At 68.3% G+C, this 57,671-nt stretch carries 47 protein-coding genes and 1 tRNA gene (1 of these 48 running past the window's edge); 25 read left to right on the top strand and 23 right to left on the bottom strand.

Annotation, left to right across the window (positions count from 1 at the left end):
• On the bottom strand, positions 1–1,139 hold the 5' portion of the coding sequence (locus B146_RS0120480) for a sensor histidine kinase (protein ID WP_019998353.1). 304 nt of this gene lie to the left of the window's left edge; 1,139 of the gene's 1,443 nt are visible here — the first part of the coding sequence; its start codon is at positions 1,137–1,139; its stop codon lies beyond the left edge, outside the window.
• 439 nt (positions 1,140–1,578) lie between these two features.
• On the opposite strand from B146_RS0120480, the gene rpmH reads away from it, so the two are divergent.
• From rpmH to yihA, 5 genes are all read left to right on the top strand, one after another.
• On the top strand, positions 1,579–1,713 hold the full coding sequence (rpmH, locus tag B146_RS0120475; RefSeq protein WP_019998352.1) for a 50S ribosomal protein L34: 135 nt from the start codon (positions 1,579–1,581) through the stop codon (positions 1,711–1,713).
• Between the two features lie 43 nt (positions 1,714–1,756).
• Positions 1,757–2,110 (top strand): ribonuclease P protein component, encoded by a 354-nt coding sequence (gene rnpA, locus B146_RS0120470; RefSeq protein WP_019998351.1) that lies wholly within the window; start codon positions 1,757–1,759, stop codon positions 2,108–2,110.
• Complete coding sequence (gene yidC, locus B146_RS0120465; RefSeq protein WP_019998350.1) at positions 2,110–3,909, top strand: membrane protein insertase YidC; 1,800 nt, start codon at positions 2,110–2,112, stop codon at positions 3,907–3,909. The genes rnpA and yidC overlap by 1 nt, the downstream gene beginning before the upstream one ends.
• A gap of 111 nt (positions 3,910–4,020) precedes the next feature.
• The gene (locus tag B146_RS0120460; RefSeq protein ID WP_019998349.1) at positions 4,021–4,662 is read left to right on the top strand and encodes a CatB-related O-acetyltransferase; all 642 of its coding nucleotides are present in this window, start codon (positions 4,021–4,023) and stop codon (positions 4,660–4,662) included.
• Complete coding sequence (gene yihA / locus B146_RS0120455; RefSeq protein WP_019998348.1) at positions 4,659–5,336, top strand: ribosome biogenesis GTP-binding protein YihA/YsxC; 678 nt, start codon at positions 4,659–4,661, stop codon at positions 5,334–5,336. The genes B146_RS0120460 and yihA overlap by 4 nt, the downstream gene beginning before the upstream one ends.
• Positions 5,337–5,357: 21 nt before the next feature.
• Here the strand turns inward: yihA and B146_RS0120450 are convergent, their stop codons facing one another.
• Positions 5,358–5,810 (bottom strand): NUDIX hydrolase, encoded by a 453-nt coding sequence (locus tag B146_RS0120450; RefSeq protein WP_019998347.1) that lies wholly within the window; start codon positions 5,808–5,810, stop codon positions 5,358–5,360.
• On the bottom strand, positions 5,807–6,466 hold the full coding sequence (locus tag B146_RS0120445; protein WP_019998346.1) for a TetR/AcrR family transcriptional regulator: 660 nt from the start codon (positions 6,464–6,466) through the stop codon (positions 5,807–5,809). The genes B146_RS0120450 and B146_RS0120445 overlap by 4 nt, the downstream gene beginning before the upstream one ends.
• Before the next feature lie 135 nt (positions 6,467–6,601).
• Here B146_RS0120445 and B146_RS0120440 point away from each other — a divergent pair, with 135 nt between their 5' ends.
• Both B146_RS0120440 and B146_RS0120435 read left to right on the top strand, forming a co-directional pair.
• A complete protein-coding gene (locus tag B146_RS0120440; RefSeq protein ID WP_019998345.1) occupies positions 6,602–7,843 on the top strand; it encodes an HlyD family secretion protein in 1,242 nt (413 codons plus the stop codon).
• Between the two features lie 160 nt (positions 7,844–8,003).
• Positions 8,004–9,602 (top strand): DHA2 family efflux MFS transporter permease subunit, encoded by a 1,599-nt coding sequence (locus B146_RS0120435; protein WP_019998344.1) that lies wholly within the window; start codon positions 8,004–8,006, stop codon positions 9,600–9,602.
• A gap of 36 nt (positions 9,603–9,638) precedes the next feature.
• Here B146_RS0120435 and B146_RS0120430 read toward each other — a convergent pair whose 3' ends face one another.
• A complete protein-coding gene (locus tag B146_RS0120430; RefSeq protein ID WP_019998343.1) occupies positions 9,639–10,832 on the bottom strand; it encodes a methyl acetate hydrolase AcmB in 1,194 nt (397 codons plus the stop codon).
• 216 nt (positions 10,833–11,048) lie between these two features.
• On the opposite strand from B146_RS0120430, the gene B146_RS0120425 reads away from it, so the two are divergent.
• Positions 11,049–12,050 (top strand): AraC family transcriptional regulator, encoded by a 1,002-nt coding sequence (locus tag B146_RS0120425; protein WP_019998342.1) that lies wholly within the window; start codon positions 11,049–11,051, stop codon positions 12,048–12,050.
• 39 nt (positions 12,051–12,089) lie between these two features.
• Here B146_RS0120425 and B146_RS26830 read toward each other — a convergent pair whose 3' ends face one another.
• The 5 genes from B146_RS26830 to B146_RS0120400 form a co-directional block, all read right to left on the bottom strand.
• Positions 12,090–12,530, bottom strand: coding sequence for an arsenate-mycothiol transferase ArsC (locus B146_RS26830; protein ID WP_019998341.1), 441 nt, complete (start codon positions 12,528–12,530; stop codon positions 12,090–12,092).
• Positions 12,531–12,583: 53 nt separating this feature from the next.
• Positions 12,584–13,051 carry a UPF0262 family protein gene (locus B146_RS0120415; RefSeq protein WP_019998340.1) on the bottom strand — a complete coding sequence of 156 codons (468 nt, stop codon included), beginning with the start codon at positions 13,049–13,051 and terminating at the stop codon, positions 12,584–12,586.
• Positions 13,052–13,059: 8 nt separating this feature from the next.
• Positions 13,060–14,355, bottom strand: a complete 1,296-nt coding sequence (gene hisD, locus B146_RS0120410; RefSeq protein ID WP_019998339.1) for a histidinol dehydrogenase — start codon at positions 14,353–14,355, stop codon at positions 13,060–13,062.
• A 49-nt stretch (positions 14,356–14,404) separates the two neighbouring features.
• Positions 14,405–14,857 (bottom strand): DUF2948 family protein, encoded by a 453-nt coding sequence (locus B146_RS0120405; protein ID WP_019998338.1) that lies wholly within the window; start codon positions 14,855–14,857, stop codon positions 14,405–14,407.
• Between the two features lie 150 nt (positions 14,858–15,007).
• On the bottom strand, positions 15,008–16,003 hold the full coding sequence (locus tag B146_RS0120400) for a glycosyltransferase family 2 protein (RefSeq protein ID WP_019998337.1): 996 nt from the start codon (positions 16,001–16,003) through the stop codon (positions 15,008–15,010).
• A gap of 270 nt (positions 16,004–16,273) precedes the next feature.
• Here B146_RS0120400 and B146_RS0120395 point away from each other — a divergent pair, with 270 nt between their 5' ends.
• Complete coding sequence (locus tag B146_RS0120395) at positions 16,274–17,158, top strand: DUF6492 family protein (RefSeq protein ID WP_019998336.1); 885 nt, start codon at positions 16,274–16,276, stop codon at positions 17,156–17,158.
• Between the two features lie 42 nt (positions 17,159–17,200).
• Here the strand turns inward: B146_RS0120395 and B146_RS26825 are convergent, their stop codons facing one another.
• Positions 17,201–18,523, bottom strand: coding sequence for a lipopolysaccharide biosynthesis protein (locus B146_RS26825; RefSeq protein ID WP_019998335.1), 1,323 nt, complete (start codon positions 18,521–18,523; stop codon positions 17,201–17,203).
• 26 nt (positions 18,524–18,549) lie between these two features.
• On the opposite strand from B146_RS26825, the gene B146_RS0120385 reads away from it, so the two are divergent.
• The 6 genes from B146_RS0120385 to B146_RS0120360 all read left to right on the top strand — a co-directional run bounded on the left by B146_RS0120385 (position 18,550) and on the right by B146_RS0120360 (position 26,505).
• Positions 18,550–19,752: an endo-1,4-beta-xylanase gene (locus tag B146_RS0120385; RefSeq protein WP_155897618.1), complete on the top strand. Its 1,203-nt coding sequence runs from the start codon at positions 18,550–18,552 to the stop codon at positions 19,750–19,752.
• Between the two features lie 103 nt (positions 19,753–19,855).
• On the top strand, positions 19,856–21,904 hold the full coding sequence (locus B146_RS27985; protein WP_051091608.1) for a GumC family protein: 2,049 nt from the start codon (positions 19,856–19,858) through the stop codon (positions 21,902–21,904).
• A gap of 194 nt (positions 21,905–22,098) precedes the next feature.
• A complete protein-coding gene (locus tag B146_RS0120375) occupies positions 22,099–23,364 on the top strand; it encodes an ABC transporter substrate-binding protein (protein ID WP_040408830.1) in 1,266 nt (421 codons plus the stop codon).
• Between the two features lie 150 nt (positions 23,365–23,514).
• Positions 23,515–24,513, top strand: a complete 999-nt coding sequence (locus B146_RS0120370; RefSeq protein WP_019998332.1) for a carbohydrate ABC transporter permease — start codon at positions 23,515–23,517, stop codon at positions 24,511–24,513.
• Positions 24,510–25,352 (top strand): carbohydrate ABC transporter permease, encoded by an 843-nt coding sequence (locus B146_RS0120365; protein WP_019998331.1) that lies wholly within the window; start codon positions 24,510–24,512, stop codon positions 25,350–25,352. Before B146_RS0120370 ends, B146_RS0120365 begins: the two co-directional genes overlap by 4 nt.
• A gap of 43 nt (positions 25,353–25,395) precedes the next feature.
• Complete coding sequence (locus B146_RS0120360; RefSeq protein ID WP_019998330.1) at positions 25,396–26,505, top strand: ABC transporter ATP-binding protein; 1,110 nt, start codon at positions 25,396–25,398, stop codon at positions 26,503–26,505.
• A gap of 30 nt (positions 26,506–26,535) precedes the next feature.
• Here the strand turns inward: B146_RS0120360 and B146_RS0120355 are convergent, their stop codons facing one another.
• The 8 genes from B146_RS0120355 to B146_RS0120320 form a co-directional block, all read right to left on the bottom strand.
• Positions 26,536–28,542: a polysaccharide biosynthesis protein gene (locus B146_RS0120355; protein WP_019998329.1), complete on the bottom strand. Its 2,007-nt coding sequence runs from the start codon at positions 28,540–28,542 to the stop codon at positions 26,536–26,538.
• A gap of 207 nt (positions 28,543–28,749) precedes the next feature.
• Positions 28,750–30,567, bottom strand: coding sequence for a phosphogluconate dehydratase (edd, locus tag B146_RS0120350; protein ID WP_026358801.1), 1,818 nt, complete (start codon positions 30,565–30,567; stop codon positions 28,750–28,752).
• 97 nt (positions 30,568–30,664) lie between these two features.
• On the bottom strand, positions 30,665–31,366 hold the full coding sequence (gene pgl, locus B146_RS0120345) for a 6-phosphogluconolactonase (protein WP_019998328.1): 702 nt from the start codon (positions 31,364–31,366) through the stop codon (positions 30,665–30,667).
• Between the two features lie 8 nt (positions 31,367–31,374).
• Complete coding sequence (zwf, locus tag B146_RS0120340; RefSeq protein WP_019998327.1) at positions 31,375–32,853, bottom strand: glucose-6-phosphate dehydrogenase; 1,479 nt, start codon at positions 32,851–32,853, stop codon at positions 31,375–31,377.
• Positions 32,854–32,977: 124 nt separating this feature from the next.
• Positions 32,978–35,575, bottom strand: coding sequence for an HWE histidine kinase domain-containing protein (locus B146_RS0120335; RefSeq protein ID WP_019998326.1), 2,598 nt, complete (start codon positions 35,573–35,575; stop codon positions 32,978–32,980).
• Entirely contained in the window at positions 35,572–36,177 is a 606-nt protein-coding gene (locus tag B146_RS27980; protein WP_019998325.1) for a biliverdin-producing heme oxygenase, read from the bottom strand. Before B146_RS27980 ends, B146_RS0120335 begins: the two co-directional genes overlap by 4 nt.
• A gap of 91 nt (positions 36,178–36,268) precedes the next feature.
• Positions 36,269–37,558, bottom strand: a complete 1,290-nt coding sequence (locus tag B146_RS0120325) for an NAD(P)/FAD-dependent oxidoreductase (protein ID WP_040408833.1) — start codon at positions 37,556–37,558, stop codon at positions 36,269–36,271.
• An 11-nt stretch (positions 37,559–37,569) separates the two neighbouring features.
• Positions 37,570–39,093 (bottom strand): glutamine synthetase family protein, encoded by a 1,524-nt coding sequence (locus B146_RS0120320; protein WP_019998323.1) that lies wholly within the window; start codon positions 39,091–39,093, stop codon positions 37,570–37,572.
• Positions 39,094–39,340: 247 nt separating this feature from the next.
• Between B146_RS0120320 and B146_RS26810 the strand changes: the two genes are divergently transcribed.
• The 6 genes from B146_RS26810 (at position 39,341) to B146_RS0120290 (ending at position 44,917) form a co-directional block, all read left to right on the top strand.
• Positions 39,341–40,132, top strand: coding sequence for an aspartyl/asparaginyl beta-hydroxylase domain-containing protein (locus B146_RS26810; RefSeq protein WP_244498210.1), 792 nt, complete (start codon positions 39,341–39,343; stop codon positions 40,130–40,132).
• Positions 40,129–40,644 carry a GNAT family N-acetyltransferase gene (locus tag B146_RS0120310; protein WP_019998321.1) on the top strand — a complete coding sequence of 172 codons (516 nt, stop codon included), beginning with the start codon at positions 40,129–40,131 and terminating at the stop codon, positions 40,642–40,644. Before B146_RS26810 ends, B146_RS0120310 begins: the two co-directional genes overlap by 4 nt.
• Positions 40,645–40,814: 170 nt before the next feature.
• Entirely contained in the window at positions 40,815–41,906 is a 1,092-nt protein-coding gene (locus B146_RS0120305) for a polyamine ABC transporter substrate-binding protein (RefSeq protein ID WP_019998320.1), read from the top strand.
• Positions 41,907–42,028: 122 nt separating this feature from the next.
• Complete coding sequence (locus B146_RS0120300) at positions 42,029–43,180, top strand: ABC transporter ATP-binding protein (RefSeq protein ID WP_019998319.1); 1,152 nt, start codon at positions 42,029–42,031, stop codon at positions 43,178–43,180.
• 11 nt (positions 43,181–43,191) lie between these two features.
• Positions 43,192–44,094 (top strand): ABC transporter permease subunit, encoded by a 903-nt coding sequence (locus B146_RS0120295; RefSeq protein ID WP_019998318.1) that lies wholly within the window; start codon positions 43,192–43,194, stop codon positions 44,092–44,094.
• Between the two features lies 1 nt (position 44,095).
• Positions 44,096–44,917 carry an ABC transporter permease gene (locus B146_RS0120290; RefSeq protein WP_019998317.1) on the top strand — a complete coding sequence of 274 codons (822 nt, stop codon included), beginning with the start codon at positions 44,096–44,098 and terminating at the stop codon, positions 44,915–44,917.
• Between the two features lie 75 nt (positions 44,918–44,992).
• Here the strand turns inward: B146_RS0120290 and B146_RS0120285 are convergent, their stop codons facing one another.
• From B146_RS0120285 to B146_RS0120265, 5 genes are all read right to left on the bottom strand, one after another.
• Positions 44,993–46,273 (bottom strand): hypothetical protein, encoded by a 1,281-nt coding sequence (locus tag B146_RS0120285; RefSeq protein WP_026358798.1) that lies wholly within the window; start codon positions 46,271–46,273, stop codon positions 44,993–44,995.
• A 59-nt stretch (positions 46,274–46,332) separates the two neighbouring features.
• The gene (locus B146_RS0120280; protein ID WP_019998316.1) at positions 46,333–48,234 is read right to left on the bottom strand and encodes an AsmA family protein; all 1,902 of its coding nucleotides are present in this window, start codon (positions 48,232–48,234) and stop codon (positions 46,333–46,335) included.
• Positions 48,235–48,429: 195 nt separating this feature from the next.
• Positions 48,430–50,130 (bottom strand): ABC transporter permease, encoded by a 1,701-nt coding sequence (locus B146_RS0120275; protein ID WP_019998315.1) that lies wholly within the window; start codon positions 50,128–50,130, stop codon positions 48,430–48,432.
• Positions 50,131–50,251: 121 nt separating this feature from the next.
• The gene (locus tag B146_RS0120270) at positions 50,252–51,289 is read right to left on the bottom strand and encodes a Fe(3+) ABC transporter substrate-binding protein (RefSeq protein WP_019998314.1); all 1,038 of its coding nucleotides are present in this window, start codon (positions 51,287–51,289) and stop codon (positions 50,252–50,254) included.
• Between the two features lie 196 nt (positions 51,290–51,485).
• On the bottom strand, positions 51,486–54,479 hold the full coding sequence (locus B146_RS0120265; protein WP_019998313.1) for an ATP-binding protein: 2,994 nt from the start codon (positions 54,477–54,479) through the stop codon (positions 51,486–51,488).
• 213 nt (positions 54,480–54,692) lie between these two features.
• On the opposite strand from B146_RS0120265, the gene B146_RS0120260 reads away from it, so the two are divergent.
• The 4 genes from B146_RS0120260 to B146_RS28535 form a co-directional block, all read left to right on the top strand.
• A complete protein-coding gene (locus tag B146_RS0120260) occupies positions 54,693–55,214 on the top strand; it encodes a phasin family protein (RefSeq protein ID WP_019998312.1) in 522 nt (173 codons plus the stop codon).
• Between the two features lie 139 nt (positions 55,215–55,353).
• A tRNA-His gene (locus B146_RS0120255) sits at positions 55,354–55,430 on the top strand.
• 341 nt (positions 55,431–55,771) lie between these two features.
• Positions 55,772–57,400 carry a Na+/H+ antiporter gene (locus tag B146_RS0120250; RefSeq protein ID WP_019998311.1) on the top strand — a complete coding sequence of 543 codons (1,629 nt, stop codon included), beginning with the start codon at positions 55,772–55,774 and terminating at the stop codon, positions 57,398–57,400.
• A gap of 91 nt (positions 57,401–57,491) precedes the next feature.
• Positions 57,492–57,671, top strand: a 180-nt coding sequence (locus B146_RS28535; protein WP_155897617.1) for a helix-turn-helix domain-containing protein, incomplete at its 3' end; no start/stop codon positions are given.

Here is a 57,671-nt window from a genome sequence, read left to right as displayed (position 1 = left end):
CGCACGAGATTGGACAGGACGCGGAAGAACTGCTCGGGATCGAGGTCGATCTCCATCCCCTCGGGCACGGCGTTGACGAGGTCGATCGGGCGCTCGGGATGCGTGTTCTGGCTTTCGAACACTTCCGACACGAGAAGCCGCAGATGGACGCGCCGACGCTTGGGCTGGCTTTCCGTCGCCCTTCCATAGGCGAGCACAGACTGCGTGTAGTCGAGCGCGCGGTCGAGCGAGCGGATCAGGGCGGGGGCGAAGCGCTGCACCTGCGCGTCCGGCAGGGTGGAAAGGCGGTCGGAAATCAGCTGCGCCGAGGCCAGGATGTTGCGCAGGTCATGATTGATCTTCGACACGGCGAGACCGAGATCGGCCAGATGCCGCTGTTCGCGCAGCGTGCGGGCGAGCGTCGCCTGCATGGTGGCGAGTTCGTGCTCGGCAATGCCGATCTCGTCCGCGCGCCGGGCTGGCACGATCACCCGTTCGGGGTCCTCCGGGTTGCGGCCGAAGCGCTGCATGGCGCTGACCATCCTCCGAATCGGTCGTAGCAGCGACAGATTGAGCGCGCCGAACACGAGCGCGCCCACGAAGCTCGCGATGGAGAGGGACAGGAGAAGGATGTTGCCGGAATAAACCAGCATGGCGCGATGGAGCGGCTGCTCGTCGATGACGATCTCGCCCGACATCGACCCGTCGCCGATCGGGCCGATCAGCCGAATCAACCGGTCGCCGCCCGTCAGAAGCGCCTCGAAGCTCATGCCGATCGAGGCGAGCAACTGCTCCTTGCCGAGATCCACCGTGCGGCTGACCGGCCCGAGATCGGCCGCGCGGGCCAGAAGCCGCGTTTCGCCCGGCCGGCGGATGGCGACGAGGCGCGCGTCCAGCGCTTCCAGAAGGTCGACTTCCTGTTCGGCCGTGAGAAGGAGGCCTTGTTCGCCGAACTGGGCGACGAGCGAGGCGACCGACACGGTTTCGAGCTTGGCTTCCAGCCATTCCTGCCGGAAATGGGCGATCGAGGGCACGAAGATCAGCACTTCGGCGCCCATCACGGCAAGCGCCGTCACGGCGAACAGGCGCACCGACAGGCGGTGGCGCCAGCGCGGTCGTGTCAGCGGCGCGTGATCGGCTTCGTCGGCGCGATCTCTCATGATCCGTCTCAAGCCACCTCTTCCAAAAAAGCCCCCGCGTGATGCCGCGTCGGGCCCGTTCGCCGATCCCCGGACGCCGCCGCTCGGGTGCGCGACACCGTGCCGAGCGGACCGGCCGTTCCCTGATCCGGCGAATTCACCCGTTTGATGTAGAATGGACCCATCCAATTGTCACGAAACCGTGCGAACCCACTCGTCGCGGCCTGAATTTCACGGAGCAGGGTTAACGCGCGCTGGCGCGCCGGAATCGAAACCTTCGCCCGAAACCGGCATGGGGCGGGCGGCGGCGGATTGACTTTGGGCCCTATCTGCCGCACAAGGCCGGCCGAAGACCGAATGCTGAGCCGCGAAGGGAAGCCTTCGCCGGCAGTTTCGCGCGTTCGACAGTTCTTGAACCATTGATTTTGCCAGAGGCCCGCACGGCGCGGGATGAAAGACGATGAAGCGCACTTACCAACCCTCCAAGCTCGTCCGCAAGCGCCGCCACGGCTTCCGCGCCCGTATGGCGACGGTCGGCGGCCGCAAGGTCATCCAGGCTCGCCGCGCCCGCGGCCGCAAGCGCCTGTCGGCCTGACCGGCCGCCCGGTCTCGCGAGGGATCGTCCCATCGCCAGCCGTTTGAAGACGCGCGCCGAATTTCTCGCGGTGCGCAAGGGCCGTCGCTTGAACGGCCCTTTCTTTTTGATCGAAGCTTTGGACCGGGGCGACGGCGACGAGCCGCGCTACGGTCTGACGGTGACGCGCAAGGTCGGCAATGCGGTCGAGCGCAACCGCATCCGTCGCCGCCTGCGCGAGGCGATCCGCATCCGCTGCGGGGCTGACATGGCGACGGGCTTCGACTATGTGATCGTCGCCCGCCGCGATCTTCTTTCGCTGCCCTTCGAAACGCTCGCCGGCGAATTGTCGCGTCGCGTGTCCAAGGCCAGGTCAGCGGAACGGAAGGCGCCAACGCCCCCTTCGGGAAGTGAATAATGGAAAACAGCCGCAATTTCCTGATCGCCATGGCGCTTTCGATCGCCGTAATGGTCGGGTGGCAGTTCTTCGTCATCAGTCCGCGCACGGAGGCGCAGCGTCAGGCCGAGCAGTCGCAGGCGACGCTCCAGACGCCGACGACCCCGGCCGGAACCGCGCAGGACCCCGCCCTTTCTCCGGCCGGTCGCGAAAGCGTGGTGCCGACGTCGAGGACGCCGGAAGTCACCGGCCAGACGCGCGACGCCGCGCTCGCCGCCAGCCCCCGCATCCAGATCGACACGCCCTCGGTTTCGGGCTCGATCAACCTCCAGGGCGCCCGCCTCGACGATCTGCGCCTCAAGGGCTACCACGAGACGGTCGACGAATCGTCGCCCACCATCGTGCTTCTGTCGCCCGAGACGATCGGCAAGGACGCCTATTTCGCCGAACTCGGCTATAGCGGCCAGAATGTCGGCGCCCTGCCGGGCCCGCAGACGCTGTGGGAGGCCGCGCCGGGCCAGACGCTGACGCCGGCGACGCCCGTCACGCTGACCAGCACCAACGGCGAGGGTCTGACCTTCACGCGGCGCATCTCGGTGGACGACAAGTTCATGTTCACCGTGGAGGACAGCGTCCAGAACACGGGAACCGCGCCGGTCGCGATCTCGCGCTACGGCCGCGTCGTGCGCTTCTCCAAGCCCGAAGTCGCCGCCGCCTACGTCCTGTTCGAGGGGCTTCTCGGCCATTTCGGCGAGGAGGGCCTGCAGGAGGTCAAGTACCACAATATCGAGGAAGACAAGCGCGTCTCCCCCGCACCGACCGCGACCGGCTGGCTCGGCATCACCGACAAGTACTGGGCGACCGCGCTCGTGCCGGTGCAGGGCCAGGGCACGTTCCAGCCGAACTTCCGCTATTCCTCGGACGGGCGCGCCTATTACCAGTCCGACTATCTGCACGAGCCCGAGACGATCGCGCCGGGCGCGACGCTCGCCTCCACCTCGCGCGTCTTCGCCGGCGCCAAGGTCGTGGACGTCATCAACGGCTACGAGAGCAATCTCGGCATCTCGCATTTCGGCCAGCTGATCGACTGGGGCTGGTTCTATTTCATCACCCGGCCGATGTTCTGGGCGATCGACCATCTCTATACGCTGACCGGCAATTTCGGCGTCGCCATCCTGCTCATCACCGTGGCGCTGAAGCTCCTCTTCTTCCCGCTGGCGTCGAAGAGCTACAAGTCGATGGCCAAGATGAAGACCGTGCAGCCCAAGCTCACCGAGCTGCGCGAGAAATATGCCGACGACCGCGCCAAGCAGCAGCAGGAGATGATGCGCATCTACAAGGAGGAGAAGATCAATCCGGCGGCAGGCTGCTGGCCGGTTCTGGTCCAGATCCCCGTGTTCTTCGCGCTCTACAAGGTGCTCTACATCACGATCGAGATGCGGCACGCACCCTTCTTCGGCTGGATCCAGGATCTCGCCGCGCCCGATCCGACGAGCCTGTTCAACCTGTTCGGCCTGATCCCGATCACCCTGCCGCATCTTCTCATGGTCGGCGTCTGGCCGATCCTGATGGGCATCACGATGTTCATCCAGATGCGCCTGAACCCGACGCCGCCGGACCCGGCGCAGCAGATGGTGTTCACCTGGATGCCGGTGATCTTCACCTTCATGATGGCCTCCTTCCCGGCCGGCCTCGTGATCTACTGGACCTGGAACAACACGCTTTCGATCATCCAGCAGTCGATCATCATGAAGCGCTACGGCGCCAAGATCGAGCTGTGGGACAATCTGAAGGGCGTCTTCAGCCGAAGCAAAGCCTGACGAAGGGCTCGCCCTTCCCGCTCTTTCCCGAAGCCGCCGACCCTGGAGGTCGGCGGCTTTTTCGTTCGCCGGATTGGACCCGCGCCGCGCTGCCGTGATAGCTGAGAACCCATGCCCTTCGGTCCCGACCCCCAGGCGATCCATCCCGTGCCGGCGCACCAGCGGATCGTCTTTCTCAAGAACCTGATCCGCGATCCCAAGATCGAGATCGGCGACTACACCTATTACGACGATCCCGAGAACGCGCTGCTCTTTGCCGAGCGCAACGTCCTCCACCATTACGATTTTCTCGGCGGCACGCTGCGGATCGGCCGTTTCTGCGCCATCGCTACCGGCGCGCGCTTCGTCATGAACGGCGCCAACCACGCCCTGTCGGGCTTCTCGACCTTTCCCTTCAATATCTTCGGAGAGGGCTGGGAGGAGGGCTTCGACATCGGCACGATCACGGCGGGCCTGCGCGGCGACACGGTGATCGGAAACGACGTCTGGATCGGCGCGGAAGCGGTGATCCTGCCGGGCGTCACGATCGGCGACGGCGCGGTGATCGGCGCCTTCAGCGTGGTGGCCAGGGACGTCGCGCCCTATGCGATCGTCGCCGGCAATCCGGCGGTGGAGCGCCGCCGCCGCTTCGCGCCCGAGACGATCGAGCGCCTTCTGCGCGTGGCCTGGTGGAACTGGCCGATCGAGCGCATCACCCGAAACCTTGCCGCCATTCGCGGCGCCGACATCGACGCCCTGGAGCGAGCCGAATGAGCCAGACCCCCGCCAACGATCCGACCGCCGCCAACGAGGGTCGCCGCCTGTTCTTCGCCCGCCCCTGGGTCTTCATTCGCGGCGTGCCGGCCATGAAGTTCCTGCCGCCGGAAGGCCCGCCCGAGGTCGCCTTCGCGGGCCGCTCCAATGTCGGCAAGTCCTCGCTGATCAACGGCATCGTCGGCCAGAGCGGTCTGGCGCGCACGTCGAACACGCCGGGGCGCACGCAGGAGCTGAACTATTTCGTGCCCGACGGCTTCAGCGGGGAAGGGGCGGACCTGCCGCCGGTCGCAATCGTCGACATGCCCGGATACGGCTATGCCCAGGCGCCGAAGGAACAGGTGGACGCCTGGACCAAGCTCGTCTTCGATTATCTGCGCGGCCGCGCGACCTTGAAGCGCGTCTTCGTGCTGATCGACTCGCGCCACGGCATCAAGAAGAACGACCTCGAGGTCATGTCGCTTCTCGACAAGGCGGCCGTGTCCTATCAGATCGTCCTCACCAAGGCCGACAAGATTTCCGCGCTCGCCATGCCCAAGCTCGAGGCGGCGACGCGCGAATTGATCCGCAAGCGGCCCGCCGCCTATCCGACGATCCTCTCGACCTCCTCGGAAAAGGGCTTCGGCATCGAGGACGTGCAGGCCGTGATTGCGGAATTCGCGCTCGGTCGCTGAGCGCGGCTCTACTCTCGAGCGCTACGGGCGCTCCAGAAGAAACGGAAGAAGCGCGTCGGGAAAGAGCTTGGGCTCCCCGCGCGCCAGAGCCTCCAGCGCGAACCAGCGCGCGCGGCAAAGCGAGCCGTCGCCTTCGAGATAGGTCGCCTCGCCATCCAGCGGAATGTCGCGGTCGAGAAGCCGGATCGGTGCCGCGAACAGGAATTCGTGCCGGATTTCGCCTTGCTTCTCGTAGAGGCTTTCGAACACGGTCCACTCGCCGGTGATCTCGATTGTGGTATCGAGCTCCTCGCGGAATTCGCGCCGCAGCGCCTCCTCGCGGGTCTCGCCATATTCGATCGAGCCGCCGAGCGGGCGCACGCCGCGCAGCCGCTCCTTGTCGTCGGTCACCTCGAAGGCGAGGAGATGGCCATCGCGAAGGGCGAGGCCGATGACCTTGGTCTTGATGCGCTTCTTGCGCCCCGCCACGCTCACGCCCTCGCGCCGTAGCCGGCCATGAAGAGCCGGACGCCGGAGGCGACGATGGCGCGGATTTCCGCCTCGCTCGCTTCCGGCACCTCGTCGTCGAAGAAGCGGCGGCGAAGCGATCCGGCGGTGGCGAGTTCGATGAACTGCGCGGCGGCGAGCGCGCGGTCCTCGATGGCGAGCGTCCCCGCCTCGCAGGCCTTGTCGAGATAGGCGGTGAGGAGAGCGAGCCCCCGCTGCGGCCCGTGGCGATAGAAGTCGCGGCCGAGCTGCGGCATCCGGCTCGCCACGGCGATCACCGTGCGTTTGGCATGCATGGCTTCCGGGCACATGACGAGCTTGGCCAAGCGCTCGCCAAAGCGCGTCAGCGTCTCCTGCGGGTGCTCGGCATCCACCAGAAGCGCTTCCACTTCCGAGAAGTAGCGGTCGCGCTCCTCGCCGATCAGGGCGGCGAAGAGCTCCTCCTTGGAGCGGAAATAGACATAGAGGGTGGATTTCGAGACGCCCGATTCGCGCGTCACGTCATTCATCGAGGCAGCGTCGAAGCCCATGCGCACGAAGGCGCGCCGCGCGCCGTCCAGGATCTGCCGGCGCTTGGCCGGGTCCTCGCCCGCCGGACAGCGACCGTCGGCGGGATGCGAGGCGGGGGACGTGGCAAGGCTCATCGAGCGGTCCTTCGGAAGAATCTTAAGCGTGCCGCATTAAGTTATGCGTCAGAGCCGTGTTCGACTTGAAATGCCCATCCATCACGGTTATGTCAACGTCGAACCGAACGGTTCGGTTCGATTGGGGTTTCCGAAATGACCAAGTCCGCACCTGACGCGCCCGACGCGACTGAACGCGCCCCGACCGACCGGCCGGCCCGCTCCGACACGCCCAAGCTCGAGATCGTCGGCCGCAAGACCGAAACCGCGCCCGCCGCTCCGGTGGCGGAGGCCAAGGCCGCCGCGCCCAGGAAGAAGGGTGGCGCCTTGAAGAAGCTGTTTCTCGGCGCGGTGCTTCTGGCGGCGATCGGCGGCGGCGCGTGGTACGGCCATCAATGGTGGGTGGACGGGCGCTTCCTCGTGACGACGGACGATGCCTATGTCGGCGCCGACATGGCGATCATGTCGCCCAAGGTCACGGGCTATGTCCAGTCGGTTCCCGTGAAGGAAAACCAGACCGTGAAGGCCGGCGATCCGCTGATCGTCATCGACGGCGGCGATTACGCGCTGGCCGCCCGACTGGCGGACGCCAAGATCGCGGCGCAGGACGCCACGATCAAGCGTATCGAGGCGCAGCAGTCGGCGGCGGTGCAGCAGGTGGCGGAAGCGCAAGCCAATCGCGAGGCGGCTGAGGCCGGCGTCAACCAGGCGCAGCTCGATCTCGGCCGCGCCGAGAATCTGGTGCGCTCGGGCGCGGTGGCGCAAGCCCCGCTCGATCAGGCCCGCTCGGCCAAGGCGCAGGCCGACGCCAAGCTCGCCGGGGCCGAGGCCTCGCTCGCGGCCGCCAAGGCCAATGTCGGCGTGTTCGACGCGCAGATCGTGGAAGCGCAAGCGGCCCTGCCGGGTCTGCAGGTGGCGCGCGACCAGGCTGAGCGCGACCTGTCCTTCGCGACGATCCGCGCGCCCTATGACGGCGTCGTCGGCAATCTCTCGGCGCAGCCCGGCGATCTCGTGTCGCCCGGCCGGCGTCTGGCCGCCGTCGTCCCGCTCGACCGGGTCTATGTGGACGCGAATTTCAAGGAAACGCAGCTCCATCAGATCGCGCTCGGCGAAAAGGTGCGCATCGAGGTCGACGCCATGCCGGGCGTCGAGGTCGAAGGCACGGTCGCCTCGCTGTCGCCGGCTTCCGGCTCGGTCTTCTCGCTTCTGCCGGCCGACAATGCCACGGGCAATTTCACCAAGATCGTGCAGCGCGTGCCGGTGCGCATCGCCATCGACGGCAGCGACGAGAAGGCGAGCCTGCTTCGCCCCGGCCTGTCGGTGAAGGTCGCGGTGGACACGCGCACCGCGCCGGGCGCGGCCAAGACCGCCGACGCCCAGACCTCCAACACCCAGTAATCGACCGCATTCCCCCGGACGCCCTGAGCGCCCGGGGGCGCAGCCCGTTTGCCGCGCCCTGATCGCACCCCGCCCGCATGAGCGATGGGGGGCGACCCGCTCGCCTGCCTGTTCGTTTCCATGGCCGGGGCCTAAGGCTCCCGGCGGGAGCTCAAGCGCCATGTCCTCCGTGACCGCCGACACCAAACTGCCGCAGAGCCCGGCCACTCCGACCTCGGGGGGCGGGGACACGATCCCCATGCGCCGGATGCTGGCCTTCATGGCCATGGTCTTCGGCATGTTCATGGCCATTCTCGACATTCAGATCGTCTCGGCCTCGCTGGCCGAGATCCAGGCGGGCCTGTCGGCCTCGACCGACGAGATCGCCTGGGTCCAGACCGCCTATCTGATCGCCGAAGTGGTGATGATCCCGCTGTCGGGCTTCCTCGCCCGGATGATGTCGACGCGCATCCTCTTCACGCTCGCGGCGGCCGGCTTCACGCTGTCCTCGGCGCTCTGCGCCACCGCCACCAATATCGACCAGATGATCTTCTACCGCGCCGTGCAGGGCTTCATCGGCGGCGGCATGATCCCCAGCGTCTTCGCGGCGGCCTTCACCATCTTCCCGCCCTCCAAGCGCGCCGTGGTTTCGCCGATGATCGGCCTCGTGGCGACGCTCGCCCCGACCATCGGCCCGACGGTCGGCGGCTATCTCAGCCATGCCCTGTCCTGGCACTGGCTGTTCCTGATCAACGTGCCCTTCGGCATTCTCGTCACGCTGGCGGTCTGGAATCTCGTGGATTTCGACAAGCCCGAATGGTCGCTCTTTTCCAAGTTCGACTGGTTCGGCCTTCTCGGCATGGCGGCCTTCCTCGGCTCGCTCGAATATGTCCTGGAAGAAGGGCCGCTCGACGACTGGTTCGACAGCCAGACCATCGTCGTCATGACGGTGATCCTCGTCGCCGGCGCGCTTCTGTTTCTCTACCGCGCCTTCACGGCGAAGGAGCCAATCGTCGATCTCACGGCCTTCGCCAACCGCAACTTCGCCTTCGGCTCGCTCTTCTCCTTCATCATGGGCGTCGGCCTCTACGGCCTCACCTATCTCTACCCCGTCTATCTCGGCCGCATCCGGGGCTACGACTCGCTGATGATCGGCGAGACCATGTTCGTCTCGGGCCTCGCCATGTTCTTCACCGCGCCGATCTCGGGCAAGCTCTCCTCCAAGCTCGACCCGCGCGTCATGATGGCCATGGGCTTTGCCTCCTTTGGCCTCGGCACCTGGCTCATGAGCGGGCTGACGCACGACTGGGACTTCTACGAACTCTTCATCCCGCAGATCCTGCGCGGCTTCGGCCTGATGATGGCCATGGTGCCGATCAACAACATCGCCCTCGGCACGCTGCCGCCGCAGAAGATGAAAGGCGCCTCCGGCCTCTACAATCTGACGCGCAATCTCGGCGGCGCTGTGGGGCTCGCGATCATCAACACGATGATCAACGACCGCACGGCGCTCCATTACGACCGTCTGGCCGAGCGCGTGCGCTGGGGCAGCCAAGTCGCCGAGGACCGGCTGAGCGACATGGCCTCGAGCTTCAACGCCGCCGGCCTCGACGGAACGAATGTTGCCTTGCAGCAGATGAGCGGGTTGATCCACCGCGAGGCGAGCGTCATGGCCTTCGGCGACGTCTTCGTCGCGCTGACGGCGCTCTTCGTCGGCTTGTGCTTCCTCACGATCATGATCCGCCGGCCGGGCGGGAACGTGAAGGTGGACGCCCACTAGGCGCCCACCTCCCGCAGGGAGGCTCTCGATCTGCCGTCAGGCCGCGTCGGCGAGGCGGCTGCGATAGACAGCCGTTTCAAGATCGAGATAGCCGCCGACGGAAGCCGGGTCGGCGAAGGGGAAGATCTGCGTCGCCCAGAAGCCGCCGATGCCGTTTCGCCGGTCGATCCAGTAATAGAGATTGGCAAGGCCCGCCCAGGCGAGCGAGCCCGCCGGACGGCCGGTCGGCGCGTCCTCGTCGTTGATCATGAAGGTCAAGCCCCAGGATTTCGGCATTCCCGGGAAGAACTCGGCATAGTTCGACAGGCCCGGGATGACGCCCGGCAGGCCCTTGATCTTCATCTCTCCCAAGCCGTTCCGCTCGGCCATGGCGACGGTTTCGGGCTCAAGCACGCGGGACCCAGGCCCGGCCCCGTCGTTCAGCCACATGCGGATGAACTTGGCGTAGTCGAGCGCCGTCGAGTAGAGCCCGTGCCCGCCCATGTCGACCTTGGGCGGCTGCGGCAGCTCGAAATCGGGGAGCGGGGTGAGGGCGCCGGCCTCGTCGCGCTGGTGCATCGTGACGCGGCGCTGGCGCATGGCGGGGGAGAGGACGAAGCCCGTGTCCTCCATGCCGAGCGGCTCGAAGATTCGGGCCTTCATCACCTCGCCGAGCCGCTGCCCGGTCACGCCCTCCACGACCTGCCCCGCCCAGTCGATATTGCTGCCATATTCCCAGGCCTCGCCGGGGTCGAACAGGAGCGGCGTGTTCAAGGCGGCGTGGGAGGCGGTGATGACGCTCGGCTGGCGGCCGGCCTCGGCGAGGCGATTGTAGCGCTCGTTGAAGAAGTCGTAGCCGAAGCCGGCGGTGTGGAGCATCAACATGCGCGTGGTGATGTCGCGCTTGGGGGGCCGCAGGCGCGGTGTGCCGTCCGCTTCGAAGCCGTCGAGCACCTGCAGTTCGCCGATCGCCGGCGCATAGGCCTTGGCGGGCGCGTCGAGATCGAGCCGGCCTTCCTCAACGAGCTGTAGAACCGTCGTGCCGGTGATCGCCTTGGTGGTGGAGAAGATGGCGAAGACGCTGTCGGGCGTCATCGCCGCATCCTCGCCCGCCTCCCGCAGGCCGGCCGCGCCTTCGAAGAGATTGCCGGTTCGGTCGGTGACGACGGCCGCGACGCCGGGCACGCTCGGCTGTGCGGCGACGGTGCGATCGAGCACGGCCTGAGCCGCGGTCTGAATGGTGTCGGACATGGATTTCCTCCCTGACGCGATGCCCCCGTCCGGCCTCCCGCCGGCGCGGGGCGCCTCCACGACCCTAGCGAGGCGAGGGGGAGGGACTGTCGGGTATCGGCGCGCAATGTCGAAATTCGGCGGGAGTTCACCACGCCCGAGCGCGTGGATTGCGGGACGGCGCGATCCTTTGCTAGCTTCGGATCGTCGGCAATATGCGTCTTGGGAGGGGCGTCGATGCTGCGGGAGGCTCTTCTGTTCGATGCGCGCGGGCGCGCGATCCAGCAGCACCACAAGGTGTTCTCGCGCGACTGGGACGAGATCGGCGACTGGTCCCGCCGCGTCTACATGCCCTATGCGGTGTCGCCGACGGGCCGCGCGGCGCAGCCCCGCTCCACCATGCATTCGGCCATGGTCGGCCGGATCACCGTGACACGCTTCGCCTATGGCATTCCCGTCCATATCAGGGACTGGTCGCAGGACGCGGGCAACGCCGTCGTCCTCACCACGATCGGCGGCAACGCGCGCCACCGGCTGGACGGGGGCGGCGCGGTCGAGACGGGGTTCGGCGAGAGCTTCGTGGTGGATTGCAGCCGCACCGACTATCTCGTGGATTTCGATCCCGACCATCTCCAGCTCAACCTGACCATTCCCCATGCCGTTCTGGAGCAGGTGTGCCAGGACTGGTTCGGCTTCGTGCCGGGCGACGCCCTGTGGCGACACAAATGCGGTCTCGGCGGCAAGGGGTCGAGCTGGCTGGCGCTGATGGACTATGTGATGCGCTGCATCGCGGAGGCGCCCGACCGGCTGGCCTCCGACCGCATCGGGCGTCATCTCGAGCAGACGATCTGCGTCCATCTCCTCAACGAATGGGCCGGAAATGCCGGGCTCGACCTGTCCGACCCACGCAACGCGCTTGCGCCGCGCGTGGTGCGCATGGCCGAAAGCTACATGGCCGAGCGGGCGGCGGAACTGCCGGCCATGACCGAGGTGGCGCGGGCGGCCGGCACAAGTCTTCGCGCCCTCAGCGAGGCGTTCCGCCGGTTTCGCGGCTATCCGCCGAGCCAGTTCCTGCGCGAGCAACGCCTTCAGGGCGTGCGGCGCGACCTTCAGGCGGCGGCGCCGGGCGCCAGCGTCGCCGACATCGCGGCCGCCTGGGGCTATATCAACAAGGGAGATTTCGCGCGCGTCTATCGAATGCGCTTTGGCGAAACGCCCTCCCGAACGCTTCGCCGCTGAGGCCGCGATCCGTCGCCAAGCTCGGCGCAGGGCGACGCGTCAGCGTTTCTGACAGAGGTCCTGCAACCGGGCCGAGATGCGGCGATAGACGTCGCGATAGGCTTCGAGGATCTGGTCGCGGCTGCCGTTGACGACGGATGGATCGGGCATCGGCCAGAATTCCACGGCCGTCGCGTCGGCTTCGGTCGCGCTCATCGCGGCGTGGTGGGCTTCCGGCGACAGCGTCACCACGAGGTCGAAATAGCCGTCCGCCAGATCGTCCCATTTCTGCGGCTTGCGGTCGCCGAGCGAGAGGCCCTTTTCGGCGAGGATCACGTCCACGAACGGGTCCCGCTCGCCGTCCTTCACGCCGACCGAGGCGATATAGGTGGAGGGCGGCAGGGTGGAGCGCGCGATGGCCTCGGCGATCGGCGAGCGGATCGAGTTCGCCCCGCAGACGAAGAGGATGGACCGGGGAAGGGACGGGGAAGGAGCGGTCATGCCGTCCGTCTCCCGTGCGCGTCGATGCTGATGGCCAACCCGCTCCCCTTCCGTCACGCGCGCCGGTGGAGGACGCAGATCAGCGTGAACAGGCGCCGAGCCGTATCCTTGTCCAGTTCGATCTTGCCCTTCAGGCGCTCGCGCAGAAGGTCCGAGCCGTCATTGTGTATGCCGCGCCGTCCCATGTCGATGGCCTCGATCTGCGAGGGCGTCGCGGTGCGAATCGCCTCGTGATAGCTGTCGCAGATCAGGAAATAGTCGCGGATGACCCGGCGGAAGGGGGTAAGCGAGAGGATGTGAACGGCGAGCTTCCCGCCGGCCTCGTCCGCGATGTCGAAGACGAGGCGCCGGTCGGCCAGCGCGAGCTTCAGGCGGAAGCGCCCGCCCTCGAAACCGGCGGGCTCGAACAGGTTCTCCTCGATCAGATCGACGATCGCGACCGCGCGGTCGTGCTCCACGTCGGGCGCCGCGCGCCCGATGGAATCGTCGAGATCGACCGAAACGAGATGTCCGCGCTCCATGACTGCCTCTAGAGATTGAGCCGGATGGCGACGGAGCGCCCATGCGCGTCGAGCCCTTCGACGCGGGCAAGCTCGATGGCGGCGGGGCCGAGCTCGCGCAAGGCTTCGGCCGAGAGCTTCAGGATCGACGTGCGCTTCACGAAGTCCAGGACCGAAAGGCCGGAGGAGAAGCGCGCCGAACGGGCCGTCGGCAGGACGTGGTTGGAGCCGCCGACATAATCGCCGATGACCTCCGGCGTGTGCCGGCCGAGGAACACGGCGCCCGCGTTGCGGATGCGCGCGAACAGCGCGTCCGGGTCGTCGGTCGCGATCTCCAGATGCTCGGCGGCGATCCGGTCGGCTAGGGGAGGGGCGTCGCGCAGGAGGTCCTCCACCACGATCACCGCGCCGAACTCGGCCCAGCTCGCGCGAGCCGTCTCGGCGCGCGAGAGCGTGGCGAGCTGGCGCTCCACCGCGGCTTCGACGCGGGCGGCAAGCTCTTCGCTGTCGGTGAGGATAAGCGACTGCGCGGCGCGGTCGTGCTCGGCCTGCGCCAGAAGATCGGCGGCCAGCCAGTCCGGATCGTTGTCGCCGTCGGCGATCACCAGAACTTCCGAGGGGCCGGCGATCATGTCGATGCCGACCGTGCCGAAGACCTGCCGCTTGGCGCTCGCCACATAGGCATTGCCGGGGCCGACGATCTTGGCGACGGGGGGAATACTCTCTGTGCCATAGGCGAGCGCGGCGATCGCCTGCGCCCCGCCGATGCGGTAGATTTCGGACACGCCGGCGATGCGCGCGGCGGCCAGAACCAGCGGGTTCAAGGCCCCGCGCATGGCCGGCACCACCATGGCGATGCGCTCGACGCCCGCGACCTTGGCCGGCACCGCGTTCATCAGAACGGAGGACGGGTAGCTCGCCGCGCCGCCCGGCACGTAGAGGCCGACCGATTCCACCGCCGTCCAGCGCGAGCCGAGCTCGGCGCCGATCGCGTCGGTGTAGCGATCATCCTTCGGCCTCTGCCGGATGTGATGGCTCTCGATGCGCCGATGGGCGAGTTCCAGCGCGTCCCGCGTTTGGCGCGGCGTCGCGGCCAGCGCGGCCTCGATCTCGCTTTCGGGCACGCGCAGCGTTTCAGGCGTCAGCGTCAGTTCGTCGAAGCGGGCCGTGAGTTCGATCACGGCCGCGTCGCCGCGCGCGCGCACGTCGTCGATAATGGCGCGCACCGCCGTCTCGACATCCACGGACGCTTCGCGCTTGGCGACGAGAAGGGCGCGGAAGCGCGTTTCGAAATCGGGTTCGCTCAGGTGAAGCCGTTGCGGCACGTCAGGCACTCTCCCTCGGCGCGGCCTGCCGCCTCGGCGCTTCGACCCGTCAGCCCTTGTCGTGGTCGGGCCGCGACGGGGTGCTCCAGGCGGCGCCGAGATCGGTCAGCTGCGCTTCGATGCATTCGACGTCGAGCCTTATCGCGGCACCGCCCGCAAACACAAGGTCGATCGTGCCCGACGGCTCGTCCCGCACGCTCCAGCGCACCGCCAGAAGCGCCAGCACGGCCTCGTCGTCGCCTTGCGCGAAGCCGCTGCGCTTGACGGATGTCACCCGGTCGAAATGCAGGACGCTGCGGCGGCGCTCGTATTCGCCGCGACGGCGGAACAGGCCCTGGCGCGGCGGCGTCTTTTCCCAGACGAAGCGGTTCATCGGCACCGTGAACTGCCGGCGCGCGGCGGAGAAGTCGAGATCGCCGACGCGAATCACCGCGTCCTGCACATGGGCCGACACGATGTCGAGATCGCCCTGGTCGAGCGCCATCAATCGAAGAAGGTCCATCGTCGCTCGTTTCTCCTTGCCGGTCGGTTCGCCAATCGGTTCGTCAGTCTGTTCGCCCGTCGGGGCCGGCGGTCTGCCGGGCGGGCGTCATCGCCCAGCTAGGGCGCCGGGGCCTGCGCTGCGACCGGCCGCCCGGAAAAAACGCGGCCGTCAGTTGCTTTCCGGCTTGCGATATTGCTCCCCGACGCGGCCGAACTCGCCCTGGAGGCGGCCGGCGGCGATCTGCAGATGGTAGAGCCCGATCAGAAGCGAGCGCGAGTGCCACGCGGCCCAGGCCGAGCGCGGCGGGGCGGCGAGCGCCAGCGCCAGGCTTTTGGCGAGCGTGCGCGCCCGCCCGTCGCGCCCGCGCTGCACGAGGGTCGAGAGGGCGCCGTTGCGCAGCGCCCGCGCGTTGATCCAGGAAAATTCCGTGCGCCGGGCGGGCACGACTTCGTGAACCGCCGCCTCGTGGCACCAAGCGAAGCGGAAGCCGGCCCGTGCGCAGCGCGAGAAGAGATCGGCATCGCCCCCGCCGGTGAAGTCGAAGCGCGTGTCGAACAGGGGCTCGCCCATACGCTGGAGAACCCTGGCGCGGATCGCGACATTGCCGGAGGACACGAGCGCCTGAACCGGTCCGCTCGCCTCATAGGGCGCGCGGAACACGGGATGATCAGCCAGAGCCTCACGGCCTGGCTCTTCGAAGACCGGAACCTGCGGTCCGCCCGTCACGTCCGCGCCGAAACGCTCCAAGGCGGTCAGGTGCGCCTCGATCCAGCCGGGCTCGGCCGCTTCGTCGTCGTCGATGATGAGGGCGGTCTCGAGCCGGGGCAGGACGCGCCGTGCCGCCGAAAAACCCGCATTATAGGCCGAGCAATTGCCGCGCGCCTCGGCGACCACGGCCATGCCGTGGATCGCGCCTGCCTCGATCAGGGGCCGGGCGGCCTCGAGGCCCGCGCGCCCTTCCGCGTCGTTCTCCACCAGGATCACGGCGAAGCGCCGCTTCGTGTCCTGCGCGCGTAGCGACTCGAGCGTGCGCAGGAGCAGCTCCGGCCGGCGGAAGGTCGGCACCACGACGGCGATCCCGACGGCGGCGTCGAGGCCCGGCGAGACGGTTTCGAGAAGAACGCCCGGCGGCAGGGACGGCAATGCGAGAGCGGCGTGTGTCATGGCGCGGAGCCTGACGCAAAGGCGTGAACGATCCTTCAAGCGCCGCCATGCCGGGGGCGTCTTTCGCGAGGCGCGCACTCACCCAAAACCCTGATGGCGGAAGGGATGCGGACATGCGATCCGAGCCCGTCCTGCAAAAAAGCGAGGCCGGCGAAGTTGACGCCTTTGCACATGTGGGGCGATAGGCTTGCGCATGAACGATCGGCGCGAGCCCGTCGGCACGCCCACCCGATCGAGCCTTGCGAAGGGCTCGCCAGCGCGGATTGATCGATGACCCTATCCATCGCGCTCGTCACTTCGTCCTATCGCGGCGACTGGGAGCGCTGCCGGATCCTGTGCGAGAGCCTCGATCGCTTCGTGACCGGCCATTCCGTCCATTACATTCTGGTGGAAGAGGGGGACGTCGCGCTGTTTCGCGCGCTGGAAGGGCCGCGCCGCCGCGTCGTGTCGGAGCGCGATCTTCTGCCCGTCTGGCTCCGGCCGATCTCCGATCCGTTCGATCGGGGCCGCCGTCTCTGGCTGTCGCCCTTCGGCCTGCCCTTGCGCGGCTGGCATGTCCAGCAACTCCGGCGCATCGCCATGGGCGCGGCAATGGAGGAGGACGTGCTCGTCTCGCTCGATTCGGACGTCGTCTTCGTGAAGCCCTTCGACGCCGGACATTTCGTGTCGGGCGATGCGGTGCGCTTTTATCGCCGCGCCGAGGGCATGGCCCATGTCGAACCCGAGCGGCGGGCCGAACACGCGCGCTGGTCGCAGCGCGCGGCGGCCTTGCTCGGCTTGGCGCCCGACCCGATCCCGGCGCCGACCTATATCAACACGCTGATCGCCTGGCGGCGCGACACGGTGCGCGCCATGCTGGAGCGCATCCGGACGGTGATGCGCCGGCCCGCCATGATCGCGCTCGCCGGCTCGCGCGCGCTCTCGGAATGCACGATCTACGGCCGCTTCGTGGACGAGGTGGAGGGCCGGCCGGAGCGGCATATCGCGACCGACGAGCGGCTCTGCGCCGTGTATTGGGACGGGCCGCCGCTGGACGAGGCGGGGCTTCTAGCCTTTCTGGCCGAGATGGCGCCCGAACAGGTGGCGCTCGGCCTCCAGTCCTTCACCGGCACGGACCCGGGCCTGATCCGACGCGTCGTCGGGCTCGGCGCCTGACGCCGGAAGCCTGACGCCGGAAGCGGGATCGGCACCCGGCCCTCAGGCGGCGGCGATGTCCGGCGAGCCGGCCCGTCCCTGCGGGCGCGGCGCGCGGTTGCGCCAGTCGAGCGCGATGTAGCTCGCGCCGGCCGAGGCGATCCAGAGCGCGGCGAAGACCCCGTTCAGCCCCTGAATCCAGACGCCCTCCGGCGTCGTCGCCGCGCCCTGCAGAAGCAGCGTCAGGAAGCCCGCCTTGAGCCCGCCGAGCAGCGCCAGGATCGCGGCGCGCATCCCCGTGCGCCCGCGCGCGTAAAGAAGCTCGCTTTGATATTCCACGAGATTGCGGAAGGCGGGCACGAGGAGAACGAGGAGGATCAGGGGCGCGGCATCCGCGACGTTGCGGCCGAGGAGCGTCGGCGCGACCGTCAGAACGAGGCCGAGCGCCGCCATGCCGGCGACCGACACGAGCGCGATGCCGCCTTCCACCATCCAGCGGCGGCGCCAAGACTGGAGGAAGCCGGGGCTGCGGATCAGCTTCTGCACGATCATCATGTTGAAGGAGCGCACCGGCAGCGCCGTCAGGTCGATGAGGCGCATCAGCATGGCGTAGATGCCGGCGACCTCCGCGCCGCCGAGCGACAGGACGAGGAGCTTGTCGAGCTCGGACTGGAAGTAGAAGAGAATGTCCGCGCCCGCGACGGCGAGGCTGTCGGACAGGCGCTTGAGATAGAGCGCGGGGCGCAGCCGCAGCCGCTGGCGCGGGTAGAAGAGAAGAATGCCCAATAGCGCCGAGCCGAGATTGGCGGCGAGATAGAACAGGCCCCAGGACTGGAGATCGCCCGCGCCGAGGCCAGAATGGGCGAAGAGGAGGGCGGCGAGCGCCTTGGCCGCCGAGCCGAACACGACGAGGATCGAGGCGCGTCCGAACTGGCCCATCCCGTTGTTGACGATGCACACGATCTCCAGCGAGCGCCAGCCAATCACCTCCGCCAGGACCACCAGCGCGAAGGGCAGGAGCGCCATGTCGCCCTTGAACACGAGCGCGAAGAAGGCCGCCCCGGCCAGCGCGACGAGCGGCAGCGAGGCGAGCAGCGCCAGAAGATAGCCGGCGGTGTAGGTGCCCACGAGATGCGGCTTGCGCGTGGCCGCGCGGTAGAGCGGCGAGACGAAGCCGAGGCCGGCGATGCGCGAGAGGACGATGCCGGTCGCCGAGGCCGTGGCGAACAGGCCGAAATCCGAAACCGACAGGGCGTTGGCGATCGCGGTGAAATAGGCCAGCGACAGGACCAGGCGTCCCGCCGATCCGCCGATGAGCTTGGCATAGTCGCGCAGAAGGTGAAGATTGGCCTTTGCAAGCCGAGCCAGGCTGCGAACCGGATGCATGGCGAATCTCCAAAGGGCCATTGGACGTGACCGACAAGACCGACCGATCCTTCCGCCGCCCCGCCTCTTCGCACCCTCAGGGCGGAGGCGGGCGGCAAGACGGGGCCGCCGCCAGCCGGGACGGGCAGGGCCATTCGAACGCCTTTTCCGCCCCCCAGTCTAGTGCGGCGGCCTTAACGCGCCGTTCGTTCCTGGCGGGGAGCGCCGCGCTCGTCGGGGCGGCGAGCCTGCGCCCCGTGCCCGCCCGGGCCGCCTCGCGCCGCGTGCCCTTTGGCGCGGCGGTGCAGGTGGACCAGTTCGAGGCCGACGCTTCCTATCGTGCCCTGATCGAGCGCGAATGCGATCTCCTGATGCCGTCCAACGAGCTGAAATTCGGCCTTCTGCGCCCGACGCGGCCGGAATTCTGGTTCGACCCGGCCGACCGGATGGTGAACTGGGCGCGCGAGCGCGGGATGACGTCGCGCGGCCATGCCTTCGTCTGGTGGTCCACCAACCCGCCCTGGCTGGAGGCGATCCGCGACCCGGCCGACGCGGAACGGGTGCTGGTGGATCATATCGAGACGGTGGCCGCGCATTATCGCGGCCGGCTCGGAAGCTGGGACGTGGTGAACGAGGTGATCGCCCACGACCCGCGCGAGCGCGGCGGCCCGATGCGCGACACGTTCTGGCAAAGGCGGCTGGGGAGCCGGCATGTTCCTCTCGCCTTCCGCGCGGCCATGCGGGCCGATCCGAACGCGCTTCTTGTCATCAACGAATACGATCTCGAATTCGAGGGACCGCGCTACGACGCGCGCCGCGCCGAGATTCTCAAGCTCGTGCGCTCGCTGCAGGACGAGGGGCTGCGGGTCGATATGGTCGGGCTGCAGGCCCATCTCTACAGCCATATCCGCGTCGACCGCGAGGCGCTCGCCCGCTTCGGGCAGGACCTGAAGGCGCTCGGCGTCGGTCTTCTGGCCAGCGAACTCGACGTGATCGACTTTCAGGTGCGCGGCGACGAGGCGGCGATCGACGAGGCGGCCGAGGTGGTGGTGAGCGACTTCCTCGACGGGCTGTTTTCCGGCCAGCGCCCCCATGCGGTCATCACCTGGGGGATCAGCGACCGCTACACCTGGGTTCCGGACGCCATGCCCCGCACCGACGGCCGGCCGAACCGGCCCTTGCCCTTCGATGCCGATCTGCGGCCCAAGGCCTGGTACGCGACGCTGCGCAACAAGCTGTTGACGGCGTGAATTCGGGTGAGGGGCGTGTGCCCTCGCGTCCCATTAATGCTTTGTTTGCCCTATTGCGTGAATGTTGGCTTAACAAGTTTCGAAGCGAGCGGGCCATTTCCGGATGTTTCATTCCGACAGCGTCGCGGAGCGCGTTCACGGCTCCGAATCGAACTTCCGCCAGAAGCCGGAGGAAGAGATGTCCCTGTTCGATCCCGCGACGCTCGCGCGCGGCATCTGGAGCCGGCGCGGGCTCGTCGTCCTCACCACGCTTCTCGGCCTCGGGCTCGCGGCGGCCTATGCCTATTCCACCCCCAAGCTCTACACGGGCGTCGCCCAGCTCGTTCTCGACCCGCGCGATCTGAACATCGTCCAGAACGACGTCACCTCCGCGCCGGGCGGCATGTCCACCGACGCGACGCTGGCGCTGGTGGAAAGCCAGATCGCGGTGATGACCTCCCATTCGGTTCTGGAGCGCGTCGTGTCCAAGGCCGGGCTGACGGCGGACCCGGAGTTCAACGGCACGCGCACCAGCCTTCTCAGCGGTCTCACCAGCGTCCTCAGCGCGCTGTTCACCTCCGACGACGCGGCGATGGTGCGCGATCGCCAGTTGCTGACGATCTCCCGGTTCGCCGATCACGTCAAAGCCGCGCGCGCGCCCAACAGCTTCGTCATCAACGTGGCGGTGACCTCCGAGGACCCGGAAAAGGCCGCGCAGCTCGCCAACCTCCTGACGGAAACCTTCATCGCCGAGCAGGGCCGCGCCCAGTCCGAACTGGCGCGCCGGGCCACCACGGCCCTCTCGTCGCGCCTTGCCGAACTGCGCCAGCGCGTCGTCAGCGCCGAGGACGCGGTGGAAGCCTACAAGGCCGAGAACAGGCTCGTCGGCGTCGGCGGCCGTTTGATCGACGACGACTACATCACCCGCGTCAACAGCCAGCTCGCCGACGTGCGCTCCCAGATCACGACGCTCGACGTGCGCGCCCAGTCGCTGCGCCGGGCGAGCGTCAACGACGTGGTGGAAGGCTCCTCGCCCGAAAGCCTCGGCTCCGAGACGCTTCAGCGCCTGCGTCAGGCCTATACGGACGCCGCCCAGAGCGCGGCGGTTCTGTCGACGCGCCTCGGACCCCGCCATCCCCAGCGCATCGCCGCCGAGGAAGCGGTGGCGACCGCCCGCCGCGCGATCCAGAACGAGCTCGGCCGCATCGTGGCCTCGGCCCAGACCGAACTCGCCCGCGCCCGCTCGACCGAAGCCGACCTGTCGAACCAGATCGACGCCCTGCGCTCGCGCCAGATCGAGACCAGCAATTCCTTCGTGCGCCTGCGCGAGCTGGAGCGCGAGGTCGATGCCTCGCGCGCCGTGTACGAGGCCTATCTCCTGCGCACGCGCCAGACCAGCGAGCAGGAAAGCCTGAACACATCCAACGTGCGCGTGATCTCCGACGCCACCGTGCCGCTTCAGCCCTCCAGCCTGTCGCGCAAGGTCGTGGCCGCGGTCGGCGGCATCGCGGGGCTCGGCATCGGCCTGTTCCTCGCCGCGCTCGGCACCATGCTGGCGATCCTGCGCGGCGGCGCTTCGACGCGCGGCGAGCCGGGCGACGGCGCACGCTCCTTCGGGAGCGAGGAGCCGAACGCGCCGCTGGCGCCCGCCGGGATGCGCGCGGCCTATGGGCGCGAGGCGGACGAGATCGGCGCGCCGAGCGGCGCGCGGGCCGAAGCCTGGCCGCTGCGCGGCTCCGCCGGCGAGCCGGTCGAGCGTCTGGCCATGCCGGTTGCGGCCGCAGCTCCCGTCGATCGTTCGGCCGACCTGCCGACCGAACCATTGCCGAGCGAGGAGCTCGTCACGGCCCCCTCGCTTCACGAGAGCGAATACGACCGCGAGGCGGAGGAAACGGCGGAGTTCGACGAGAACGACGGCGATCTCGACCGCCGCCGCGCCGAGCTACGGGACCGCATCCGCGCCATCGGCCTTCGTCGCTCCGGCGCGCGCAGCGTGCGCGAGATCGGGCCGATCGAGAACGGCGAGGAGGCGGCGAGCACGCCCGCGCCCGCGGACGCCGCCGGTTCGCCGGACCTCCCGCGCGCTTCGGCCGACGAGATGCGCGAGCGCATCAGCCTGACGCTCGCCGCCGCGCGCCAGCGCCGCAGCCTTCTGACCCAGCCCTCCTCCTGACACTCTTTCGACGTCGTTTCGCCCCGAGTTTCAACTTGCCGTTAAGAACTCGCGGTCGCTCTCTTCCCTCGCGTGTTGTGCGTGCTAGCTTTCCCTTGGGAAAGAAGCCGCCGGAAAGGCGGCGCGTCAGAGCGTGATCGCGGGATCGGACCTTTTCCGTTCGGTCGGTCCCGCTCAAGGGGGGAGACAGTCGAATGGCATCTTTGGCGACATGGGTCGGCTCGCTCGCATTGGGCGTTTCGCTGTTGAGTGGCACGGCCTCGGCCGCGGATCTGGCAATCGCGCTCGGCTCGATCGGCCGGGACGTGGACGAGATGCGCGGTCAGCTCGACGCCTTCCAGAAGGCGACCGGCCACACGGTGCGCATCGTCACCATGCCCGCCTCGACCACCGACCAGTTCGGCCAGTACCGGCTCTGGCTTTCGGCCGGCAACAAGGATGTCGACGTCTACCGCACGGACGTCATCTGGGCGCCGCAGCTCGCCGCCAATCTCGTCGATCTGACCGACGCGATGAAGGACGTGGTCGGCCAGCACCTGCCCGCCGTGATCCAGTCGCAGACCGTAGACGGCAAGCTCGTCGCCATGCCGCTCTTCGGCGATGCGCCGGCGCTCTACTACCGCAAGGATCTTCTCGAGAAATACGGCCGCGAGATTCCCGAGACCTGGAAGGAGCTGACCGAAACCGCCAAGCTGATCCAGGACGGCGAGCGGCAGGCCGGCAATGCGCAGCTCAACGGCTTCGTGTTCCAGGGCGCGGCCTATGAGGGCCTGACCTGCGACGCGCTGGAATGGGTCGCCTCCAATGGCGGCGGGCAGATCGTCTCGCCGGAAGGCGAGATCACCATCAACAACCCGAAGGCCGCCGAAGCGCTCGACCTCGCCAAGTCCTGGGTCGGCACGATCGCGCCGCAGGGCGTGCTCGGCTACATGGAAGAGGAATCGCGCGGCGTCTGGCAGACCGGCAATGCCGTGTTCATGCGCAACTGGCCCTATGCCTATCCGCTCAGCCAGTCCGACGATTCGCCGGTCAAGGGCAAGTTCGACGCCGTGCCGCTTCCGGCCGGCGACAGCGGCAAGTCGGCCGCCTGCCTCGGCGGCTGGAACCTCGCCATCTCGCAGTTTTCCGAGAACAAGGACGCCGCGATCGAGCTGGTGAAGTTCCTGACCTCGGCCGAGTCGCAGAAGTCTCGCGCGCTCGGCACCGCCCGCCTGCCGACCATCCCCGCGCTCTACGACGACCCGGAGATCAAGGAGAAGCAGCCGCTCGTCGCCAAGTGGAAGGAGGTGTTCGAGAACGCGACGCCGCGCCCCTCGGCTCCGACCAAGGCGAAATACAACGAGGTCTCGCAGCAGTTCTGGACGGCGGCCAACAAGACGCTCGCGGGACAGGGGACAGCCGCCGCCAATCTCGAGGATCTGGAGCGCCAGCTTCGCCGCCTGAAGCGCAACGCCTGGTAAGCCGCGCCGAAGCCCTCCCGGCGCCTCGTCCCGATCCCCGGTTGCGGATCGGGCCGATGGCCTGACCCGTCCGATCCCCTCGGCGGCGGAGCGTGTCCTGTCTCAGCTCCGCCGCGCCCGCTCCCCTTTTTTCGCGAGGCGCTTTCCGCGATGACCGACGCACCCATAGGCGCACCTCCGACCGAGAAGGCCTTCGAGGCCGATGCGCGGCCGGCGCGGCTCTCGGCCCTGTCCGCGCAGCGCCGCCGCGCGGCCTGGATCTTCCTCCTGCCGATGCTCCTGGTTCTGGCGCTGGTCGCCGCCTGGCCGCTCCTTCAGACGATCCGCTTCTCGCTGACCGACGCCAAGCTCAGCGACCTCGCCGGCGCCAAGTTCATCGGCTTCGGCAACTACTACGAATGGGTCGATTACGGCGGCGGCGAGGGCGAGGCCTTCGGCATCCTGGTCGATCCGGTCTGGTGGCAGGCGGTTTGGAACACGGTTCGCTACACGCTGATCTCGGTGTCGATCGAGACGGTGCTCGGCCTCGTCTTCGCGCTCGTTCTCAACGCCAATTTCCCTGGCCGTGCCTTCGTGCGCGCCGCCGTCCTCATCCCCTGGGCGATCCCGACCATCGTCTCGGCCAAGATGTGGGCCTGGATGATGAACGACCAGTTCGGCATCCTCAACGACATGCTGGTGCATCTCGGACTGATCTCCTCGCCCATCGCCTGGACGGCCTCGCCCGACACGGCGATGATCGCCGTCATCATCGTGGACGTCTGGAAGACCACGCCCTTCATGGCGCTCCTGATCCTCGCCGGCCTCCAGATGGTGCCGGGCGACGTCTACGAGGCCGCCAAGATCGACGGCGTGAACCCGGTGAAGGTCTTCTTCAAGGTGACGCTGCCCCTGATCCGCCCGGCGATCCTCGTCGCGGTGATCTTCCGCGCGCTCGACGCGCTGCGCGTCTTCGACCTCATCTACGTGCTGACGCCCAACAACACGCAGACCAAGACGATGAGCGTCTATGCGCAGGAGAACCTCTTCCAGTTCGACAATTTCGCGCAAGGGTCGGCCGCCTCGACACTCCTGTTCCTGGTGATCGCGATGATCACGCTGCTCTACATCAAGACCGCCCGCCTCAATCTGGAAGGAAACCGGACATGAGCGCCCATTCCCTCAAGCGCCTGGGCGGGCGCGTCGGCTTCTACGCGCTGGTCGTCGCCATCGTCCTGTTCTCGGTCTTTCCCTTCTACTACGCGATCCTGACCAGCCTGAAGACCGGCACCGATCTCTTCCGCATCGACTACCTGCCGCGCGCCGTCACCTTCGCCAATTACGAGGGCGTCCTGTCGACCGGCACGTTCCTGCGCAACATCCTGAACTCGCTGATCGTCGCGGTCTCGGTGGTGGTGATCTCGCTGTTCCTGGCGGTGACGGCGGCCTATGCCCTGTCGCGCGTGCCGTTCAAGGGACGGGGCCTCCTGCTCATGACCATTCTCGGCGTGTCGATGTTTCCGCAGATCGCGGTTCTCGCCGGCCTGTTCGAGATGATCCGCGCCATGGGCCTCTACAACACGCTCTTCGCGCTGATCTTCGCCTATATGATCTTCACGCTGCCCTTCACGGTCTGGGTGCTCACCACCTTCATGCGCGACCTGCCGGTCGAGATCGAGGAGGCGGCGATCGTGGACGGGGCCTCGCCCTTCACCATCATCCGCCGCGTCTTCCTGCCGCTCATGTGGCCGGCGCTGGTGACGACCGGGCTTCTGGCCTTCATCGCGGCCTGGAACGAGTTCCTCTTCGCGCTCACCTTCGTCGCCAACAACGACACGCGCACCGTGCCCGTCGCCATCGCGCTTCTCTCGGGCGCCTCCGAGCAGGAAACGCCCTGGGGCACGATCATGGCGGCGTCCGTCGTCGTCACCGTGCCGTTGATCGTTCTCGTCCTCATCTTCCAGCGCAAGATCATCTCCGGCCTCACCGCCGGCGGGGTGAAGGGATGAACCCAATGGTCCCGCTTCGTCGCTTTCAGAAGGAATCCATCCCATGGCCGGTTTGAAGCTCACCAAGGTCAAGAAGCGCTACGGGGCGGTGGAGGTGCTGCACGGCATCGATCTCGACATCCGGCCGGGCGAGTTCGTGGTCTTCGTCGGCCCCTCCGGCTGCGGCAAGTCCACGCTTCTGCGTGTCATCGCAGGGCTGGAGGACATCTCGTCCGGCACGCTGGAAATCGACGGGCGCGTCGTCAACGAGGCGAGCCCGAAGGACCGGGGCATCGCCATGGTGTTCCAGTCCTACGCGCTCTATCCGCACATGACCGTCTACGACAACATGGCCTTCGGCCTGTCGTTGGAAAAGGGCGCGTCCAAGGGCGAGATTGACCGGCGCGTGCGCGAGGCCGCCAAGATCCTGCAGATCGAGCCCTATCTCGACCGGCTGCCCAAAGCCCTGTCGGGCGGCCAGCGCCAGCGCGTCGCGATCGGGCGGGCCATCACGCGCGACCCGAAGGTCTTCCTGTTCGACGAGCCGCTCTCCAATCTCGACGCGGCCCTGCGCGTCCAGACCCGCATCGAGATCGCCCGCCTGCACGAGCGCATGCATGGCACGACCATGATCTACGTCACGCACGACCAGGTCGAGGCGATGACGCTGGCGGACCGGATCGTGGTTCTGAACAAGGGCAATGTGGAGCAGGTCGGCGCGCCGCTGGAGCTGTATTCCGACCCCGACAATCTCTTCGTCGCGCAGTTCATCGGCTCGCCGGCCATGAACGTCCTGCCGGCGACGCTCGACACGACGGGCGATGCCGTGCGCGCGAGGATCGGCAGCGGCCAGGCCGTCGCCCTGCCGATCAGCGCCGGCCTCGGCCTTCAGGGCGCCAAGGGGCATCTCGGCGTGCGGCCCGAGGACCTGCGCCTCACCGAAGAGGCCGACGCGCTTCTCGCCGGCACGGTGACGCTGGTGGAGCCGCTCGGGGAGGTCACGCTGGTTTATGTCGATGTCGGCACGAGTGAGCCGATCGTCGCCAAGCTGCCGGGGGCCGTGCATCTGGAGCGCGGCGCATCGATCCGCCTCGCGGCCGATGCCGAGAAGATCCGCCTCTTCGGCGAGGACGGGCGCGCGATCCGCGCCGATCGCCGCCGCGTGGCCGCCTGACGGCGCGACAGGGAGAGGGAAGGGCGGCGCTCAGTTCGCCGCCGGCCCCGATCCCTGGTCCTGCAATCCGTCCTCGGCGGGCGGAGGGGGCAGACGCGGCAGCGCCTCGCCCTCGATCATTGGCCGGGCGAGCGCGCCGAGCGGGGTGAATTCCGGCACGATCCGGCGCAGCACGTCCACCGCGCGCAAGGCGTCGCCCTCGCGCACGGCGTCTTCGGCCTCGGCGAAGCGCTGGCGCAGGAGGTCGAGGTCGGACACGCGCGAGCGCGCGATCAGCAGGCCGGCGCGGCCGGTCTTCTCGCGCGTTTCGCCCTCGCCGAACAGCTCCTCGTAGAGCTTCTCGCCCTTGCGCAGGCCCGTCACCTCGATCGGAATGTCGATATGGGGGCGCAGGCCCGCGAGCTGGATCAGCCGTTCGGCCAACTCGGCGATGCGGATCGGCTCGCCCATGTCGAGAACGAAGATCTGCCCTTCCGCTGCGCCCGCGCCGAGCCCGTGGCCGGCGGCATGGAGAATGAGGCGCGAGGCTTCGGGGATCGTCATGAAGAAGCGTGTGATGTCGGGATGGGTCACGGTGAGCGGCCCGCCGCGCGCCAGCTGCGCTTGGAACAGCGGAATCACCGAGCCCGCCGAGCCCATGACATTGCCAAAGCGCACGGTCATGAAGCGCGTCGGCGAGCCCGCGAGGTCGAGCGCCTGGCAATAGGCCTCCGCCGCGCGCTTGGTCGCGCCCATGACATTGGTCGGGTTCACCGCCTTGTCGGTGGAGACCATGACGAAGGCTTCCGCGCCGCACTTGAGCGCGGCGTCGGCGACGTTGCGCGAGCCCAGGAGATTGGTCTCGATGCCCTCGATCGGATTGTCCTCGACGATCGGCACATGTTTCAGCGCGGCGGCGTGGAAGATCACGTCCGGCCGCCATTCGGCGAAAAGCCGCGCGACGCGCCCCGCCTGCCGCACGTCCACGATGCGCTCCACCACCTCGACGGTCGGATGGTTCACCTCCATCCGCTTGCCGATCGAGTAGAGATTGAACTCGTTGGCATCGACGAGGATCATGCGCCCCGGCTCGAAGGCGGCGATCTGGTTGACGAGCTCCGAGCCGATCGAGCCGCCCGCGCCCGTCACGGCGATGCAGCGCCCGCGAATGAGGCGCGCGACCTCGGCCGTGTCGAGTTCCACCTCGTTGCGGCCGAGAAGGTCTTCCAGCGAGACGGGCAGCGCCTCGATCGGCTTGTCGGCGTCGACGCCGCCGGCGCGCGAGATGTCGGGCAGGCGCTTCACCGCGATCTGGAAGGGCGCGGCGGCTTCCACGACGCGTGACAGGTCGGCCGGCGAGATCGTGGTCTGGGTGACGATGAGCTGGGTGATCGGCGTCGCGCCATGCTCGGCCTGCTGCACGACATCGGGCAGGTCGCTGAGCGAGCCGAGAACCCGAAGCCCGTGAATCTGGCGGCGGCGGTTCTTGGAAAGCGGGTCGAGAAGGCCGACGATATGCGGGCTCGCATGGGAGCGGCGGGCGTTGCGGATGAAGAGATCCGCATTGTCCGTGAAACCATAGAGAAGGATGTGCTGCGGGCGGGCCTGCGAGACGCCGGTCTCGAAGAAGCGCTCCGACAGACCGCGCTCCTTGTAGAGCCGATAGGCGAGGCGCGGGCCGCCGAGGCCGACGATCATGATGAACCAGGTCATGATGAAGGCCGAGCGCGGAAAGTAGTCGCCCCGGAACAGGATGAAATTGGCGATCAGGAACACGACGTTGATCGCCGTCGCCGCCTTCACGATCGACACGACGTCGAGGAGCGAAGCGTAGCGCCAGGCGCCGCTGTTCAGCGAGAAGAGCGGGAACATGGCGGCCGAGAGCGCCGTGAAGCCGCCGATCATCGCCCAGATCTGCCAGGAATGGGTGAGGGCGTAGGTGTCGAAGGCCAGCGCCAGCGACAGGGTGATGGCGAGCGCCGCGACGAGGACGTCATGCACGATGCCGAACGAGCGGAGCGAGCCGCGCGGAAGCTTGAGGCGGGACGAACGCGACATGACAGCCAATCCTTCTTCGAAACGGGGCCGAGGGCTCCGTTTCGCCGGTGCGCGGAAGCGCCTTCGCCTCTGGGGCAAAAGGCGATCCGCCGCCGCGCCTGCGCGGGCGGTCGGATAGTTCCGACGCTGCTCTAGCCGATCCCGGCGCAAAGGGGAAATCGGGCGGCGGCATGGCGCCGTCGCCCGCGCCGATCTCCGAGGGCCGGCCTAGAAGACGCTGGCGCCCCGGTCGGCCGAGCCCACGGCGCGGCGGAACACGGCGAAGAGTTCGCGCCCGAGGCCGAATTCGTTGGCCGACAGATCGGCCTCCGCCACCGGCCGCGCGCCAAGCTCGTCGGCGTCCACGAGGATTTCGAGGCGGCCCGTTTCGCCGTCGAGACGGATCATGTCGCCGTCGCGGATCTTGCCGATCACCCCGCCTTCCGCCGCTTCGGGCGTGACGTGGATGGCGGCCGGGATCTTGCCCGAAGCGCCGGACATGCGCCCGTCCGTGACGAGGGCGACCTTCTGCCCGCGATCCTGAAGCACGCCGAGCGAGGGCGTGAGCTTGTGAAGCTCGGGCATCCCGTTCGACTTCGGCCCCTGGAAGCGCACGACGGCGATGAAGTCGCCCGTCAGCTCGCCCGCCTTGAAGGCGCGCTGGAGGTCGTCCTGATCGTGGAACACGCGGGCCGGCGCTTCCACGACGCGGCGCTCGGGCTTCACGGCGGAGACCTTGATGACGGCCTTGCCCATGTTGCCGTCGAGCATCTTCAAGCCGCCATTGGTGGCGAAGGGCTGTTCGGGCGTCGTCAGGACCTTGGGGTCGTGGCTGAGCGCGGGCGCGGGAACGCGGATCACCGAATGGCCGTCCTCGCCGAGGCGCGCTTCGACGCGGTAGCCGTCGAGCCCGGTGCCCCAGGCGGTGCGCACGTCGTCGTGCAGGAGCCCGTGCTTCAGGAGTTCCTGGATCAGGAAGCCCATGCCGCCCGCCGCCTGGAAATGGTTCACGTCCGCCGAGCCGTTCGGGTAGACGCGGGCGAGAAGCGGCGTGAGGTCGGAGAGTTCCGAAATGTCGGCCCAGCTGAGCTGGATGCCGGCCGCCGCCGCGATCGCCACGAGATGCATCGTGTGGTTGGTGGAGCCGCCCGTCGCATGAAGGCCGATGACGCCGTTCACCACCGCCCGCTCGTCCACCACGAGGCCGGCCGGCGTGTATTCGTTGCCGAGCGCGGTGATCGACAGGGCGCGGCGGGTCGCCTCGCGGGTCAGGGCGTCGCGCAGCGGCGTGCCCGGATTGACGAAGGAGGAGCCCGGCATGTGCAGGCCCATGATCTCCATCAGCATCTGGTTGGAATTGGCCGTGCCGTAGAAGGTGCAGGTGCCCGGGCCGTGATAGCTCTTGGACTCGGCGTCGAGCAGGGCGTCGCGGCCGACCTTGCCCTCGGCATAGAGCTGGCGGATGCGCGTCTTCTCGTCGTTGGGAAGGCCCGTCGTCATCGGCCCCGCCGGCACGAAGACCGCCGGCAGATGGCCGAAGGTCAGGGCGGCGATGGCGAGGCCCGGCACGATCTTGTCGCAGACGCCGAGATAGACGGCCGCGTCGTACATGTCGTGGCTGAGGCCGACGGCCGCGGCCATGGCGATGACGTCGCGCGAGAAGAGCGACAGTTCCATGCCGGTCTGGCCCTGCGTGACGCCGTCGCACATGGCCGGAACGCCGCCCGCCACCTGCGCCGTCGCGCCCATCTCGCGCGCCGTCTGGCGGATCAGCTCGGGGTAGGTCTCGTAGGGCTGATGGGCCGAGAGCATGTCGTTGTAGGAGGTGATGATGCCGAGATTGAGCGTCTCGTCGCCGGTCAGCCGCGCCTTGTCGGTCGGCCCGCAGGCCGCGAAGCCATGGGCGAGATTGCCGCAATGAAGGCGCGTGCGGCGCGGACCGGCCGCGCCCTTGGCCGCGATGCGGGCGAGATAGGGCTCGCGCGTCGGCGCGGACCGCTCGCGGATGCGAGCCGTGATCTCCTCGATGCGGGCAATGGCGGCCATGACGTCACCTCGTTGGCTTCTGTCCGGCGGAGCCGTGCCGCCGGACCGGTCGATCGGGCCCGGCGCGCGAGGCGCGCCAAGCGGAAGGCAGGGGTCTTCAGGGCGCCCAGAAGACCTGGAGCGGTTCCTCGCGCGGGGCGCCGAGCACGGCGCGCACCGGCATCTCCTCGGCGGGGCCACCGGCCAGCGCCTGTTCCAGAACCGCGCGCTTGTCCTCGCCCTCGATATGAAGCGCCAGGAAGCGCGCATCGGCAAGCCGGGGCAGGGTCAGCGTCACGCGCGGCTCGCCGGCGCCGGGCGCCCGCATGGCGAGCACCGCATTGGGGCAGCCCATGTCGATCGCCTCGGCGAGCTTGTCGCCGCCGGGAAAGAAGGAGGCCGTGTGGCCGTCCGTGCCCATGCCGAGGATCACCGCGTCGAAGGGGCGCGGCAGGCCGCCGAAATGCTTCGAGAGGTCCGGCACCGCTTCCAGCGCGTCCAGCCCCTCGATGTAGAAGGGCTCCAGATGCGCCGCCGCCGCGCGGCCGCGAAGCAGGTTCTCGCGAACGAGACGGGCGTTGGAGCGATCCGAGCTTTCGGGCACCCAGCGCTCGTCCACCAGGAGAACCGTGACGCGGCTCCAGTCGATATCGGCCTCCGACAGGTGGCGGAACAGGAGCTTGGGCGTCGAGCCGCCGGACACGGCGAGAACCGCCGAGCCTTGCGTCGCGATGCCGCCGCCCAGAACCGCCGCGACGCCGGCGGCGAGCGCTTCGGCGAGCGCTTCGCGGGTTTCGTAGTCGTGGCGCTTGAGCTTCATGGCCGCCCTCAATCCGGCTCGTGCCAGGTGCGCCCGTCGCGCTCGATCAGGGCGATCGAGGAGGACGGACCCCAGGTGCCGGACGTGTAGCCCTGCGGCTTCATGCTCCGGCCTTCCCAGGCCTTCAGGATCGGATCGACCCATTCCCACGCGGCCTCGACCTCGTCGCGCCGCATGAACAGGGTCTGGTTGCCCCGGATCACGTCCATGAGCAGGCGCTCGTAGGCGTCCGGATTGCGGACATGGAAGCTCTCGGCGAAGGTCATGTCCAGCGGAACGTGGCGCAGGCGCATGCCGCCGGGGCCCGGGTCCTTGATCATCAGCCACTGCTTCACGCCCTCGTCGGGCTGAAGGCGCATGACGAGCTGGTTCTGCTGGACGTGGCCGGCCGAGCCCTCGAAGATCGAATGCGGGATCGGGCGGAAGGTGACGACGATCTCGCTCATGCGCTCCGACAGGCGCTTGCCCGTGCGGATGTAGAAGGGCACGCCAGCCCAGCGCCAGTTGTTGATCTCGGCCTTGATGGCGACGAAGGTCTCGATGTCGCTCGACGGCTCGCCGAGGTCTTCCAGATAGCCCTTCACCGCGCCGCCGTTGGAGGCGCCCGCGCGGTACTGGCCGCGCACGGTGACATGCTCGACATTGCTGTCGTCGATGCGCTTCAGCGAGCGCAGGATCTTCAGCTTCTCGTCGCGCAGCGCGTCGGCGTCCATCGCGGAGGGCGGCTCCAGCGCCACGAGGCAGACGAGCTGCAGAATGTGGTTCTGCACCATGTCGCGCATGGCGCCGGCGGTGTTGTAGTAGCCCGCGCGCCCTTCGAGGCCGACGCTCTCGGCCACCGTGATCTGCACATGGTCCACGAAGGCCGAGTTCCAGAGCGGCTCGTAGAGCATGTTGGCAAAGCGCAGAGCCATGAGGTTCTGCACGGTTTCCTTGCCGAGATAATGGTCGATGCGGAAGACCTGGTCTTCGCGGAAATGCTCGCCGATCAGCGCGTTGAGGCGCTTGGCGGATTCGAGGTCGCGGCCGACCGGCTTCTCCACCACGAGGCGGGTGCGCTCGTTGGCCAGACCCAGCGTGTTGATGCGCGAGGCGATGTCGGAGAACAGGGCGGGGCTGACCGCCATGTAGAAGGCGCGGATGCGGTCGTCGCCCGCTTCGTCCAGGAGCGACTTCAGCTCGGCCCAGCCGCCGTCGCCGCGTGCGTCCACCTGCCGGTAGTGGAGGCGGGCGAGAAAGCGCTCGACCGAGGTCGGGGTGAGGTCGCCGGCCGGAACGAAGGAGTCCAGCGCCTTCTGCGCGAAGGCGCGATAGTCCTCGTCCGACAGGGCGGTGCGCGAGGCGCCGATGATGCGGGCGCCCGCCGGAATCTGTCCGTCGAGGTCGCGATGGTAGAGGGCCGGCAAGAGCTTGCGCTCGGCAAGGTCGCCGTTTCCGCCGAAGACGATGTAATCGAAGATCTCTACGGGGATGATCTGGCTGGACACGAGGTCGACATCTCCTGCTCGGTGCCCCGTCGCTCGCGGCCCGGGGACAGGCTATAATCTAATCGATTAAATTTGGAAAGCCGAGGCTGGCCCCACCGTTGGGGGGCAGGGCATGGCGGCCGGCTTACCCGTTTCGTGCGTTGGCGAGGGCCTGGGCGATGGCCTTCACCAGTTCCTGGGCATCGAACGGCTTCTTGACCGCGCCGATGCCGGCGGCGTCCTCGGGCAGTTCGATCCGTTCGCCATAGCCGGTCACGAAGACGAAGGGAATGCGCAAGCGCTTCAGGTCGGGCACGAGGGAGAAGCTGGTCTCGCTGCCGAGGTTCACGTCCAGAAGCGCGAAGTCGAGCGGCTGGCTCTCCAGGATCTTGCGCGCGTCGGTGACGCTCGCGGCCAGATGGACTTCGCCCGCGCCATGGTCCTGCAGGAGCTGCTCGGCGTCGAGCGAGATGATCATGTTGTCTTCGAGGATCAGGGTCCGCAGGCCCTTCAGCGCTTCCGGACCGGTCGGGATCGGCATGGGGTCGGCCTCCTTGGACAGGATGGGCGTTTCGGCGACGACGGCGGCGGGCACGAGATGGAACACCTGCGGCGGCAGGCGGAAATGGCCGCGAAGGCCGCCGAGGCGGAAGTCCAGCACGGCTTCGCCGCCGAGATCGTGGGGGATCGAGCGTTCGATGATCGTGGACCCGAAGCCGCGGCGCGAGGGGGCCAGGACGGGCGGGCCGCCGCTTTCGATCCAGTCGATCTGGCAGCTTCCGTCCTCGTCGATCCGCCAGACGACGCGCACGCTGCCGGAGGAGTCCGACAAGGCGCCGTATTTGGCCGAGTTCGTCACCATTTCGTGGAAGACGAGGGCGAGCGTGGAGAAGGCGGCGGCCTCGACGCAGACGAGCGGGCCTTCCAGATGCACCCGGTCCTGCTTGGAGCCGATATAGGCGAGCACCTCGGTGCGCACGATGTCCTGAAGCGAGGTGGAGGAGAACTGCTCGCTGGTGATCTGATCGTGCGCGCGGGCCAGCGCCTGGATGCGCCCGCCGATGATGCGCGCGAAACCGTCGACATCCTGCGCGCTCGGCTTGGACTGCGCCACGAGCGCCCGAATGAGGCTGAGGATGTTGCGCACCCGGTGGTTCAGTTCGGCGATCAGGAGTTCCTGGCGCTGGGCGGCGAGCTGCTGCTGGCGCTCGCTTTCCTCGTTGAAGCGCAGGAGCACTTCCAGGATGGAGACGCGCAGCGATTCACCGGCCTTCAGCTCGCTGTCGGTCCAGGGCAGCGACTTGCCGAGCACGGTCTCCTTCCAGGCCTCGAAGCTCTTGCGCGGGGTGAGGCGCGCGCCGTTCGGCCCGATCATCCGCTCCTTGGTCTTCGGATCGCCCGCCCAGGTGACGGTCTGCACGATCTCGCGACGGAAGAAGAGGATGTAGTCGCGCGGCGAGCGCGAGATCGGAATGGCGAGGACGCCGGCCACGCGGTCGGCATAGTCGAGCGCCGGGGCGTGATGGGCGGACAGCTCGTCGGTCGCGTAGACGCGGCTGGACCCGGCCCGGTTCAGGAAGCGGGCAAGCGACTGGAGCTCCTCGCGCGACAGGCCGACGCCATGCGTGCGCTCGCGCCCCTTGGCCCAGACCGCGAACCCGTCGCAGGCGATGATCTCGCGCAGTTCCTCGGCGAAATCGGCCACCGCCTCGACGGAGGGCGAGGCCGCCACGAGCTTGGAAACGAAGCGGTCGTGCAGCTCGCGCGTCGCCTCGTCGACGCGCTTGGCTTCCTTGTACAGCCGGCCCTCGATGATCAGCGAGACCATCTGCCCGAACAGTTCGGTGGCGCTGCGGATTTCCATGGTCAGGTGGCGCGGCGCGTAGTGATGCAGCGCGAAGAGACCCCAGAGCTTGCCGTCGATCACGATCGAGATCGACATGGAGGCCGACACGCCCATGTTCGAGAGATACTCGATATGGATCGGCGACACGCTGCGCAGAACGGACAGCGACAGGTCGAGCGGGCGCCCGTGCGGGTCGAGTTCGGGCAAGACCGGGACGGGCGAGGCGCCGACATCGGCAATGATGCGGATCTGGTTCTGGACGTAGAGGCGGCGGGCCTGGGCGGGAATGTCGGCCGCCGGATAGTTGAGGCCGAGGAACGAGCCGAGCCCGGCGCGCACCGATTCCGCCACGACCGCGCCCGCGCCCGTCGAGGCGAAGCGGTAAAGCATCACCCGGTCGAAGCCGGTGATGCCGCGCAGCTGGCGCACGCATTCGCGGTACAGCCCGTCGAGCCCGTCCGTGCGCTGGACGCGCGCGATCATGCTCTTGATGAGAGCGCCCGGATTGATACCGGCGGAGCGGGCGGCCGGCTCCACTTCCACCACGAGCGTCGAGGCGATGACGTGGATCGCGACGTCGAAGAGCCGTCCGTCGCCGAACAGATCGAAGCCGAACAGGCGTTCGACACCTTCGCTGGAGGACAGAATCTGTAGCCGGCCACGAATGGCGTGAATGGACGCTTCCGGAAACAGGGCAAGCAGCGGCTCGCCGAGAAGCGCGTCGGGCTGGTGCGGCGTGAAGTCGGCGATGTTGGCGGACACCCGCTCGATCAGCCAGTCCATCGACGCGGCGACCAGAAAGCCGAAATCCTGGATACGGCCGAGATACTGGATGGGCTCGCGATCGCAGTTCGTCAGGTCGACATCGTGGTCTCTCGAAGGGAAAGCGCTGTTCAAGAGATCGTCATCCTGATCCGTGCGCCCTCGGCCAGGGCGCGAAAGGTGCGAAACGTCCGGTTCGCCGAGGCCACCGCGCGATCCATCTCGGCCTGCGACCAGTCGGTCTCGTTCGCCAGTCCGATCAGGCGGCGAAACGGCGCGGGATCGCTCGACGCCTGAAGGTAGCGAACCGGGAGGCCGGACGCGGGGTTGCGGCGCAAGGCCTTGAGAAGAAAGGCGGCTCCCAGACGCGAGCCTTCCAATACATAGGCCGCGCCGAGGGCGTCGGGAAGGGTCGGCCGCGGCCCGGCGGGAACGGCGGGCGGGCGAAGGCGCGGCAGCCTCAGGGCGCGGCAATCGGCGCGCAGGGCGGCGAGACGGCCGTCATCCGTCCAGGGAAGGGGGCTGCGCGACAGAAGCGGCTCCACCGCCTCGTGGCCGGCGCGGTTGGTCAGGAGGAAGCGGGCGTAGAGCGCCTCCCGGCCGGGCGCCAGCATCTCGGCGAAACCGTCGTCCAGCGCCTCGTGCTCGGCGCGCGTCTCGGCCCGCAGCCTGTCGCGCAGCCGGGCGATGTGCGCCGGCTCGCTCTCGCCGCGAGAATGGGAGGCAATGCTGGACAAGAACGGCCCTCGAGTGACGGGCGGCGTCGATCCGCCCCAAGTCCGCTTACTTGGAACAGGTGGACTCATCGCGCAAGACGCATCGGCCGCGTCAGAATCGATCGCGCAGCGCGTACCAGGTCATGGCGAGGAACAGGAGCGGCGCGCGGAACGTCGAGCCGCCCGGAAAGGCGGGGATGCGCAGCGCTTCCAGATCGGCGAGGCGATCCCGGTTGCCCATGACCCGTTCGGCATAGAGCCGGCCGGTGTAATGCGACAGGAGAACCCCGTGGCCGGAAAAGCCGCCGATCACGGTCAGGCCCGGCCGGGGGCTCGCGACATAGGGCATTCGCGGCAGCGTCACGCCCACCGACCCACCCCAGGCATGGGTGAAGCCGACGGCGCTGAGATGAGGCCAGATCGAGGCGACCTGCCGGCGGATCTGGCCGGTAATGTCGCCTTGCGCCGAGGAATAGGCCTCGCGGCCGCCGAACAGGAGCCGGTTGTCCGGCGTCTTGCGGAAGTAGCGCACCACGAAGCGGGAATCGTCGGCCGCCTCCCCGCCGGGCAGGACACGCTCCGGCTCGGCCAGCGGCTCGGTCGCGGCGATGAAGGAGCGGATCGGCATGACATGGGCCGCGTTCGCCCGGTCCAGCCGTTCGCCATGGGCGTTCACGGCCATGAGGGCCCGCTCGGCGCGCACCGTGCCGAAGGGCGTCTCGGCCTCGATCCGCCCGCCCCGATGCGTCAGGCGCGTGACGGGCGTGTTCTCGAACAGGCGCGCCCCGGCGCGCGCCGCCGCGCGGCCCGTGCCCACCAGAAGCTTCATCGGATGAAGATGGCCCGTGCCCACGTCGAGAACGCCGGCGTGATAATGCGGCGAACCGAGGCGCGCTTGCGTTTCCTCGCGCCCGAGAAAGCGCGCATGGGGATAGTCGTAGCGCTCGGCCAGAATTTCCGCATGGCGGCGGTAGCTCTCGATATAGCGCCGCTTGTGGACGAGCGAGAGCTGGCCGGGCCGGTAGTCGGCGTCGATCGAATGCGCCTCCATCATCTCGTGCAGATGCGCCTTGGCATCCTCGGCCATGTCGAACAGGGCGCGCGAGCGCTCGAAGCCGATTTCGCCCTCGAGGTCTTCCGGCCATTGGCGCTGGCCGGTTCCGAACTGCCCGCCATTGCGGCCCGACGCGCCGTCGCCGAGCCGCGCCGCTTCCAGAAGCGCGACGTCGACGCCGCGCGCGGCCAGATGCAGCGCCGCCGAAAGACCCGTGAAGCCGCCGCCGACGACGAGCGTGTCGACGTCGAGGGAGCCGTCGAGGGTGGGATAGCGCGGCCGCTCGCCGACCGAATCCTCGTACCAGGAGCGGCCGGGCGAGATGGGGGACTGGTAGGGCGCGGCCATGGTGGTGCCGCTCACACGTTCAGAAGAAGGAATTCGCGTTCCCAGGGGCTGATGACCTGCATGAAGGTTTCGTGCTCGCCGCGCTTGATCCCGGCATAGGTGGCGACGAATTCGCGGCTGAACACCTCGTGGAACGCATCTTCCGCCTCGAAGGCGGCCACCGCCTCCAGAAGGCCGCGCGGCAGCGAGATGACGCCGTCCTCGTTCACCGTGCGGTCGGTCGGCTGGTCGGGCTGCACGGCGTTGACGAGGCCGAGCCAGCCGCAGGCGAGCGAGGCGGCGAGCGCCAGATAGGGATTGGTGTCGGAGGAGGGAAGCCGGTTCTCGACGCGCCGCGAGGAGGCGTCCGAGGTCGGCACCCGGAAGGCCGTGGTGCGGTTGTCGTAGCCCCAGGCATTGTTGGTGGGGGCCGACATGCCGTGCGTCAGTCGCCGGTAGGAGTTCACATAGGGCGCCATCATGACGAGCGCCGCCGGCACGTAGCGCTGCATGCCGCCGAGGAAGTGGAAGAAGAGCGGGGAGGGGCTTCCGTCCTTTTCCGAGAAGACGTTCTGCCCGGTCTTGCGGTCCACCACCGACTGGTGGATGTGCAGCGCCGAGCCCGGCTGGCCCTGGATGGGCTTGGCCATGAAGGTGGCGTAGATGTCGTGCTTGAGCGCCGCCTCGCGGATCGTGCGCTTGAACATGAAGACCTGATCGGCGAGCTCGATCGGGTCGCCGTGCCGCAGGTTGATCTCGAGCTGCGCCGCGCCGTCCTCGTGGATCAGCGTGTCGATCTCCAGCCCTTGCGCGTCGGAGAAATGGTAGATGTCGTCGATCAGCTCGTCGAACTCGTTGACGCCGCCGATCGAATAGGCCTGACCGCCGGAAATCTGCCGGCCCGATCGCCCGATCGGCGGGGTCAGCGGATAGTCCGGATCGACATTCTTGGACACGAGATAGAACTCGATCTCGGGCGCGACGATCGGCGTCCAGCCGCGCTCGTGGTAGAGCGCGACGACGCGCTTCAGCACATTGCGCGGCGTATAGGCGACGGCCTCGCCCGCCGTGTCCACGAGATCGCAGATGACCTGCGCGGTCGGATCGCTCTCCCAGGGCACGGCCGAAAGGGTCGAGAGATCGGGCACGAGCTTCAGGTCGCCGTCATTGGGCGAATAGCGGAACTCGCCGGTCTCGTCCGGATACTCGCCCGAGATCGTGTGCATGAACAATGCCGAGGGCAGGGCGAGCGAGGTGTTGCCGGTGAATTTCTTGGCCGGCATCATCTTGCCGCGCGCGACCCCTGCGAGGTCGGGCGTGATGCACTCGACATCCTCGATGCCGCGCGCCCGCAGCCACTCGCCGGCCTCGGCCATGGAGGGCACGCCCCGGCGCGAATCCAGGAAGTTCGGGCGCTCCGGCAGCGCCTCGCGGCGCGTCAGCCCGATGCGGCTGGCCGGGCCGGCGGGCTCGGCCGTGCGCCGCTTGGGTTTGTCGCGCTTGATCTTCGACGGGGACGTCGCTTCGGGTTTGGGGGGCCGTGTGCGATCTGCCATGCGAGCCTGCGCTGGATTTCGGGTCGCTCGACCATACCCGGCCCGGATGCGGGCGCAAGGCGCTGACGCTCTCTGAAGCGGAATGGGAAAGAGGCTGGAAATCGTAAGGGGGATGGGGCAAACGGCGGCGGAGCGTAGGAAATCGGCGCTGGAGGGCCGCGCCGTCATGGAAATGACATCGCGACCGCTATCTCAAGCCGGAGCCGCCGACGGGGCGGGCATGGAGGCCGCGAAGGCGGTGGATGGCATGACCGAAACGAGCCAGCAGAAGCTGAAGACCGCAGGTCTGGAAGACACGATGAGCCGCCAGGGCCTCGCCGCGCGCGTGGTGCAGAAGCTCGTGGACGGCGCCGAAAGCCTGAACCTCAAGCATTCGGCCGTCGGCAACCCCGCCGTCTACCCGACCGACGACTTTCCCTGGGCGCGCGAGGTGGAAAGCGAGTGGCGCCTGATTCGCGCCGAACTCGACAAGATCCTGGTGCGCAAGGGCGAACTGCCGGCCTTTCACGAGATTTCCTCGGAAGTGCGCTCCATCTCCTCCGACCAGAACTGGAAGACCTTCTTCCTGTGCGGCTACGGCATCAAGTCCGAGGAGGCCATCGCCCAGTGCCCCGAGACCTGGCGCATCCTCCAGAAGATCCCGGGCCTCAAGTCGGCCATGTTCTCGATCTTCGAGCCGGGCAAGCATCTGCCGCCCCATCGCGGCCCCTATAACGGGGTCCTGCGCTTCCATCTCGGTCTCGTCGTGCCGCCCGAGCCCGACAAGATCGGCATTCGTGTCGCCGACCGGACCTGCCATTGGGAAGAAGGCAAGGCGCTGATCTTCGACGACGCCTATGAGCACGAGGCCTGGAACCATTCCGACAAGGTGCGGGTGGTGCTGTTCGTGGATTTCGAGAAGCCGCTGCGCTTTCCCGCCAACGTCACCAACAAGGCGGTTCTGAACCTCGCCGTGTTCACGCCCTTCATCCGCGAGGGCTACAAGGCGCACAAGGCCTGGGAGAAGATGTTCTACGGCGAAGGGCGCAAGCACCGATGAGCGAGCCGACCGCGGCCGGCTGGCGCCCGATGGAGGCGGGCGACATTCCCGCCCTCATGGCGCTGTCGGCCACGGTCCATCCGACCTTCTTCGAGGGCGAGGCGATGTTTCTCGACCGGCTCGCCCTGTTTCCCGAGGGCTCGCTGGTTCTGCCGCTCGGTGACGGCTCGCTCGCCGCCTATGCGCTCGGATACCCCGTGCGCCGCTTCGCCCCGCCGCCGCTCGACACGGTGCTCGGGCAACTCCCCCCGGAGGCCGACGCCCTCTATATCCACGATGTCGCCGTGGACCCGCGCTGGCGCGGACGGAAGCTCGCCGAGCCGGCCGTCGCGCGGTTGCTGGCGCTGGCCGAGCCCTACGGCGCGGCGGTTCTGGTGTCGGTCTATGGCACGCCGCCCTTCTGGAGCCGCTTCGGCTTTCGCGCCGTGGACGATCCGGCGCTCCGCTCCAAGCTCGCGAGCTATGGCGAGGACGCCGTCTTCATGCTGCGCGAAACCGCTCCGGCACGCTAGCGACGACGCGCCGCGATCGGTCCCGGCTGCCGAAAATCCTGCGGGGCCAGGGGATGGATCGCGGCCGGCCGGGACAAAATAGGGCCAAACTGGGACAAACCTCTAGGAATGTCCTCCGGCTTTCGCGATATTGCCGCGCAACAGACCGATCGGAGAAGGGTGCCCGACCGATGAGACTTGCCTCGTTCCTGCTCGCCGGCACGTTTGCCGCTCTTGCCGTCCCGGCGGCTTCTGCCGAGGACAAGGTTCTCAACGTCTACAATTGGTCGGACTATATCGACACGTCGATCGTCGACGACTTCACCAAGGAAACCGGCATCCGCGTCGTCTACGACGTGTATGATTCCAACGAGATCCTGGAAACGCGGCTTCTGGCCGGCGGCAGCGGCTACGACATCGTCGTGCCCTCGGCCGAATACATGCTGCGCCAGATCCAGGCCGGCGTGTTCCAGAAGCTCGACAAGTCGAAGCTGCCGAACCTGTCCAACATGTGGCCGATCGTGACCGAGCGCGTCGCGGCCTACGACCCGGACAATGCCTATTCGGTCAACTACATGTGGGGCACGACGGGCGTCGGCTACAACAAGCAGAAGGTGAAGGAGCTTCTGCCCGACGCGCCGCTGAATTCCTGGGCGCTGGTGTTCGACCCCAAGAACGCCGAAGCCCTCTCGAAATGCGGCATCGATATGCTCGACGCGCCGGGCGAGATCATGCCCGCCGCGCTCAGCTATCTCGGGCTCGACCCGAGCGCGACCGATGCCGACTCGATCGGCAAGGCCGAGGCGCTGCTTCTGAAGGTTCGCCCCTTCATCCGCCGCTTCCATTCCTCCGAATATATCAATGCCCTCGCCAATGGCGACATCTGCGTGGCGGTCGGCTTTTCGGGCGACGTGTTCCAGGCGCGCGACCGCGCGGCCGAGGCCGGGCGCGGCGTCGAGATCGGCTATTTCATTCCCCATGAGGGCACGATGATGTGGTTCGACCAGATGGCGATCCCGGCCGACGCGCCGCATGTGGACGCCGCGCATCAGTTCATCAACTACATGATGCGCCCCGAAGTGATCGCCAAGGCGACGAATTTCGTCAGCTACGCCAACGGCAATCTCGCCTCGCAGACATTCGTCGATCCGAAGATCCTCAACGACACCTCGATCTACCCCGACGAGGCGACGCTGAAGACGCTCTACGTCAAGAAGCCCTATGACGCGCGCGGCCAGCGCACCGTCACGCGCGCCTTCACCACGGTGAAGACCGGGCAGTAGCCCGCGCGGGACGGAGAAGCGAGCGGCGCGAAACGGGCGGAACGGCCCGCCGCGCCGCCCGTGAAGGAAACGGGGCCGCCGCGAGGCGCGCCCGCCCGCATGGCTCGTCTCGGGGTTCAGGAATGGCAACGGCACCTAAGGCTTTCGGCAATATCCGCCGCTCGTTCGATCCGTGGAACGACCCGGCCGCCGAACCGCTGATCGAGTTCGACCGCATCACCAAGCGGTTCGGCCCGTTCAACGCGGTGGACGATCTCAGCCTCAAGATCTATCCGCGCGAGTTCTTCACGCTGCTCGGGCCGTCGGGCTGTGGCAAGTCCACGCTTCTGCGCATGCTCGCGGGCTTCGAGGAGCCGACATCGGGCGACGTGCGCTTGGGCGGGCAGAGCCTGAAGGGCGTGCCGCCCTATCGGCGGCCGATGAACATGATGTTCCAGTCCTATGCCCTGTTTCCGCACATGAGCGTGGAACAGAACATCGCCTTCGGCCTGAAGCAGGACGGGATGGGCAAGGGCGAGCGCGCCGACCGCGTCGCCGAGATGCTGAAGCTCGTGAAGCTGGAAAGCTACGGCAAGCGCAAGCCGCAGCAATTGTCGGGCGGACAGCAGCAGCGCGTGGCGCTCGCCCGCTCGCTCGCCAAGCGGCCCAAGGTCCTGCTTCTGGACGAGCCGCTCGGCGCGCTCGACAAGAAGCTGCGCGAGGAAACCCAGTTCGAGCTGATGGACCTCCAGCAGGAGCTCGGCCTCACCTTCGTGATCGTGACGCACGACCAGGAGGAGGCCATGACCATGTCCGACCGGATCGCGGTGATGCGCGCGGGCAAGCTCTGCCAGGTGGCGACGCCGGCCGTGATCTACGAAGCCCCGACCTCGCGCTATGTCGCCGATTTCGTCGGCAACATCTCGCTGATCGAGGGGGTCGTCGACAGCGCCTCGGGCAGCGTCGTGCGCTTGGCCACCGAGGTCGGCGTGATCGAGACGGAAAGCACCACCTCCGTCGCGCCGGGCGATAGCGCCGCCTTCGCCGTGCGCCCCGAGAAGATGCGCCTGTCGCGCCGGCCGCCGAGCGAGATCGGCGTCAACGCGCTGCGCGGCGTCGTCTGGGACATCGCCTATCTCGGCGACGTGACGCTGTTCAACGTCAAGCTGGAGAACGGCACGCTGGTTCGCTCCACCGTGATCAACGCCGCGCGCGTCGCCGCCGAGCAGATCGCCTGGGAGGAGGAAGTCTGGCTCACCTTCGAGCGGGACGCCGGCGTCCTCTTGGTGCAGTGAGGGGCGGGACGATGGCGGCGCGGTTCGGCAAGGTGAACTGGTGGAAGGCCGCCGTGATCGGCGTGCCCACGCTCTGGCTTCTCGTTCTGTTTCTCGTGCCCTTCGCGATCGTCTTCAAGATCTCGCTGTCGGAAACGGCGATCGCGCAACCGCCCTATCTGCCGGTCTTCGACTGGAGCGCGCCGGCGGCCCTTCTGGAGAGCGCGCGCAAGCTCGGAACCCAGAGCTACCAGTTCCTCGCCGAGGACCCGCTCTATTTCAACGCCTATCTGTCGAGCCTTCGCATCGCCGGCATCTCGACCGTGCTGACGCTTCTCGTCGCCTATCCGCTGGCCTATGCCATGTCGCGCGCGTCGGGGGGCTTGCGCCCGGTTCTCGTCATGCTGACGGTCCTGCCCTTCTGGACGAGCTTTCTGATCCGCGTCTATGCCTGGATCGGCATCCTGCGCAACGAGGGCTATCTCAACCAGTTCCTGCTCTGGACCGGGATCGTGGACACGCCGCTCGCGATCCTCAACACCAACACGGCCGTCTATATCGGCATCGTCTATTCCTACCTGCCCTTCATGGTTCTGCCGATCTATGCCAGCCTCGAACGGCTGGACGGGCGGCTTCTGGAAGCGGCGGCCGATCTCGGCTGCACGCCGCTCGGCGCCTTCTGGCGCGTCACCTTCCCCCTGTCGCTGCCGGGCGTCGTCGCCGGCGCGCTGCTCGTCTTCATTCCGGCGGTGGGCGAATTCGTGATCCCCGACCTTCTCGGCGGATCGCAGACGCTGATGATCGGCAAGACGCTGTGGGACGAGTTCTTCACCAATCGCGACTGGCCGGTCGCCTCGGCCGTGGCGGTCATGCTGCTTCTGGTTCTGGTGATCCCGATCGTCCTGTTCCAGCGTGTCCAGGCGAGGAGCGTCTGAGATGAAGCGCGGCCTGTCTCCCTTCAACCTCGTCTCGCTGGTCTTCGGCTTCGCCTTTCTCTACCTGCCGATCCTGCTTCTCGTGATCTATTCCTTCAACGCCTCGCAGCTCGTCACGGTCTGGGGCGGGTTCTCGACGCGCTGGTATACGGCGCTTCTCGGCAACCGCCTGTTTCTCGATGCCGCCTGGGTGACGCTGCGGGTCGCCGTCCTGTCGGCGACGCTCGCCACGATTCTCGGAACGCTGGCGGCGATGGCCCTCGTGCGCCATGCGCGCTTTCCCGGGCGCACGCTCCTGTCGGGCATGGTCTTCGCGCCGCTCGTCATGCCCGAGGTCATCACCGGCCTGTCGCTGCTTCTTCTCTTCGTCGCCGTGGATTTCGACCGCGGCTTCTGGACGGTGACGGTGGCGCACACGACCCTCACCATGTGCTTCGTCGCCGTGGTGGTGCGCTCGCGCCTCGTGTCCTTCGACCGCTCGCTGGAGGAGGCGGCGCAGGATCTCGGCTGCCCGCCCGCCAAGGCCTTCCTGCTCGTCACCCTGCCGGTGATCTGGCCGGCCGTCGCGGCGGGCTGGATGCTCGCCTTCACCCTGTCGCTGGACGATCTGGTGATCGCGAGCTTCACCTCCGGCCCCGGCGCCACGACGCTGCCCATGCGCATCTACAGCCAGGTGCGCGTCGGCGTGACGCCAGAGATCAACGCCATCTCGACCATCATGATCGCCGTGGTCGCCCTCGGCGTCATCGCCGCCGCCCTGTTCAACCGGCGCCAGGACGCGCGGCGCCAGCGCGACGAGCGGCTGGCGAGCCAGGACGTCTGAGACATCGCTCCCTCATGAAAAAGGCCCCCTCGCGCGTTGCGAGGAGGCCTTGGAGATCAGCTCGTGCGCGCCCCTTCAGGGCTTGCAGCGGCAGCTTTCGGCATGCGCGGTTTCGATCGCGGCGAAGGTCTCGGTGAAGGCCGCGCCGAGCGGGTCTTCCGGAAGGGTCTTCGCTTCCAGGAGACGGTCGGCGGCTTCGAGATCCGACAGCGCGCCGAGAACCACGACGCGCGTGCGCGGATCGGCCGTGAACCCGCCGTCCGGCGCAAAGAGCGGCTTCAGCGCGGAAAGCTGCTCCAGTGCGCCCTTCTGCGGCGCGGAGGGCGTTGCCGTGGGGGACGCCAAAGGGGCTGCCAATGCGGCCGCCGGGCGCATCGGGCCGATCGGCGAGGTGACGCTGCCCGTCGTGGTCGCGTCGATCGTCGCCGACGCTCCCGCGAGGGCCGGCATCGTGCGGCGGATCGCGGCGTCGAGTTCGGCCACGGCCGCGCCGATATCGGCGGCGCTTTCGAGCTTGTTCTCGGGCTTCACCACCAGCGGCGGCAGGTCAGGGTCGGGCATGTCGCCGGCCGAAATGCGCGTTTCCGCCGCCTCGCGTCCGGCCACCAGCATGGGCGGGCCGATAAGGGTCTCCTGCGCCGTCTCGGTGCCGCCGGGGCGAAGCGCGTCGGCCGCCATGTCCGCGACCGGGGCGGCGCGCTCCGGCGCGCTGGTCGGCACCGGCACGGGGCGCAGCGCCAGAAGCGCGTCGTCGAGACTCGCGCGCGCCATGGCGCGGGCGGTGTCCAGATCGCGCTGCCGGCGGTCGGGCGAAACCGAGACCTGCCCCGCGAAGCGCTTCAGCGTCGCCAGATACGGGTCGATCCCCGAGCACAGATAGGGCGAGGGGCCTTGCGTCAGGAAGTCGGCGAGGTCCTCGCGAATGCGCAGCGCCGTCCAGCGGGCGTTGGCGTCGCGCGGGGCCACGCCCGTCGCGCCCTTGGCGGCGGCCATCGCGGCGCGCAGGGCGGCGGTCTCGTTCGGGCCGCGCGAGCGCGCGTTCGGCGGAAAGATCATGCCGCCGCCTTCCGTCGCGCCGCTCCCAGCCGTCGCCTCCGGGGGCGCGCCGAGCGCGGCCTTCACCTTCTGGAACGGACCCTCGGCGATGGGCTTCAGCCTGGCGTGGAAGTCGCGCGCGCAGGCGGCCGGATCGTTGGGCGCGCCGCGCAGCCCGATCGCGACCGTGGAGCGGCCCGACGCGGCGGCGGCGACCTGTTCCGGCCCGAGCTTCAGGAGCGAGCCGGCGGACGCGCTGAGCGGACAGAGCATCGATCCGGCGAGGACGAGAGCGGCGAGGCGAGGGGGCGTCGGGATCATGGGCGGCTCCGTTCCGGATCGACGGAACGCCGCGCGGGGCGTCGGGAGGGCGTTCCGTCTCAGGTCGGCCCGTCCGACGCGCTCACGGTCAACGTCGGCTTCGGCCATTCTCCATCCAGCTTGAACCCGATGGGTTTCGATATGGTGAACGAATTCGATACACCCGACGCCTCGATCTTGGTCGGGTCGAACTGGCCGCGCATCGTGAGGTAACCGTTGCGCAGGTCGATCTGCCCGTCGGCCGTCGCCTCGCCCTCGTCGAAGACGATGGACAGCTTGTCGATGCGCAAGCGCGGGCCGACGCCGACCAGCGCCAGATCGGTGCGCCGGAAGGGTTCGGGCACGGAGGCCGCCGAATCGATCGGCCGCAGGCCGGGCGTCTTCAACATGCCGCGCTCGACCCCGGCGAGCTGGCCGTCGCGCACGCGCAGCTTGGCTTCCGTGCGGCTGGCGAGCGCGATTTCGCCCCAATTGGTCGCCGGGCCGCGCAGCGTCAGCTGCAGCTCGCCGCGCCCCGACACCACCGGCATGGCCGTGCCGGTCAGGGTCTTCAGGGATTTCATGTCGATGTCGCGCAGGCCCGCCGCGACGATCAGGTCGGCGCGCGGCGCGGATGTGTCCACGGTGACGCGCAGATCGCCCCGCCCGCCGAGCACGGTCATGTCGCCGATATCGATCGTGCCGACGCCCCCGGTGGACTTGATCGTCGCCGCGACGTCGCGCGCCGTGGTGCGGCCGAGATCGGCTTCCTTCGCCGACAGGCGCAGGTCGAGATCGATCTTGCGCAGGAAGTCGGTGTGGATCGGGCGCTGGAAGTCGAGCGCCGTCTTTGGCGCAGGCGCGATCGCGCGCGAGAACCGGCTGAGGTCGAGCGCCTCGAAGGCCAGCGTTCCCGACAGCGTCGGCACGTTCGAGGCCGGCCGGGGCAGGAGCATTTCCAAGGCGCCGCGCGCCTTGTCCTCGCCCAGGTCGAGCGCGGCCGAGCCGAAGCTCACGCGATCGTCCACGAGATGGATCTGGGTCTGGATGGCCAGCGCCCCGAAATCCGGCACGCCGGCATTCTCGCGGCCGATCCAGTCGATGGCCCGCGACAGCGAGGGGGTGGAAAGGCTGAGCGCACCGGCGAGCTGCAGAATCTCGCCGGCCGAGCCATTGCCCTCGAAACCGATCTCCAGCGCCGGGGCGGAGAGCGAGAGCCTGAGCGGGGCGTTCTCGCCTTCCGTGAAGGCGAGCGGCCGGTCGAGCCGCGCGTCGAGCCGCACCGGCTGGCCGTTCCAGACCGCCGAGCCCGTGAGCCGAGCGGCGCTGCCCCGGCCCGCCCAGTCGAAGCTCGCATTGATGTTGGACACGCTGTCGCTGCGGCCGGGCAGGCGCGCCAGTCCTTCGCGGATGTCGAGTTCGCGCAGGCCCTCGAAGCGCACGAGAAACAGGCGCAGATCGCCCGACGCCTTCCCGAGCGCCGCCCCGTCCGGCACGCGCGCGGGCGGTGCGGGCTGGGCCTCGGCGGGAGGCGCACGGCCGGGCGCCGCGCCGGGGTCGATGCCGGTCGCGGGGCCGAGCTCGGGGCGCACCAGGGCGACGCGCCGAATTTCGGCGCGGCCGAGAAGCGCCGGCAGAAGCGCGAAATCGGCCTCCACCCGGTCCACGGTCAGAAGCTGGGCGTCGTCGCCCGTGCCGGTGCGCGCGCGCAGATCGGTGAGAATGGCGGTCGGGCGCGGCAGGAGCTCGAAGCTCACGCTGCCGTCGACATGAACCGGGCGGCCGGCAAGATGCGCGAGCCGTGCTTCCAGCTCCTCCCGCGCGTCGCCGAGCTGCAGCGACACCTGCGACAGGGCGAGGAAGAGCAGTCCCACGAGGAGCGCGAGAAGACCGAGCGCGATCGGCAGAAGACCGCGCCGACGCTTGTCCCCATGCGATTGGCTCTCGGTCGCGCGCCGCGCCGGGGGAGGAGACTCGGTCAATCAGGGTCCTTCGGGGCATGACGGGCGCGCAACGGCCGGGCGCCCGGGACAGAGTATCCGTCCGAGACAGAGTATCTAGAGAGAAGGGCCTGGATTGAACAGGGTGCGGGGGACGCCCCGTCCGTTCCTGAGCCGATTCCGCCCTGTCCGTGCCACCAACCACGCGATTGCGCCGAACGCGTGGCGGGGGAGGGATCAGGCGCGGCCGGGGCGTTCGCCACCCAGAAGCGAGCGCGTCAGGAGCATCACGGGCAGGATGCCGACGAGGACGATCAGAAGCGCGGCGATCGCGCCGTCCTCGAAGGCGGCGCGCGAGGCTTGGGCATAGACGAAGGTCGCCAGCGTGTCGAAATCGAAGGGGCGCAGGAGGATCGTCGCCGAAAGCTCCTTGGCCGCGTCCACGAAGACGAGGAGAAAGGCGGTGAGGGCGGCAGGGCGCATGAGCGGCAGAAGCACGTCGCGCAGCACCGCGCCCGGCCCGTGGCCGAGCGTGCGCGCGGCCATGTCGAGATGGGGCGAGAGCTTGGCGAAGCCGCTCTCCAGCGTGCCATGGCCCATGGCCGTGAAGCGCGCGGTGCAGGCGAGAACGATCGCGAAGCCCGATCCCGACAGGAGAAGGCCGGTGGAGACGCCGAGATGCTGGCGCAGCGCCGCGTCGAGCGCGTTGTCGAAGGCGGCGAGCGGCACGAGAAGGCCGATCGCCAGAACCGTGCCGGGCAGGGCGTAGCCGAGCGTGCCGAGCCGCGCCGCGAAGCGCAGCGTGCGGCTCTTCGTCAGCCGCACGCCATAGGTGACGAGAAAGCCGATCGCGACCACGAGACAGGCGCTCGCGCCCGCCACGAGGACGGTATGCCAGAGCGCGCGCCAGAGCGCGGGATCGGCGATGTCGCCGGCCCGCTTCAGGGCGGAGCGGGCGAGAACCGCGAACGGGATCGCAAAGCCGAGCGTGAGCGGCAGAAGGCAGAAGGCGGTCGCGCCCAGCGCCCGCGCGCCGCGAAGCGGCTGGAGCGTCGGGGCGGCGGCCTCGGTGCGCCCGGCGGCGAAGCGCTGCCGCCGGCGCGAGGCGCGCTCCAGCCAGACGAGAGCCACGATCACAAGGAGGAGCGCCAGCGCGATCTGCGTCGCGCCCTGAAGGTCTCCCCGGTTCAGCCAGGTGGAATAGACCGCGAAGGTCAGCGTCTGGACGCCGAGGAATTCCACCGCGCCGATATCGTTGACGACTTCCATGAGGGCGAGCGACACGCCGACCGCGATGGCCGGCCGGGCCATGGGGGCGAGCACGGTGAGGAAGACGCGCAAGGGGCCGGCGCCGAGCGTGCGCGCCACTTCGGCGGGGCGCCGGCTCTGCATCAGGAAGACCGCGCGGGCGGCCAGAAAGACGTAAGGATAGAGAACGGCGGACAGGATGAGGATGGCGCCGCCGAGCGAGCGGATTTCGGGGAACCAGTAGTCGGCGCGCGTCCGGAAGCCGAACAGGGCGCGCAGGCCCGTCTGCACCGGGCCGACATAGTGCAGGAACTCGTTGAAGCAGTAGGCCGCGACATAGGTCGGCACGGCAAGCGGCAGGACGAGCGCCCAGGACAGGACGCGCCGGCCGGGAAAGGAAAAGCTCGACACGAGCCAGGCGAGGATCGTGCCGGTGATGCCGGTGGCGAGCGCGACGCCGAGCATCAGAAGCGCGGTGACGCGGGCGGCGTCCGGTACGACGTTGCGCACCAGATGGCTCCAGGTGCTGCCCGTGCCCGCGACGGCGATCCAGACGAGCGAGAGGACCGGCATCGCGACGAGAAGCGCCAGCACCAGCGCGCCCGCCCAGAACAGGCGCTCCGAGCCGATGGGACGCCGGGACGGGGCGGGGGGGCGCTCCACGCCCGAAAGGAGCCCGGCCTCGCTCATGCCGCGCTTGCCATGGAAACGACGAAATCCCCGCCGGCTCCGGGCCGGCGGGGTCTCAGACAGGCACCGAACCCCCGCGCCAGACGCGGGGGCCGGTTCGTTCCGTTTCCGAGCAGGGCGCTCAGGCCTTCGGTCCCTTGTCGAAGCCGACCTCGTCGATCAGCTCGGAGGCCTTGGCGCGGTGGGAAGCGATGTCGGTGAGCGACAGCGTGTCGGGCTTCAGCTCGCCGAAGCTCTTCACCGTCTCGGACTGCGCCACGCCGGGCTTCAGCGGGTATTCATGGTTGATCTCGGCGTAGATGCGCTGCGCCTCGTCGGTGGTCAGGAATTCCATGAACTTCACGGCGTTGTCGCGATTGGGCGCGTGCTTGGCGAGGCCCATGCCGGAAATGTTCACATGCGTGCCGCCGTTCTCGAAGGTCGGCAGGACGACGCGGATCGCCTTGGCCCAGTCCTTCTGCTCGGGCTCCTTCTCGTTGGTGCGCATCAGGCCGACATAATAGGTGTTGCCGATGGCGATGTCGCACTGACCGGCGGCGACGTTGCGCGCCTGATCGCGGTCGCCGCCCTGGGGCGCGGTGGCGAGATTGTCGCGCAGGCCCTCGAGCCAGGTCTTGGTCTTGGCCTCGCCGTGATGGGCGAGGAAGGCCGCGACGAGCGCCACATTGTACTGATGCTGGCCCGAGCGGATGCAGATCTTGCCCTTCCACTTGGGGTCGGCGAGGCTCTCATAGGTGATCGCCTGCTCGGGCACGCGCTCGGCCGAAGCGTAGACGACGCGGGCGCGCGCCGTGACGCCCGCCCATTCGTTGCCCTTGTCGCGGAAGGTGGCCGGAATCGCCTCGGCGATCGCGGCGTTCTCCAGCGGCTGCAGCACGCCGGCCTCGCGCGTGGCGTCGAGGCGGCCGATGTCGACGGTCAGGATCACGTCGGCGGGCGAGTTGGCGCCTTCCGCCTTCACGCGCTCTTCCAGGCCCTTTTCCACGAAGATCGTCGCGGTGGAGAGGCCCGTCTCCTTCGTGAAGGCGTCGAGCAGCGGCTGGATCAGCGCCGGCTGGCGCGAGGAATAGATGTTGACGTCGGCCGCCAGGGCCGCGCCCGCGCCGGACGTGCCGAAGGCCAGAGCCAGAAGTCCGCCGCGAAGGAGGGTCGATGTCATCAAAGGGCATCCTCGATCCACGGCCCCGGAAGGCGGGCCGTCAAAACCTCGACCGCGCTAAAGTCGACTGGAGCGGTCGAGTTTTGGATGCCGGAACGGCCCCCGTCGTTCAAGTGGTCTTTGAGTAACGTTCCGGTGATATCGAGTTTGGAATCGTTCTATACTGCGCTACCGTAAGTATAGCTGAACATGACGTTCAGACCGCCAGAACGCGGGGCGGGGGGAAGACGATCTCCACCAGCGTACCCTCGCCGGGCGTCGAGGCGATCGAGAACTGCGCCCGGTTGGCTTCCACCATGGCCTTGGTGAGCGGCAGGCCGAGGCCCGTTCCCTCGCCCCGGCCGCCGGCCTTGACCTGCTGGAACGGCGTGAGGGCGATCTCCACCTCCTGGTCGGTCATGCCGATGCCCGAATCGCGCACCCGCAGGCACACCGCACCATCCTCGCCATAATGGGTGGAGGCGACGATCTGGCCGCCGGCCGGCGTGAAGCGCACGGCGTTGGCGATGAGGTTCAGCGCGATCTGGCGCACCGAGCGCCGGTCCGCCACGACGGGCGGCACGGAGGCCGGCAGAACCGAGCGCACGATCACCCGCTCGCGATTGGCCTGCGGCTGCATCAGGGACACGACCTCGGCCACGACCTCGTGCAGCGACACGGACTCGAAGGTCAGGTCGATCTTGCCCGCCTCGATCTTGGAAATGTCGAGAAGGTCGTTGACGAGATCGAGCACGTGATGGCCCGAGCGCTTGATGTCGCCGAGATATTCCAGATAGCGCTCGTGGCCGATCGGGCCGAAGCATTCCGACGCCATGACGTCGGCAAAGCCGATGATGGCGTTGAGCGGCGTGCGAAGCTCGTGGCTGACATTGGCGAGGAACCGGCTCTTGTGCAGGCTCGCGTCCTCGGCCTGCTGGCGCGCTTCCACGAGATCCTTCTCGGCCTGCTTCCACTGCGCGATGTCGCGGATCACCACGCACCAGCCGCGCCCGTCGGAAAGGCGCCCGAGCGTGACGAAAAGCGGGATCGTCGTCGGCTCGCCGCCATGAGCGGTGTCCGGCCCGACCTTGGCCGTCACCTCGCGCCCGTCGTTGAGGATCGCGGCCAGCCCGTTGTCGCGCAGCGTCCCGATATAGTCGCTGGCGGTCTGCCGGCTGTCGGGGGCGAGGAGGTCGAGGAAGGGCAGGCCGAGATAGAGATCGGGCGACAGGCCGAACAGCGCCTCGGCGGCGCCGTTCATCTTGCGCACGCGCTCCTCGCCGTCGAGCAGGAGAATGCCGTCGGTCGCCGTGTCGAGCACGGCCTGAAGCTCCTCCACCTCGCGCTGGAGATCGACCACCGCGCCCGCCAGAAGATCGTCGGAGGGCTCGCGCGTTTCGGTGAAGGACATGAGAAGGCAGGAGCGGCCGGCGACAGACACGCGCTGGAGATGCAGCCGGGCGCGTTCCATGCGGCCGTCGCCGCACTGGATCATCGCCTCGTCGCCTTCGCCCGCTTCCCCGGCGGAGAGGACCAGCCGGTCGAGCCCGCCGGCATCCTCCAGCGCGTCGAGATCCTCGTAGCGCGTCAGCGCGAAGAAGCGCTTGTTGGCGAAGAGAAGCCGGTCGCCCATCTGCACGAGCACCGCCAGCGGCAGCGCGTCGAACATGTCTTCCAACTCATGCGCGGCGAAGGGCGCGGCGGCCTCCTCGTCGGGCTCGTGGTCGGGCTCCGGCTCCACCAGGACGGGCAGCGGCGGGGGCGCGCGCAACGGAGCGGGGAGCGGCGGAGCCACGCGCTTGGAGACGCCGAGCTCGGCCCCGATGGCGCGGAACGCGGCTTCCTCGGCGCTCGACAGGGCGGCCTCGCGTCCGCGCCGACGCTCGGCCTGTTCCGACGTGGGGGGCTGATCGCGCCGGCCGAATACGGCGCGCTCGTCCGCTTCGCTCTCGAAGCCGTCGTTTGCAAAGGAAGCGTCGGGCCCGGCGGCGGCGGCTGCTGCCCGCAGCGGCGCGCCGCTCGCCAGAACGAGGCCGAGCGCGTCCGGGTCCGCCACATGCTCGGCCGGGCGCACGACGCCGAAGCCCCGGAACCCTTCGAAGCGGCGGTCGCGGCTGTAGACGGGCAGGGCGGCGAGGTCCACCGGCGCCTTGCGGTCCGTACCCTCGATCGGCCAGAGGATCGAGCGGCCCGACCACGTGTCGCGCCGCTCCAGAAGCCGGGCGACCTCGCCCGTTTCGTCGAACCCATAGACCTGCGCGACATCGGTGAAGGCGCGCCCGACCACATCGGCCGAATGCGGGCCGACCGTCGCGGCGAAATCCGGCGACAGGCTGGAAAAGCGCCCCTCCTCGTCGATCTGCCAGACGAAGCGCACTGGCTCGGCATCGAGCGCCGGTGCGAAGGCGGGCAAGGATTCAGGGCGCGCGGCCGGTTCGGGTTCGGTGACGTGACCGGCGTCAGGATCGGCGGGCTCGTCGGCGGCAAGCACGGGCTCGGCCGAAAGCGGCTCGGGCTGTTCCGGGGCAGGCGGGGAGGCGAGCGCGTCCCACTCGTCCGCTTCGCCGAGGGCCGGGGCGGCGACGCCGGGCTCCACCTCCGCCTCGGGCGCGTCGATATGGATCAGCACCAGACCTTCCGCGACCTTGGCGAAGGACAGGGCGCCGAACTCGTCCTCGACGGTGAGCCGCTCTTCGCCAGCATCCAGGAATTCCGCCCCTTGTGCGGCGAGAAGCGAATGTTCCTCGGCCGGCAGGCGCGGCGTGCCCCAGACGAAGCCCTGGTCCGACACGACGCAGGCCAGCGCTTGCGTGAGCTCCGCCTCGCCGATCAGCCGGCGCGCGAAGGCCTCGCGCGTTTCGCTCGCCGCGCCCTCCAGGCGCACCGTCAGAAGCGCCAGCGCCCCGTCCTCGCCGATGACCTCCAGCCGCGCCAGAACCGCGCGGCCCATGCCGGCGTCGGCCGGGCGCAGGAGAAGCTGGGTGCGCCGCTTGGCCTTCAGCGTTTCGCGCGCGAGGCCGATCTGCGGCAGAAGCGGAGAGCTCGCCTCCTCGCCCGAGGAGCGGCGGCCCGCCGGCAGCGCCAGAAGCGCCGCGCCCGCCGCGTTGCACCAGAGAACGGCGCCGAGGTCGGCCGACAGCACGGCCACGGCCGAGCCGATCGCGTTGGCCACGCGCACGGCTGGAAGAACCATGAAGTCGAGGGGCGTCAAGATGGCCGAAGCTCCGGTCAGGAAACGAGAGAGTTACCGGAGTGTTAATACGGTCTTGCGTTCGCCAAATCCAGAACCGCGCGCATCCGCGGCCTGTATCGTCGGCGGACAGGGTTAATGCAAGCCTCTGTGGTCTTAACCCGAAGCGTAGCTGGCGCAACTCTTGCCGCTCCTGCCTCGTTGTGGTCACAATGACCCCAGGAGGAAACCGCCATGTCCGACACCGACAAGCCGAACGATCCCTCGAACGCGGCCTTCGAGGGCGCGCGAAAGGCCTTCGACACGATGACCGATTCCCAGGCCTTCCGTGACGCGCAAGCCGCCTTCGGCATGGACCCGTCCAAGATGACGGACGCCTTCCGCACGGCGACGGAACGCTCCATGGAGCAGTCCAAGGAAGCCTATGCGCGCATGAAGGCCGCGACCGACGAGGCCTCGCGCACGCTGGAGGCGACGATCGAGAACGCCCATTCCGGCTCGCTGAACCTCACCAAGCGGGCGCTGGACGGCATGCGCGCGCAGGCCGAGATGAACTTCGCCCATCTCCAGAAGCTCTCCAGCGTGCGCTCCGTGTCGGAGTTCATCGAGCTGCAGACGAGCTTCTTCCGCCAGCAGGTGGATCTTGCGACCCGTCAGGCCCGCGACATCCAGACCGCCTCGCAATCCGCGACGCGCGACGTGCTGCAGCCGAACCGCGAAGCGGCCGAGCGGGCCGCCGGCAAGACCGAATTCTGACCGCCCGCCGGTTTCGGGCGCCGCTTTCGCGCCCGGCCGGCGCTTTCTTTCCACAAGGGGACGGGTCTTTTTGGCCCGTCCCTCTTGCCAGACCGGCGGAAAGCCCGTATTGGCGAACCCATCGTCGTTTCGGCGATGTGCGGTTGTAGCTCAGTTGGTTAGAGCGTCGGATTGTGGCTCCGAAGGTCGGTGGTTCGAACCCACTCAACCGTACCACCCAAACTCCCCGACATACGATCCGTTTTTCCGGTCGCATCCTTCCGCATCTCAGCGATGAGTGTTCGCGCGTGCGGGTGAACTGCCGCCGTCGATCGGCGAGCGGTAGTCCCTGACAGGGCGTTCTCGAACACATCCCGTCGTTGACAAGACGCCCTGCGTCCGCCCTTTGCAGGGAGGGAACGGCCGGACGCCGGTGTCTCGGATCGGCTTCGTCGAACATGGCTTCGGCGGGCGGGCTCCGGGGCTTCGGCTCTCGCATCGCCCGGGGCGCGAAGGCCGGTTCGGCATTCGCTGGAAAAGCCCTCGCGGATATGAGCGGGCGCTTGGGGGAGGGGCTTTTGGAAACCGTCACGATCGCCCTTCTTCTGCTTCTGGCCGTCGTGGTCAGTGGTCTTCTGGCGCGGCTTCTGCCCTTGCCGGTGCCGCGGCCGCTGTTTCAGATCGGCTTCGGCGCGGCGATCGGGCTCGTCGCCGATCTGCGCGTGTCGCTCGATCCCGAAATCTTCTTCGTCCTGTTCCTGCCGCCGCTCCTGTTTCTCGACGGATGGCGCATTCCGCGCGAGGAACTGGCCAAGGATCGCATCATCATCGTGGAACTGGCGCTCGGGCTGGTGGTCGTGACCGTGGTCGGCATGGGCTTCTTCATCCACTGGATGATCCCGGCCATGCCGCTGGCGGTCGCCTTCGCGCTCGCCGCCATCGTCTCGCCGACCGATCCGATCGCCGTCTCGGCCATCGCGCAGCGCGTGCCGATCCCCAAGCGGATGCTCCATATCCTGGAAGGGGAATCGCTTCTCAACGACGCGTCCGGCCTCGTCTGCTTCCGTTTCGCCGTCGCCGCCGCGCTGACCGGCAGCTTCTCGCTTTCGGACGCGGTGCTGAGCTTCGTCTGGGTCGCCGTCGGCGGGCTGGCGACGGGCGCGCTCCTCACCTTCGCCGTGACGCGGGCCAAGGACTGGATTTCCGACCGGGTCGGCGAGGACACGGGATCGCAGATCCTCATCAGCCTGCTGATCCCCTTCGGCTCCTATCTCCTGGCCGAGGAACTCGGCTGTTCCGGCATTCTGGCGGCGGTGGCGGCCGGGCTCGCCATGAGCTTTGCCGAAACCTCCGGCCGGGCCATGGCGGTGACGCGGGTTCGCCGCAGCTCGGTCTGGGACACGATCCAGTACACCGCCAACGGCATCATCTTCGTGCTCCTCGGCGAGCAGCTTCCCGCCATTCTGGCTCGGGCGCGTGAAAGCGCCGATGTGACCGGCCATGGCGATCCCTGGTGGCTGGTTCTCTATGTCGTTGCCATCACGCTGGGGCTGGCCGCGCTGCGCTTTGCCTGGGTCTGGCTGTCGCTGGGGCTGACGCTCCTGCGCCGGCGCGACCGGCGCACCTCGCCGAGCGGGCGGATCGTCGCCGCCATGTCGGTGTCCGGCGTTCGCGGCGCGGTGACGCTGGCGGGCGTTCTCACCCTGCCGCTGACGCTCAACGACGGCACGCCCTTTCCCGCGCGGGATCTGGCGATCCTTCTCGCCATGGGCGTCATCATCCTGTCGCTGGTGGCGGCGAGCTTCGCGCTGCCGTTGCTCCTGCGCGGGCTGGAACTGCCGCCCGAACCCTCGCGCCAGGCCGAAGAGGACCGGGCGCGCGTCGCCGCCGCCGAGGCCGCGATCGCCGAGATCGGACGCTTTCTTCAGAGCCGCGCCGAAGAAGGGCGCGAAACCGACCTGCATGTCGCGGCGGCGAGCGGCATCATCGACTTCTACCGCCAGCGCATCGACCGGCTTTCGGGGGAGGGCGAGGCGGCCGATCTCGGCCTGCGGGCCGAGCGGATCGAGCGCGAGATGCGCCTTGCTGCGCTGAAGGCCGAGCGGGTGGAACTCTTCCGCCGCGTGCGCAAGCGCGAGCTCGGCAGCGAAACGGCGCGCAAGCTGGTGCGCGAGCTCGACCTTCTGGAAACCCGCTACGCCGGCTAGAGCGTTTCGGGTTTTATCGGAATCGACTTGTGGTTCCGATCGCGGCTGATGTGTGATTCAAGATGCTGACTGGATGGGAGGCCGGCATCGGATGACAGCACCTCTTTCGCATGATCTTCGCCAGCGGGTCGTTGGTGCGATCGAAGCCGGCGAGAGCTGCCGATCTGCGGCCACGCGGTTTGGGGTCGCGGTGTCCTCGGCGGTAAAGTGGTCGCAACGTTATCGCACGACGGGCTCGTTGGCTCCGGGCAAGATGGGCGGTCACCGTAAG

It is taken from the genome of Aureimonas ureilytica DSM 18598 = NBRC 106430, assembly GCF_000382705.1.
Classification (GTDB): domain Bacteria; phylum Pseudomonadota; class Alphaproteobacteria; order Rhizobiales; family Rhizobiaceae; genus Aureimonas; species Aureimonas ureilytica.
This window is presented reverse-complemented; position numbering and strand designations above follow the sequence as displayed.

Excerpts from the sequence above, each read along its gene's own strand:
- rpmH (WP_019998352.1), top strand. The coding sequence starts at position 1,579 with ATGAAGCGCACTTACCAACCCTCCAAGCTCGTCCGCAAGCGCCGCCAC.
- yidC (WP_019998350.1), top strand. The coding sequence starts at position 2,110 with ATGGAAAACAGCCGCAATTTCCTGATCGCCATGGCGCTTTCGATCGCC.
- B146_RS0120460 (WP_019998349.1), top strand. The coding sequence starts at position 4,021 with ATGCCCTTCGGTCCCGACCCCCAGGCGATCCATCCCGTGCCGGCGCAC.
- yihA (WP_019998348.1), top strand. The coding sequence starts at position 4,659 with ATGAGCCAGACCCCCGCCAACGATCCGACCGCCGCCAACGAGGGTCGC.
- B146_RS0120445 (WP_019998346.1), bottom strand. The coding sequence starts at position 6,466 with ATGAGCCTTGCCACGTCCCCCGCCTCGCATCCCGCCGACGGTCGCTGT.
- B146_RS0120440 (WP_019998345.1), top strand. The coding sequence starts at position 6,602 with ATGACCAAGTCCGCACCTGACGCGCCCGACGCGACTGAACGCGCCCCG.
- B146_RS0120435 (WP_019998344.1), top strand. The coding sequence starts at position 8,004 with ATGTCCTCCGTGACCGCCGACACCAAACTGCCGCAGAGCCCGGCCACT.
- B146_RS0120430 (WP_019998343.1), bottom strand. The coding sequence starts at position 10,832 with ATGTCCGACACCATTCAGACCGCGGCTCAGGCCGTGCTCGATCGCACC.
- B146_RS0120425 (WP_019998342.1), top strand. The coding sequence starts at position 11,049 with ATGCTGCGGGAGGCTCTTCTGTTCGATGCGCGCGGGCGCGCGATCCAG.
- B146_RS26830 (WP_019998341.1), bottom strand. The coding sequence starts at position 12,530 with ATGACCGCTCCTTCCCCGTCCCTTCCCCGGTCCATCCTCTTCGTCTGC.
- B146_RS0120415 (WP_019998340.1), bottom strand. The coding sequence starts at position 13,051 with ATGGAGCGCGGACATCTCGTTTCGGTCGATCTCGACGATTCCATCGGG.
- B146_RS0120405 (WP_019998338.1), bottom strand. The coding sequence starts at position 14,857 with ATGGACCTTCTTCGATTGATGGCGCTCGACCAGGGCGATCTCGACATC.
- B146_RS0120400 (WP_019998337.1), bottom strand. The coding sequence starts at position 16,003 with ATGACACACGCCGCTCTCGCATTGCCGTCCCTGCCGCCGGGCGTTCTT.
- B146_RS0120395 (WP_019998336.1), top strand. The coding sequence starts at position 16,274 with ATGACCCTATCCATCGCGCTCGTCACTTCGTCCTATCGCGGCGACTGG.
- B146_RS26825 (WP_019998335.1), bottom strand. The coding sequence starts at position 18,523 with ATGCATCCGGTTCGCAGCCTGGCTCGGCTTGCAAAGGCCAATCTTCAC.
- B146_RS27985 (WP_051091608.1), top strand. The coding sequence starts at position 19,856 with ATGTTTCATTCCGACAGCGTCGCGGAGCGCGTTCACGGCTCCGAATCG.
- B146_RS0120375 (WP_040408830.1), top strand. The coding sequence starts at position 22,099 with ATGGCATCTTTGGCGACATGGGTCGGCTCGCTCGCATTGGGCGTTTCG.
- B146_RS0120370 (WP_019998332.1), top strand. The coding sequence starts at position 23,515 with ATGACCGACGCACCCATAGGCGCACCTCCGACCGAGAAGGCCTTCGAG.
- B146_RS0120365 (WP_019998331.1), top strand. The coding sequence starts at position 24,510 with ATGAGCGCCCATTCCCTCAAGCGCCTGGGCGGGCGCGTCGGCTTCTAC.
- B146_RS0120360 (WP_019998330.1), top strand. The coding sequence starts at position 25,396 with ATGGCCGGTTTGAAGCTCACCAAGGTCAAGAAGCGCTACGGGGCGGTG.
- B146_RS0120355 (WP_019998329.1), bottom strand. The coding sequence starts at position 28,542 with ATGTCGCGTTCGTCCCGCCTCAAGCTTCCGCGCGGCTCGCTCCGCTCG.
- edd (WP_026358801.1), bottom strand. The coding sequence starts at position 30,567 with ATGGCCGCCATTGCCCGCATCGAGGAGATCACGGCTCGCATCCGCGAG.
- pgl (WP_019998328.1), bottom strand. The coding sequence starts at position 31,366 with ATGAAGCTCAAGCGCCACGACTACGAAACCCGCGAAGCGCTCGCCGAA.
- B146_RS0120325 (WP_040408833.1), bottom strand. The coding sequence starts at position 37,558 with ATGGCCGCGCCCTACCAGTCCCCCATCTCGCCCGGCCGCTCCTGGTAC.
- B146_RS0120320 (WP_019998323.1), bottom strand. The coding sequence starts at position 39,093 with ATGGCAGATCGCACACGGCCCCCCAAACCCGAAGCGACGTCCCCGTCG.
- B146_RS26810 (WP_244498210.1), top strand. The coding sequence starts at position 39,341 with ATGACCGAAACGAGCCAGCAGAAGCTGAAGACCGCAGGTCTGGAAGAC.
- B146_RS0120310 (WP_019998321.1), top strand. The coding sequence starts at position 40,129 with ATGAGCGAGCCGACCGCGGCCGGCTGGCGCCCGATGGAGGCGGGCGAC.
- B146_RS0120305 (WP_019998320.1), top strand. The coding sequence starts at position 40,815 with ATGAGACTTGCCTCGTTCCTGCTCGCCGGCACGTTTGCCGCTCTTGCC.
- B146_RS0120300 (WP_019998319.1), top strand. The coding sequence starts at position 42,029 with ATGGCAACGGCACCTAAGGCTTTCGGCAATATCCGCCGCTCGTTCGAT.
- B146_RS0120295 (WP_019998318.1), top strand. The coding sequence starts at position 43,192 with ATGGCGGCGCGGTTCGGCAAGGTGAACTGGTGGAAGGCCGCCGTGATC.
- B146_RS0120290 (WP_019998317.1), top strand. The coding sequence starts at position 44,096 with ATGAAGCGCGGCCTGTCTCCCTTCAACCTCGTCTCGCTGGTCTTCGGC.
- B146_RS0120285 (WP_026358798.1), bottom strand. The coding sequence starts at position 46,273 with ATGATCCCGACGCCCCCTCGCCTCGCCGCTCTCGTCCTCGCCGGATCG.
- B146_RS0120275 (WP_019998315.1), bottom strand. The coding sequence starts at position 50,130 with ATGAGCGAGGCCGGGCTCCTTTCGGGCGTGGAGCGCCCCCCCGCCCCG.
- B146_RS0120270 (WP_019998314.1), bottom strand. The coding sequence starts at position 51,289 with ATGACATCGACCCTCCTTCGCGGCGGACTTCTGGCTCTGGCCTTCGGC.
- B146_RS0120260 (WP_019998312.1), top strand. The coding sequence starts at position 54,693 with ATGTCCGACACCGACAAGCCGAACGATCCCTCGAACGCGGCCTTCGAG.